50 protein-coding genes are annotated in these 52,571 nt (G+C 35.9%); 36 read left to right on the top strand and 14 right to left on the bottom strand.

Annotation, left to right across the window (positions count from 1 at the left end):
- Positions 1–170: 170 nt before the first annotated feature.
- The 7 genes from FS486_RS17940 to dnaA all read right to left on the bottom strand — a co-directional run bounded on the left by FS486_RS17940 (position 171) and on the right by dnaA (position 10,052).
- The gene (locus tag FS486_RS17940) at positions 171–1,277 is read right to left on the bottom strand and encodes an HD-GYP domain-containing protein (RefSeq protein ID WP_144513491.1); all 1,107 of its coding nucleotides are present in this window, start codon (positions 1,275–1,277) and stop codon (positions 171–173) included.
- 112 nt (positions 1,278–1,389) lie between these two features.
- Positions 1,390–3,900 (bottom strand): DNA gyrase subunit A, encoded by a 2,511-nt coding sequence (gyrA, locus tag FS486_RS17935; RefSeq protein ID WP_144513489.1) that lies wholly within the window; start codon positions 3,898–3,900, stop codon positions 1,390–1,392.
- A gap of 27 nt (positions 3,901–3,927) precedes the next feature.
- Entirely contained in the window at positions 3,928–5,850 is a 1,923-nt protein-coding gene (gene gyrB / locus FS486_RS17930) for a DNA topoisomerase (ATP-hydrolyzing) subunit B (RefSeq protein WP_186321509.1), read from the bottom strand.
- 83 nt (positions 5,851–5,933) lie between these two features.
- Complete coding sequence (gene recF / locus FS486_RS17925; protein ID WP_144513485.1) at positions 5,934–7,046, bottom strand: DNA replication/repair protein RecF; 1,113 nt, start codon at positions 7,044–7,046, stop codon at positions 5,934–5,936.
- A gap of 2 nt (positions 7,047–7,048) precedes the next feature.
- Entirely contained in the window at positions 7,049–7,276 is a 228-nt protein-coding gene (yaaA, locus tag FS486_RS17920; RefSeq protein WP_144513495.1) for a S4 domain-containing protein YaaA, read from the bottom strand.
- Between the two features lie 123 nt (positions 7,277–7,399).
- Positions 7,400–8,536, bottom strand: coding sequence for a DNA polymerase III subunit beta (gene dnaN / locus FS486_RS17915; protein WP_144513483.1), 1,137 nt, complete (start codon positions 8,534–8,536; stop codon positions 7,400–7,402).
- Positions 8,537–8,708: 172 nt separating this feature from the next.
- Positions 8,709–10,052 (bottom strand): chromosomal replication initiator protein DnaA, encoded by a 1,344-nt coding sequence (gene dnaA, locus FS486_RS17910; RefSeq protein ID WP_144513481.1) that lies wholly within the window; start codon positions 10,050–10,052, stop codon positions 8,709–8,711.
- 556 nt (positions 10,053–10,608) lie between these two features.
- Between dnaA and rpmH the strand changes: the two genes are divergently transcribed.
- The 11 genes from rpmH (at position 10,609) to FS486_RS17855 (ending at position 20,593) form a co-directional block, all read left to right on the top strand.
- Entirely contained in the window at positions 10,609–10,743 is a 135-nt protein-coding gene (rpmH, locus tag FS486_RS17905) for a 50S ribosomal protein L34 (protein WP_142540824.1), read from the top strand.
- Between the two features lie 68 nt (positions 10,744–10,811).
- The gene (rnpA, locus tag FS486_RS17900; protein ID WP_144513479.1) at positions 10,812–11,156 is read left to right on the top strand and encodes a ribonuclease P protein component; all 345 of its coding nucleotides are present in this window, start codon (positions 10,812–10,814) and stop codon (positions 11,154–11,156) included.
- Between the two features lie 67 nt (positions 11,157–11,223).
- A complete protein-coding gene (yidC, locus tag FS486_RS17895; RefSeq protein WP_144513478.1) occupies positions 11,224–11,994 on the top strand; it encodes a membrane protein insertase YidC in 771 nt (256 codons plus the stop codon).
- Complete coding sequence (jag, locus tag FS486_RS17890) at positions 11,991–12,746, top strand: RNA-binding cell elongation regulator Jag/EloR (protein ID WP_144513476.1); 756 nt, start codon at positions 11,991–11,993, stop codon at positions 12,744–12,746. The genes yidC and jag overlap by 4 nt, the downstream gene beginning before the upstream one ends.
- A 257-nt stretch (positions 12,747–13,003) precedes the next feature.
- Positions 13,004–14,389 carry a tRNA uridine-5-carboxymethylaminomethyl(34) synthesis GTPase MnmE gene (gene mnmE / locus FS486_RS17885; protein ID WP_144513474.1) on the top strand — a complete coding sequence of 462 codons (1,386 nt, stop codon included), beginning with the start codon at positions 13,004–13,006 and terminating at the stop codon, positions 14,387–14,389.
- 22 nt (positions 14,390–14,411) lie between these two features.
- Positions 14,412–16,301, top strand: a complete 1,890-nt coding sequence (gene mnmG / locus FS486_RS17880; RefSeq protein WP_144513472.1) for a tRNA uridine-5-carboxymethylaminomethyl(34) synthesis enzyme MnmG — start codon at positions 14,412–14,414, stop codon at positions 16,299–16,301.
- Between the two features lie 23 nt (positions 16,302–16,324).
- Entirely contained in the window at positions 16,325–17,041 is a 717-nt protein-coding gene (gene rsmG / locus FS486_RS17875; protein WP_144513470.1) for a 16S rRNA (guanine(527)-N(7))-methyltransferase RsmG, read from the top strand.
- Positions 17,042–17,220: 179 nt separating this feature from the next.
- Positions 17,221–18,093, top strand: a complete 873-nt coding sequence (gene noc, locus FS486_RS17870) for a nucleoid occlusion protein (protein WP_144513468.1) — start codon at positions 17,221–17,223, stop codon at positions 18,091–18,093.
- Positions 18,094–18,230: 137 nt separating this feature from the next.
- Positions 18,231–18,992, top strand: coding sequence for a ParA family protein (locus FS486_RS17865; RefSeq protein WP_144513466.1), 762 nt, complete (start codon positions 18,231–18,233; stop codon positions 18,990–18,992).
- On the top strand, positions 18,985–19,821 hold the full coding sequence (locus FS486_RS17860; protein ID WP_144513464.1) for a ParB/RepB/Spo0J family partition protein: 837 nt from the start codon (positions 18,985–18,987) through the stop codon (positions 19,819–19,821). Before FS486_RS17865 ends, FS486_RS17860 begins: the two co-directional genes overlap by 8 nt.
- 64 nt (positions 19,822–19,885) lie before the next feature.
- Positions 19,886–20,593, top strand: a complete 708-nt coding sequence (locus tag FS486_RS17855; RefSeq protein ID WP_144513462.1) for a DUF554 domain-containing protein — start codon at positions 19,886–19,888, stop codon at positions 20,591–20,593.
- Here FS486_RS17855 and yyaC read toward each other — a convergent pair.
- A complete protein-coding gene (gene yyaC, locus FS486_RS17850) occupies positions 20,549–21,148 on the bottom strand; it encodes a spore protease YyaC (RefSeq protein WP_144513460.1) in 600 nt (199 codons plus the stop codon). The genes FS486_RS17855 and yyaC overlap by 45 nt on opposite strands.
- A gap of 78 nt (positions 21,149–21,226) precedes the next feature.
- Here yyaC and FS486_RS17845 point away from each other — a divergent pair, with 78 nt between their 5' ends.
- The 3 genes from FS486_RS17845 (at position 21,227) to ychF (ending at position 23,479) form a co-directional block, all read left to right on the top strand.
- On the top strand, positions 21,227–22,045 hold the full coding sequence (locus FS486_RS17845) for a mechanosensitive ion channel family protein (protein WP_144513458.1): 819 nt from the start codon (positions 21,227–21,229) through the stop codon (positions 22,043–22,045).
- 44 nt (positions 22,046–22,089) lie between these two features.
- Positions 22,090–22,290, top strand: a complete 201-nt coding sequence (locus FS486_RS17840; RefSeq protein WP_144513456.1) for a DUF951 domain-containing protein — start codon at positions 22,090–22,092, stop codon at positions 22,288–22,290.
- A gap of 88 nt (positions 22,291–22,378) precedes the next feature.
- On the top strand, positions 22,379–23,479 hold the full coding sequence (gene ychF / locus FS486_RS17835; protein ID WP_144513454.1) for a redox-regulated ATPase YchF: 1,101 nt from the start codon (positions 22,379–22,381) through the stop codon (positions 23,477–23,479).
- A gap of 132 nt (positions 23,480–23,611) precedes the next feature.
- Here ychF and FS486_RS17830 read toward each other — a convergent pair whose 3' ends face one another.
- Positions 23,612–24,160 carry a DUF3267 domain-containing protein gene (locus FS486_RS17830; RefSeq protein WP_186321507.1) on the bottom strand — a complete coding sequence of 183 codons (549 nt, stop codon included), beginning with the start codon at positions 24,158–24,160 and terminating at the stop codon, positions 23,612–23,614.
- Positions 24,161–24,330: 170 nt separating this feature from the next.
- On the opposite strand from FS486_RS17830, the gene rpsF reads away from it, so the two are divergent.
- From rpsF to FS486_RS17735, 19 genes are all read left to right on the top strand, one after another.
- Positions 24,331–24,621, top strand: coding sequence for a 30S ribosomal protein S6 (rpsF, locus tag FS486_RS17825; RefSeq protein WP_144513450.1), 291 nt, complete (start codon positions 24,331–24,333; stop codon positions 24,619–24,621).
- A gap of 42 nt (positions 24,622–24,663) precedes the next feature.
- On the top strand, positions 24,664–25,170 hold the full coding sequence (gene ssb / locus FS486_RS17820; protein WP_144513448.1) for a single-stranded DNA-binding protein: 507 nt from the start codon (positions 24,664–24,666) through the stop codon (positions 25,168–25,170).
- A 43-nt stretch (positions 25,171–25,213) separates the two neighbouring features.
- On the top strand, positions 25,214–25,453 hold the full coding sequence (rpsR, locus tag FS486_RS17815; protein ID WP_186321508.1) for a 30S ribosomal protein S18: 240 nt from the start codon (positions 25,214–25,216) through the stop codon (positions 25,451–25,453).
- A 141-nt stretch (positions 25,454–25,594) separates the two neighbouring features.
- On the top strand, positions 25,595–26,536 hold the full coding sequence (locus FS486_RS17810; protein ID WP_144513446.1) for a YybS family protein: 942 nt from the start codon (positions 25,595–25,597) through the stop codon (positions 26,534–26,536).
- A 12-nt stretch (positions 26,537–26,548) separates the two neighbouring features.
- On the top strand, positions 26,549–28,525 hold the full coding sequence (locus FS486_RS17805; RefSeq protein WP_186321506.1) for a DHH family phosphoesterase: 1,977 nt from the start codon (positions 26,549–26,551) through the stop codon (positions 28,523–28,525).
- Positions 28,522–28,971: a 50S ribosomal protein L9 gene (gene rplI, locus FS486_RS17800; protein ID WP_144513444.1), complete on the top strand. Its 450-nt coding sequence runs from the start codon at positions 28,522–28,524 to the stop codon at positions 28,969–28,971. Before FS486_RS17805 ends, rplI begins: the two co-directional genes overlap by 4 nt.
- A 12-nt stretch (positions 28,972–28,983) precedes the next feature.
- Positions 28,984–30,339, top strand: a complete 1,356-nt coding sequence (dnaB, locus tag FS486_RS17795) for a replicative DNA helicase (RefSeq protein ID WP_144513442.1) — start codon at positions 28,984–28,986, stop codon at positions 30,337–30,339.
- Between the two features lie 139 nt (positions 30,340–30,478).
- A complete protein-coding gene (locus tag FS486_RS17790) occupies positions 30,479–31,765 on the top strand; it encodes an adenylosuccinate synthase (RefSeq protein ID WP_144513440.1) in 1,287 nt (428 codons plus the stop codon).
- A 388-nt stretch (positions 31,766–32,153) separates the two neighbouring features.
- Positions 32,154–33,629 carry a LysM peptidoglycan-binding domain-containing M23 family metallopeptidase gene (locus FS486_RS17785; RefSeq protein ID WP_144513438.1) on the top strand — a complete coding sequence of 492 codons (1,476 nt, stop codon included), beginning with the start codon at positions 32,154–32,156 and terminating at the stop codon, positions 33,627–33,629.
- Positions 33,630–33,844: 215 nt separating this feature from the next.
- Entirely contained in the window at positions 33,845–34,549 is a 705-nt protein-coding gene (yycF, locus tag FS486_RS17780; RefSeq protein ID WP_144513436.1) for a response regulator YycF, read from the top strand.
- 3 nt (positions 34,550–34,552) lie between these two features.
- Positions 34,553–36,373, top strand: coding sequence for a cell wall metabolism sensor histidine kinase WalK (walK, locus tag FS486_RS17775; RefSeq protein ID WP_144513434.1), 1,821 nt, complete (start codon positions 34,553–34,555; stop codon positions 36,371–36,373).
- Positions 36,364–37,701, top strand: coding sequence for a YycH family regulatory protein (locus FS486_RS17770; protein ID WP_144513432.1), 1,338 nt, complete (start codon positions 36,364–36,366; stop codon positions 37,699–37,701). Before walK ends, FS486_RS17770 begins: the two co-directional genes overlap by 10 nt.
- The gene (locus tag FS486_RS17765) at positions 37,688–38,500 is read left to right on the top strand and encodes a two-component system regulatory protein YycI (protein ID WP_144513430.1); all 813 of its coding nucleotides are present in this window, start codon (positions 37,688–37,690) and stop codon (positions 38,498–38,500) included. The genes FS486_RS17770 and FS486_RS17765 overlap by 14 nt, the downstream gene beginning before the upstream one ends.
- Before the next feature lie 13 nt (positions 38,501–38,513).
- On the top strand, positions 38,514–39,302 hold the full coding sequence (locus FS486_RS17760) for an MBL fold metallo-hydrolase (RefSeq protein WP_144513428.1): 789 nt from the start codon (positions 38,514–38,516) through the stop codon (positions 39,300–39,302).
- A 153-nt stretch (positions 39,303–39,455) separates the two neighbouring features.
- A complete protein-coding gene (locus FS486_RS17755; protein ID WP_144513426.1) occupies positions 39,456–40,697 on the top strand; it encodes a S1C family serine protease in 1,242 nt (413 codons plus the stop codon).
- 167 nt (positions 40,698–40,864) lie between these two features.
- Positions 40,865–41,050, top strand: coding sequence for a CxxH/CxxC protein (locus FS486_RS17750; RefSeq protein WP_144513424.1), 186 nt, complete (start codon positions 40,865–40,867; stop codon positions 41,048–41,050).
- Between the two features lie 69 nt (positions 41,051–41,119).
- Positions 41,120–41,599: a 23S rRNA (pseudouridine(1915)-N(3))-methyltransferase RlmH gene (gene rlmH / locus FS486_RS17745; RefSeq protein WP_144513422.1), complete on the top strand. Its 480-nt coding sequence runs from the start codon at positions 41,120–41,122 to the stop codon at positions 41,597–41,599.
- Between the two features lie 377 nt (positions 41,600–41,976).
- On the top strand, positions 41,977–43,485 hold the full coding sequence (locus FS486_RS17740; RefSeq protein WP_144513420.1) for a DUF1846 domain-containing protein: 1,509 nt from the start codon (positions 41,977–41,979) through the stop codon (positions 43,483–43,485).
- Between the two features lie 401 nt (positions 43,486–43,886).
- Positions 43,887–44,633 (top strand): SDR family NAD(P)-dependent oxidoreductase, encoded by a 747-nt coding sequence (locus tag FS486_RS17735; protein WP_144513418.1) that lies wholly within the window; start codon positions 43,887–43,889, stop codon positions 44,631–44,633.
- Positions 44,634–44,700: 67 nt separating this feature from the next.
- Here FS486_RS17735 and FS486_RS17730 read toward each other — a convergent pair whose 3' ends face one another.
- From FS486_RS17730 to FS486_RS17720, 3 genes are all read right to left on the bottom strand, one after another.
- Complete coding sequence (locus FS486_RS17730) at positions 44,701–45,318, bottom strand: TetR/AcrR family transcriptional regulator (protein WP_144513416.1); 618 nt, start codon at positions 45,316–45,318, stop codon at positions 44,701–44,703.
- Between the two features lie 188 nt (positions 45,319–45,506).
- On the bottom strand, positions 45,507–45,971 hold the full coding sequence (locus FS486_RS17725; RefSeq protein ID WP_144513414.1) for a phage tail protein: 465 nt from the start codon (positions 45,969–45,971) through the stop codon (positions 45,507–45,509).
- A gap of 21 nt (positions 45,972–45,992) precedes the next feature.
- Positions 45,993–46,472 carry a GyrI-like domain-containing protein gene (locus FS486_RS17720; RefSeq protein ID WP_144513412.1) on the bottom strand — a complete coding sequence of 160 codons (480 nt, stop codon included), beginning with the start codon at positions 46,470–46,472 and terminating at the stop codon, positions 45,993–45,995.
- 108 nt (positions 46,473–46,580) lie between these two features.
- Here FS486_RS17720 and FS486_RS17715 point away from each other — a divergent pair, with 108 nt between their 5' ends.
- A complete protein-coding gene (locus FS486_RS17715) occupies positions 46,581–47,543 on the top strand; it encodes a helix-turn-helix transcriptional regulator (protein ID WP_144513410.1) in 963 nt (320 codons plus the stop codon).
- A gap of 169 nt (positions 47,544–47,712) precedes the next feature.
- On the opposite strand, the gene FS486_RS17710 is transcribed toward FS486_RS17715, so the two are convergent.
- Complete coding sequence (locus tag FS486_RS17710; protein ID WP_144513408.1) at positions 47,713–48,618, bottom strand: LysR family transcriptional regulator; 906 nt, start codon at positions 48,616–48,618, stop codon at positions 47,713–47,715.
- Between the two features lie 122 nt (positions 48,619–48,740).
- Here FS486_RS17710 and FS486_RS17705 point away from each other — a divergent pair, with 122 nt between their 5' ends.
- Complete coding sequence (locus FS486_RS17705; RefSeq protein WP_144513406.1) at positions 48,741–50,744, top strand: YhgE/Pip family protein; 2,004 nt, start codon at positions 48,741–48,743, stop codon at positions 50,742–50,744.
- A gap of 84 nt (positions 50,745–50,828) precedes the next feature.
- On the opposite strand, the gene FS486_RS17700 is transcribed toward FS486_RS17705, so the two are convergent.
- A complete protein-coding gene (locus FS486_RS17700; RefSeq protein WP_144513404.1) occupies positions 50,829–51,584 on the bottom strand; it encodes an SDR family NAD(P)-dependent oxidoreductase in 756 nt (251 codons plus the stop codon).
- A gap of 114 nt (positions 51,585–51,698) precedes the next feature.
- Between FS486_RS17700 and FS486_RS17695 the strand changes: the two genes are divergently transcribed.
- The gene (locus tag FS486_RS17695) at positions 51,699–52,418 is read left to right on the top strand and encodes a TetR/AcrR family transcriptional regulator (protein ID WP_144513402.1); all 720 of its coding nucleotides are present in this window, start codon (positions 51,699–51,701) and stop codon (positions 52,416–52,418) included.
- The last annotated feature ends 153 nt before the right edge of the window (positions 52,419–52,571 follow it).

Genomic DNA, 52,571 nt, shown 5'->3' with positions numbered 1-52,571 from the left:
CTAGCTATATGTCTTAACGTTTTGCATGTTCAGTTTTCAATGTTCATGTTGTCGACTTGTTTTGGCGACTTCTATATAATATCAAGGTTTGTTAGACATGTCAACACTTTATTTAAATAAAATATAAAACTCTCTTCTTTTTACTAGTATCAAGAAAAGAGTTTCACATTCTAATCTATAACACTTTCTATATGAACAGTCCTTCTTGCAGCTAAATCAATTATTTGTCCGGTTTCTGTTAGTCGAATCATTGGTCTCATTGGAGAATCCCTATGTAAAAATACAACCTCTCCTATTCTGTCATCCGATAAGCGGACACTTGTTGAAATAGGTAAGGAACCAACTAATGAAATTAAAGCATTTACTACTTCAAGACTATATTTTCCAAACTCTTCTTCTTTAATCATTTCTAATACTTTAAAAGAAGAGCTCTTTGCCCGGTAAACTCGTTCAGATGTCATTGCATGATAGACATCTGCTACCGCGATTATTTGCGAGAATGTAGTGATATTATCCATTTTCTCTCCCTTTGGATAACCACTTCCGTCTAAACGCTCATGATGTTGAAAAATAGCCATTTTCATTTCAGGTTTTAACAAAGGACTTTCTTTAACCATTTGTAAACTATAAATAGTATGCTTCTTTATTTCAGAGAAATCGGATTCTGTTAAATAAGATTTTTTTTCTCTTACCTTGACGTCTACTTTTGACATACCCACGTCTGCTAATAAACCTGCCGTAGCTATTTGATTGATCATCCCGGAGGAATACCCCATTTTCTTTGCTATAGCACCAGAAATTATCCCTACTGCTATTGAATGATGGGCAACATACTTATCTAAAGAGGAATAATCATTTAAATGAGAAAATACTTTTTTATCGGTCATTGCACTTTCTACTAAAGGCATAATAATATTACGTAGTTTTGCTATATCAACTTTCATTCCAGCTTCCCACGAAGTAAATTCTTTATAAAAACTAGTTACTGCATTGTTATATAGTTTTACAAAACTTGTTTGGATAACTTCTTTGTTTTCATTTTTAAAAGTACTTACACTATTATCATTCAATTTACTTAGTTCTTCTTCGGATCTATTAAATACATTCTCTATTACTACTGGGACTTTGTTAATATTAAACGCACGTAATACCAGAATATGTTCTCTTGTTATTTTTGTCTCTTTTCGAATAATTGGTGTTTTAGTATTTACTAAAATATCTTCTGCGAGTATACTTCCTAACTTTAACTCTTCTAGATTTTCTATCGTGTGATTCATTTGATTCCCTCCTTTTTACATACGTTTTCCTTAATTATACCAAGTTTACAGGATGACTGTATATGCAAAAAAACACTCTCGAACAAATATGTTCAAGAGTGTTTAAACTTAGTTATTCACTTGTTTCTTCTGTTGGAGATGACTCTGTTTCATTTGTAGAATCCATTTCATTATCTACTTCAATATCTTCATCTTCTTCTTTTTCCACTTTTGCTACAGTTGCGATTAACTCGTCGTCCGCAAGTCTCATCAACCGAACCCCTTGCGTACTTCTACCCGTTATAGAAATATCATTTACATCCATTCGAATAAGCATACCGTTAATCGTGATTAACATTAAGTCTTCTGTACCATCAACTGCTTTAACAGCAGATAATGGACCGTTTTTCTCGGTAATATGACATGTTTTTACCCCCATGCCACCACGGCTTTGCAGACGATACTCGGATTCTGGTGTTCGTTTTCCATATCCGTTTTCTGTAACTACTAAGATTTCTTGTTCTGGTTCGATAATTTCCATGCCTACCACATAGTCATCATCCTTCAAACGAATACCTCTGACCCCTCCAGCAGTTCTTCCCATTGAACGGATGTCAGTCTCCTCGAATCGTACTAACTTTCCTTGTCTTGTACCAATGATAATTTGTTTTTTTCCATCCGTTAAACGAACAGCGATCAGTTCATCTTCTTCTCGTAACGAAATGGCGATTAAACCGTTTGCACGTATATGGGCAAAACCGGAAGCCGGAGAGCGCTTTGTCACCCCATGCTTGGTCGTGAAAATGAAATAACTATCTTCTTCAAATGATGCCATTGGAATCATTGCAGTGACTTGTTCATCTTTTTCGACACCCAATAAGTTAATAAGCGGTAATCCTTTAGCCGTACGTCCATATTCAGGAATTTCAAATCCTCTAGCACGATACACTTTTCCTTTATTGGTAAAGAACAAAATCGTATCATGTGTAGAAGTAAACAGAAGATGTTCTACAAAATCGTCTTCATTTGTCCCCATTCCCTGTACTCCACGACCACCACGTTTTTGACTTTTATACGTATTTGCTGGTAAACGTTTGATATATCCTTTGTTTGTGAGTGTTAATACGGAATTTTCTACAGGAATTAAATCTTCATCCTCTAAAACTTCCGCTCCTCCTGCAACAATTTCGGTTCTACGTTTATCTGCGTATCGATCTTTAATTTCTGTAATTTCTTCACGAATTATTTCTAATACTCTATACTCATTCGCTAAAATGAACTTCAACTCTTCAATTAGTTTTACTAAAGCTGTATATTCTTCTTCAATCTTATCGCGTTCCAATCCAGTTAAACGTTGTAAACGCATATCTAGAATTGCTTGTGCTTGACGTTCAGATAAATTGAATTTTTCCATTAAACCATTTTTTGCTTCTTCTCCAGTTTGAGAAGCACGGATTAACGCAATGATCTCATCAATGTGATCTAAAGCAATTCGTAAGCCTTCTAAAATATGTGCACGATCTTGTGCTTTGTTTAATTCAAATTGTGTACGACGACGTATGACAACTTTTTGATGTTCTAAGTAATGATAAAGCATTTCTTTTATGTTCAATACTTTTGGCTGATTGTCTACTAATGCTAACATGTTTACACCAAAGCTTGATTGGAGGGCGGTTTGCTTATATAAGTTATTTAAAAGTACATGAGAGTTTGCATCTTTTCGTACTTCAATGACAATCCGCATTCCATTACGATCAGATTCATCTGCCAAATGAGTTATACCATCAATCTTTTTATCACGAACCAATTCAGCGATTTTTTCAATTAAACGTGCTTTATTCACTTGGTATGGTAGTTCTGAAACAATAATAACTTCTTTACCACTAGCCTTTTGTTCAATTTCAACCTTAGCACGAATTAATATGGATCCCCTACCAGTTTCGTATGCTCGTCGGATACCACTTCGTCCTAAAATTATCCCTCCTGTAGGGAAATCAGGACCTGGAATAATTCCCATTAGTTCTTCTATGGTAATTGCGGGGTTTTCGGATAATGCTAAAACACCATCAATTACTTCTCCTAAATTGTGGGACGGTATATTTGTTGCCATTCCAACGGCAATACCTGATGCACCGTTTACAAGTAGATTTGGATATCTACTTGGTAAAACAACTGGTTCTCTTTCTTGTCCATCATAATTATCTTTATAATCAATCGTATTTTTATTGATATCACGTAATAACTCTAACGCAATTTTAGACATACGTGATTCGGTATATCGCATTGCTGCTGCTCCATCACCGTCTACTGAACCAAAGTTTCCATGACCATCTACCAACATATATCGGTAGCTAAAGTCTTGCGCCATACGTACCATTGCTTCATAAATGGATGAGTCACCATGCGGATGGTATTTCCCCATTACATCTCCTACTATACGGGCAGACTTTTTATGGGGTTTATCCGGCGTATTTCCTAACTCTTGCATTCCGTATAAAATTCGACGATGAACAGGCTTTAGCCCGTCACGAACATCTGGCAGTGCTCGGGATACTATTACACTCATTGCATAGTCAAGAAATGACGTTTTCATTTCTTGACTAATATTGATCCCCTTGACACCTTTATTCGGTATTTCTGACATCCTAAAGACCTCCAGTCACACACATTCTTAAATATCTAAGTTTTTCACGTATACAGCATTCTCTTCGATAAACTGACGTCTTGGTTCTACTTCTTCACCCATTAACTGTTCAAATATTGCATCTGCTTCCATGGCGTTATCTAAATTGACTTGAAGTAATGTACGAACGTCTGGGTCCATCGTTGTTTCCCATAATTGAGCGGCATCCATTTCTCCTAGTCCTTTATAACGTTGAATATTTGGTTTGGATGTTTTTGGTAAGCGGTCTAAAATCTCTTTTAATTGTTCATCGTTATAACAATATTCAATATGCTTACCTTGCTTCACTTGGTATAAAGGTGGTTGCGCAGCATATACATAACCTGCCTCAATCAATGGTCTCATGAAACGGAAGAAAAATGTCAACAGTAACGTACGAATATGTGCACCATCAACGTCCGCATCAGTCATAATAATGATTTTATGATAACGAGCTTTTTCTAGAATAAATTCTTCTCCAATTCCCGTACCAAGTGCTGTAATCATTGCACGAATTTCAGCATTTCCTAAGATTCTATCTAATCGTGCCTTTTCCACGTTTAAAATCTTCCCACGTAAAGGAAGGATAGCTTGGAAGTGACGGTCTCTACCTGACTTTGCAGATCCACCGGCAGAGTCACCCTCTACAATGTATAATTCACTCTCCGCTGGTACGCGAGAAGAACAATCAGCCAGCTTTCCTGGAAGACTAGATACTTCAAGCGCTGATTTTCTACGTGTAAATTCACGAGCTTTTTTAGCAGCAACTCTTGCTCTTGCAGCCATCAGACCCTTTTCTATGATCTTTCGTGCAATTTGTGGATTTTCCAACAGAAATCGATCAAAGCCTTCTGAAAACAAACTATTTGTAATGGTACTTACTTCTGAGTTACCTAGTTTTGTTTTTGTTTGACCTTCAAATTGTGGATCCGGGTGTTTAACAGAAACAATAGCTGTCAAACCTTCGCGAACATCATCTCCTGTGAGATTGGTGTCAGCTTCTTTTAACAAACCATTTTTTCTCGCATAATCGTTTATGACACGAGTAAGTGCTGTTTTAAAACCGGACTCATGTGTTCCGCCTTCATACGTATTAATATTGTTTGCAAAGGATAATATATTAGATGCATAGCCGGAATTATATTGCATCGCAATTTCAACCGATATACCATCTTTTTCTCCTTCCACGAATATTGCTTCTTCCGTAATAGGTTCTTTTGATTTATTTAAATCTTCTACGTATGATTTAATACCGCCTTCGTAGAAATATTTAGTTGATTTCTCTTGTCCTTCTCGTTCGTCCGCAATGGTAATCGATAATCCACGATTTAAATAAGCTAGTTCACGAATACGATGGGCTAAAATATCAAATTCATATATAGTAGTTTCAGTAAAAATTTCTGCATCTGCTTTGAATCTTGTTGTCGTTCCAGTTACCTCAGCTTCTCCTATTACTTCTAAAGGAGCGCTGACAGCACCACGTTCAAACTTTATACAGTGAATCTTTCCATCACGTTTTACATATACTTCTGTGAATTCGGAAAGAGCGTTTACAACAGAGGCACCTACGCCATGAAGTCCACCGGATACTTTATAGCCTCCACCGCCAAACTTACCACCGGCATGGAGAACCGTCATAATTACTTCGACAGCGGGTTTCCCCATTTTTTCTTGGGTATCCACTGGGATACCACGGCCATTATCTTCTACTCTAATCCAATCGTCTTTTTCGATTGTAACGATAATATGATCGCAGTATCCAGCAAGCGCTTCGTCAATACTGTTATCGACGATTTCCCATACTAGATGGTGAAGTCCCTTTGAACTAGTTGTCCCTATATACATCCCTGGACGTTTTCGAACTGCTTCTAATCCTTCTAATACTTGTATCTGATCGGCATCATAAGATTTTTCCAACTCTTTTTCTTCCATTGCCAACTTGCTCACCTACTCTTTCATCACTTCAATAATGGGGAATTTTATCTTTGAAACTTTAATAAAATAAAAATACTTTATTAATCTACAACTGCTCCTTGTTCCACATGAAACATTTTTGCATGTTGAATAGTATCGTGTGCAATCCCTTCTACACTTGTTGTTGTAACGAATGTTTGAACATCACCTTGAATTGTATTCAACAAATGGGATTGTCTGTAATCGTCCAGTTCCGATAAAACGTCATCCAGCAATAAAACAGGAGCTTCACCTACCTCCTGTTTTATCAATTCGATTTCAGCCAACTTTAAAGACAAAGCTGTTGTTCGTTGTTGGCCTTGTGATCCATATATTTGAACATCATATTCATTTACAAAAAACTGAAGATCGTCCCGATGAGGTCCTGTTAACGTTACCCCCCGGTCAAGCTCTCTTTTTTGACTGTCGAACAATTTGTTAGTGAGATGTTCTTTCATGTCCTGTTCAGACCAGTCTGCTTTAATACCGGATGCCGAATAATAGGAGACGGTCAATTTTTCTAATCCTCTGGAAATACCAGAATGGATTGGCTCTGCCCATTTTTGTAATAAATCCATGAATTGAAATCTTTTTTGAATCACTTTCACTGCTGCATCTATATATTGTTCTGTATAAACTTCAAACATAACATCATTTAATAAAGATTTCCCTTGATTCTGTTTTAAAATATGGTTTCTTTGTTTTAATACCTTTTGGAAATGAAGTAAGTCATGTAAATAAACAGGGGAAATTTGACCGATTTCCATGTCTAGAAATCGTCTTCTAACTTGTGGACTTCCTTTTACTAAATATAAGTCTTCTGGTGCAAACATCACGACATTCAACTGGCCGATATAATTGCTCAGTTTCGTTTGTTCTAAATGATTAACTTTTGCTTTTTTACCTTTTTTAGACAATGTTAACTCTAAAGGTAGTGGACCATACTTTTTTTGGACGGTCCCTTTTATTTTACCATAGTCTGCATCCCAACGTATCAATTCTTTATCATTAGAAGTTCGATGTGATTTGGCCATTGATAAAACATAAAGTGATTCCATCAAATTTGTTTTTCCTTGTGCATTTTCACCGATAAATACATTGATCTTGGAGGAAAAGTCCAACTCAATTGAATCATAATTGCGGAAATCTTTTAATTCTAAACGTTCAATATACATACTTAATCCCCGTTCTCTGGTCCAACCATTTGAAATCTTCCTACTCCTGGAATATTCACTACGTCTTTATGACGAAGTTTACGTCCTCTACGTTGATCTACCTCGCCATTTACATACACAATATGTTCACTTAAAAACCATTTGGCCATTCCACCTGAATCTATCGCATCTGTCATTTTCAATAATTGACCAAGCGTAATAAATTCTGAGTCAAAACGAATCTCTTCCAACAATAATTCAACCTCTTCTCATTTTCATTATCCCTTCATTTTACTCCAAATAACGAAATAAGTAAAAAGGATAGTCACAGCTGCGACTATCCCTTATTATTCAAAAATTATTCAGTTCCAAAATTAGTATGTTCTTACTGGCAAAATAAGTTGCAAAATGGAATCATCATGCACTGATTTCAATACAAAAGGTCTCATAGCACCTGAAAATAAAATCTTTACGTCTTGACCATCAATTGCTTTCAAAGCATCCATCATATATTTTGCACTGAAAGAAAGTTTCAATTCTTCCCCGTCTATAGACTCTGCCTGAATTTGTTCTTCTACGTTCCCAATTTCGGGTGAATTTGAAGATACTTCTACGAAGCCTTGTCCAATAGTGGAAAAACGAACAACATTATTTCTTTCTTCTCTTGCCAATAAAGACGCACGATCAATTGCTTGTAGTAAAGATTTGCCATTAACTAGAATTGTTGTCTTATACTCACTCGGAATTAATCTTGACGTATCTGGATAATTTCCTTCTAACAATCTTGAATAGAATAATACATCGCCTGTTTTAAACAGGATTTGTTGTTGTGTCATAACAATTGCAACTTCAGAAGACGTTTCTTCTAAAATTTTATTTAATTCATTTAAGCTCTTACCTGGAATAACGACACTGTATTCTTCTTCCGGCAAATCCTTTAGTGCAGTTTTTCTTTTTGCTAAACGATGGCTGTCTGTTGCTACACAGTGAAGCTCACCATCTTTTACTTGCCAATTTACACCTGTAAGCACTGGTCGACTTTCAGAAGTAGATACAGCAAATACAGTTTCTTTAATAATCGATTTCAACAAATCTGAAGGAATGAAAAACTGACGATCTTCTTCAATTTGAGGTAGTAATGGATATTCGGAAGCATCTAATCCGATTAAACTAAATTCAGATTTACCAGATCGGATATTTGTTTGAAATTGATTGGTTACTTCGATTTCTACTTCATTTGTAGGAAGTTTTCTTACAATCTCATTAAATACTCTCGCCTGTAAAACAATAGATCCTGTTTCCGAAACTTGAATAATTTGTTCTCCATTATTTTCTGTAGGTATATATGTTTGGATAGTGATATCGGAATCACTCCCCGTAATATAAAGTCCTGTATTTGTAACTTCTAATTTGAGACCAGTTAATATTGGAACAGTTGTTTTTGAACTTACTGCTTTCATAACATCATTTAATCCCTCTAATAAACTATCTCTCATTACATTGAATTTCATTTTGGTACCTCACTTATATAATTATTATTTATTTAAAAGATTAATAGATATAGTAATAGGGCTTGTGGATATGTTGATAAGTATATTTTAACCTTTTTAACACTAACTATCCACATGTGCATAAGTTGTTTGCAAGTGAGTTAAGAAAAAATAGACTTATCCACAAAGGTTTTTATCTTCCTAAAATAGATTTAATTTGTTTCAAGTCATCTTGTAGATTTAAGTCGTCTTTTAGCATTTTAGAAATCTTCTCATGTGCATGAATAACGGTAGTATGATCACGACCCCCAAATTCTTCTCCGATTTTCGGTAAGGAAAAATCAGTTAGCTCACGTGAAAGATACATGGCAATTTGGCGTGGGAATGCAATAGACTTAGTACGCTTCTTAGCAGTAAAGTCTTCTAGTCTAATATGAAAATGTTCTCCCACTACTTTTTGAATATCTAAAATTGTTATTACTCTAGGACGGGCATTAGGCATTATATCTTTCAATGCTTCTGCAGCTAAATCGGAGTTTATATCCTTATTTACAAGAGAAGAATAGGCAACTACTCGTATTAATGCACCTTCTAACTCTCGAATATTAGAGTCAATCTGATTTGCTATATAGGCCATTACTTCATCAGAAATATCTAGTCCATCTGCCCTTGCCTTTTTACGCAGAATAGCAATTCTTGTTTCTAAATCAGGCGGGGCAATATCTGTTATTAAGCCCCATTCAAAGCGAGAACGTAGACGATCTTCCAATGTTGGAATTTCTTTTGGTGGCCGATCACTTGAAATAATAATTTGCTTGGACTCTTCATGAAGGGCATTGAAAGTATGAAAAAATTCTTCTTGGGTTGATTCTTTTCCTGCAAGGAATTGAATATCATCTATTAAGAGAACATCTATGTTCCGATATTTGTTGCGAAATTCAATTGTTTTGTTGTCTCGAATCGAGTTAATAAATTCATTTGTGAACTTTTCAGAAGATAAATAAACCACTTTAGCATTTGGATTGTGTTCTTGAACATAATGACCAATCGCATGCATTAAGTGGGTTTTTCCTAGTCCAACTCCTCCATAGATAAAAAGAGGATTATATGCTTTTGCAGGTGCTTCTGCTACCGCTAGTGAGGCAGCGTGAGCAAAACGGTTTCCTGAACCAATAACAAATGTATCAAACGTATATTTGGAATTTAAAATTCCAGGTAAAAAATCTGGTTGATCCCCATTATTCATAGGAATTTTTGGTTTTGGTATATCAAAATCTTCTGCATCTTGGTTCTTTGGTACAACAAAAGAAATAAGAAGTTCGTTACCAGTTAGTTCTGTCAAAATTCCAGCAATTAAATGGACATAGTGGTTTTCTAGCCAGTCTCTCGCGAAGGAATTAGGCGCAGCTATTGTAACAGTCTCTCCTTTATATGAAAGTAGCTTCGTCGATTTTAACCAAGTTTCAAAACTAGGTTTCGATGTTTTCTTTTCTACTTCAGAGAGAACTTTTGCCCAAAGTTCTTCTAAACGTTCCAATAATCTAATCTCCTTTTTTAGAGTAATTAAAGTAAAAGGTTTTACTTGTCTTCATTTTCCTTCAAACATATTCATAAAATATTATGTTGCCTTTTAAAAAAAATAATATGTATAAAAACATATACACAAATCCACCTGTTGTGGATAAATATTCTTAACGTACGTGGAAAAACTTATCCACAGATTACTAACAACTGTGGATAATGATTTTAGTGAAATTTATTTGAAAAAGTAAAACACAAATATCGTAACAAAAATTCGTTGGAATTACAAGAGATTTAAGAGTTATCCACAATAATTAAATTATTAACAACTCAAGTTGTCCACAAGGATGAGTATGTTTAGAACATGTTCATAAGTCATGTGGATAATTTTTGTTGCTATTTTTTTATACACAGACTTAAAAAGAGAGTGAAGAATAATTGTGGATAAAAGTGATTCATTGATGAGAAGGGAGGATTTGAAAAATAATTGACAAAAGCAGTGTAATTTATATATAATATCGGAGACTGTCTAAGGAATACTTTAAGATGATCACTCAGGAGGTGTCATATAGATGAAACGTACATTCCAACCAAATAGCCGTAAGCGTAGCAAAAACCACGGTTTCCGCGCACGTATGAGTACTAAAAACGGTCGCCGCGTATTAGCAGCACGCCGTGCAAAAGGAAGAAAAGTATTATCAGCATAAGTCCACTGACCATCTCAGTGGTCTTTTTTTTCTTTAAAAACGATTAGTTGGATGAAGCAGGTGAATTGATGAATAAGAAGCAAAGAATAAAAAGAAATGTAGAATTTCAAGAGATTTTTAAAAAGGGAAAGTCATTTGCTAATAGACAATTCGTTGTATATTGCTTAGGAAAAGAAGAAGATTATTATCGTGTTGGATTATCTGTCAGTAAAAAAGTAGGTAATGCAGTTGTTCGTAATCGTATAAAACGGTATATTAGACAAACTTTTTTAGAAATACATGATCAAGTATATCCGAAAATGGACTATATTATTATCGCCAGAAATCCGGCGGCCAAGTTAGATTTTCATGAAACAAAGAAAAGTCTGGAACATGTTTTGAAAGTAGCTAAAGTAATTAAAAAGAAAAGCTAGTGAAGACTTTCATTAGAAATGGTAAGATAAAATGAATATAGAGAAGATATAATAGGGGGAAAGAAGGTTGAAAAAAAGATTATCGTTGGTGCTGTTACTAATAGTTGCAACAGCCTTACTTGCTGGTTGTTCTGAGTTTAAAGAACCCATCTATTCTAGCTCTGAAGGGTTTTGGAATGAGTATATAGTTTGGCCGTTAGTTTCAGCCATAACTTTCTTTAAAGGTTTATTAGGCACGTATGGTTTGGGGATCATTACGGTAACAATTATTATTCGCTTAGCAATCTTACCTTTAATGATCAAGCAAACAAAAAGTTCTAAAAACATGCAAGAAGTACAACCGGAATTACAAAAGTTAAAAGAAAAGTACAGTTCAAAAGATGCAGTAACTCAACAAAAGTATCAGCAAGAAATGATGGCTCTATTTAAAGAAAGAGGAATCAATCCTGCGGCGGGATGTCTACCAGTATTCATTCAAATGCCTATATTAATCGGTTTCTACCATGCAATTAGTCGAATGAATAACACACCAGAAATTAATTTAGGTGAATTTTTAGGCTTCGCTTTAGCACAACCAAGTATTATCTTAGCGGTTCTTGCAGGAATAATGCAGTTTATAGTATTACGTACTGGTCCGGCGATGGATAACCCTCAAATGAAAATAATGATGTATATTATGCCGTTTATGATCATTGGATTTGGTACTGTATTGCCAGCTGCTTTAACATTATATTGGGTTATCGGAAATATTATCTCTATTCTTCAAAACTTATTCATTTATAAACCTTGGAATAAGTCAAAAAAAGAACCTGTTAAATCCGGAGGGATAAAAAAATGAATCAGATTACGCAGACTGCACCTACAAAAGAAGAAGCTATAACTATTGCACTTGAAAAGCTAAAAGTATCTAAGCAAGATGTGACAATTACCGTAGTGGAAGAAGGTAAAAAAGGTTTTCTAGGATTTGGTGTAAAACCTGCAGTTGTACAAGTAACTGTTTTAAAGAAAGAAAAGGTAGAAGAAGTTCCTAAAAAAGAAGAAGTTGAAGTAGAAAACATAAAACAAGTAGACGACATAGAAATAAAGTCTCCAGTACTAGTTATGGAAGAGGAACTTCCTCAAATTGAACAAACAAATGAGTTGGCAGTAAAAGAAACAATTCAATATATTAACGAAATAGCAAAAGAGATGAAAATAGACGATTTAGTAATAAGTGAAAAAAGAGAAGGAAAGTTTATTAACCTTCATTTGAATAGTGAAAAAGCAGCTTTATTAATAGGAAAGCGCGGACAAACTTTAAATGCGCTTGAAAATTTATCACAGCTAGTTGCAAATAAGTTTTCTAATTCATTTATTATTATTAAATTGGATGTCGGTGATTATCGTGAGCGTAGAAAAGAATCATTAGAACAGCTTGCAGAAAGAATGGCAGATAAGGCAGTTCGTACAGGTCATAAAGTAGAATTTGAGCCAATGTCTTCTTTTGAAAGAAAGATAATCCATAACGCATTATCAGCACGTATAGATATTGAAACATTTTCGGTTGGTACAGATCCAAATCGTTATTTAGTTATCGAACCGATAAAGTAAACCTTACTTGATATGAGTATAACAGCCCTAAGATGGGATAAAAGAAAAGAAAAACGGATTTCAGCTATCAAAAGCTAGAATCCGTTTTTCTTTCGGTCAAGATTCCCATTCGTAGTTGGTACTTTTTGTTCATACGAATAAAAGTATCAACACTTCTGATTTGGAGCATTTTGTGTTATTGTTATATGTTAGATAGTCGTGTTCGTTTTACTTATTCACATGGGGATAAGTGCTAATCTGTAAGGAGGTAGACACTTGTGGAATTTGATACAATAGCAGCTATTTCTACACCACTTGGGGAAGGGGCTATAGCCATAGTTAGAATTAGTGGTTCTAATGCAATAGCTATAGCAAATAAAATCTTTCGTTCACCTAACGAAAAAGATTTAAGGAACCAAGCATCTCATACGATTCATTATGGACACTTGGTTGATCCAAAAACTAATGAGGTAGTAGAAGAGGTAATGCTGTCCTTAATGAAGGGGCCAAAAACATTTACTAGAGAAGATGTAATAGAGATAAATTGTCATGGAGGACTTGTATCAGTCAATCGTGTCTTACAGCTTATTTTAATAAATGGAGCACGACTAGCAGAACCAGGAGAATTTACGAAACGTGCATTTTTAAATGGAAGAATCGACTTATCTCAAGCGGAAGCTGTTATGGATTTAATAAGAGCTAAAACCGATAAAGCAATGAACGTTGCTTTGGGGCAAATGGACGGGCGATTATCTAGACTTATTAAAACATTGAGACAAGCTCTTCTTGAGACATTGGCACAAGTAGAGGTAAATATTGATTATCCTGAATATGATGATGTGGAAGAAATGACACTTCCACTTATGATAGATAAATGTACTTGGGTAAGCGAAGAAATTGATAAGTTATTACTTACTTCCTCACAAGGGAAGATACTTCGTGAAGGCCTTTCAACCGCTATTATTGGAAGACCAAATGTAGGAAAGTCATCTTTGCTAAATAGCTTAATCCAAGAAAACAAAGCAATTGTGACAGATATAGCAGGAACAACAAGAGATATTATAGAAGAGTATGTTAATGTACGCGGAGTTCCGTTAAAATTAGTAGATACTGCTGGAATTCGTGAAACGGAAGATATTGTTGAACGAATTGGAGTAGAAAAATCAAGAGAAGTTTTAAATAATGCCGATCTAATCTTACTTGTATTAAATAATGCCGAAAAATTGACAGAGGAAGACCGACGTCTGTTTGAAGCAATTGAAGGTATGGATTGCATTGTTATTATTAATAAAACAGATTTACCATCTAAAATAGGTATAGAGGAAGTAAAACAATTAGCAGGCGATAAACGGGTGGTCACGACTTCTTTACTTCAAGAAGAAGGAGTCAATGAATTAGAAGAAGCGATTGCCTCTTTATTTTTTGAAGGCTCGATAGAAGCGTCTGATTTAACATATGTTTCTAATGCCCGTCATATATCATTGCTACATTTAGCAAAAGCAACAGTGACAGATGCTATAGAAGCGGCACATAGTGAAGTGCCAGTGGATATGATTCAAATAGATGTAACAAGAACGTGGGAAATATTAGGTGAAATTATTGGGGACACTGTAGAGGAAAGCCTAATAGACCAGTTATTTGCACAATTTTGTTTAGGAAAATAAAAAACGAGAGGAAGAAACGAACATGCCAAACTTTGAAGCGGGCAAGTTCGATGTGATTGTTGTTGGAGCGGGACATGCAGGTGTTGAAGCAGCACTAGCAGCTGCCAAAATGGGTGTAAAAACGCTTGTTTTAACAATAAATCTTGATATGATTGCATTTATGCCATGTAATCCATCCATCGGAGGGCCAGCGAAAGGAATTGTGGTGCGTGAAATTGACGCACTAGGCGGAGCCATGGGAAAAGTAATTGATAAAACACATATACAAATGAGAATGTTGAACACTGGGAAAGGTCCCGCTGTTCGAGCATTAAGAGCACAAGCAGATAAAGTGCTCTATCAACATGAAATGAAACGCTTGCTAGAAGAGCAAGAAAACTTAACAATCCACCAAGCTGTAGTAGAAGAATTACTTGTGGAAGATGAGAAAGTTATTGGACTAGTAACTCAAGTGGGAGCTATTTACCGCGCAGAAACTATTGTAATAACAACAGGTACTTTTTTACGTGGAGAAATAATAATTGGAGATCTAAAGTATTCGAGCGGACCAAATAATCAGCAGCCTTCTATTAAATTAGCGGATAGTATTAGAAACTTAGGATTTGACCTAGTTCGTTTTAAAACAGGTACTCCACCCCGTGTTAATAGTAAAACAGTTGACTATAGTAAAACAGAAATTCAGCCTGGAGACGATGTACCTAGAGCATTTAGTTTTGAAACAACTGAATTCATTATGGATCAATTGCCATGCTGGTTAACATATACGAGTGAAACAACGCATCAAATTATTAATGATAACTTACATTTATCACCTATGTATTCTGGTATGATAAAAGGTACGGGACCAAGATATTGTCCATCTATAGAGGATAAAGTGGTTCGGTTCAATGATAAACCACGTCATCAGATCTTCTTAGAACCAGAAGGTAGAAATACATCAGAAGTTTATGTACAAGGCCTTTCTACTAGTCTTCCTGAGCATGTTCAACGCCAACTTATTGCTTCAGTTCCAGGATTAGAGAAAGCAGAAATGATGCGCGCTGGCTATGCTATTGAATATGATGCAATGGTTCCCACACAATTGTGGCCGACACTAGAAACGAAAAAGATTAAAAATTTATATACAGCCGGGCAGATCAATGGTACTTCCGGCTACGAAGAAGCAGCAGGACAAGGATTGATGGCAGGTATTAATGCAGCACTTCGCGTTCTTAAAAGAGAAGAAAAAGTGTTAAGTAGATCAGATGCCTACATTGGGGTATTAATCGATGACTTAGTAACAAAAGGAACAAATGAACCATATCGTTTATTGACTTCTCGTGCTGAATATCGATTATTATTACGTCATGACAATGCAGATTTAAGACTACTTGAAATGGGTTATAAAATTGGTTTAGTTTCACAAGAAAGATACGATCTATTTTTAGGTAAAAAGAAAAGAATAGAGGATGAGTTAGTTCGCCTTCGTTCGCTTATTATTAAACCACATGAAACTACACAAGCCTTGATACGAAGTGTAGGAGGCAGTGAGTTGAAAGATGGTATACATGCAGCGGACCTTCTTAAACGAACAGAAATGCACTACGATTTAGTTGCCCAACTTGTTCCTTCAGAAGTAGAATTATCATTAGAAGAAAAAGAGCAGGTAGAAATTCAAGTTAAATATGAAGGGTATATTGAAAAATCTCTTCAGCAAGTAGAAAAACTTAAAAAAATGGAAGACAAAAAGATTCCTGATCAAATCGATTATGATGCAATTTCCGGTATTGCAACGGAAGCTAAACAAAAGTTAAAACAAGTGCGTCCGTTATCCATTGCGCAAGCATCTCGTATATCAGGAGTGAATCCAGCTGATATTTCTATTTTACTTATTTATATTGAACAAGGAAAAATAGCGAAGATTACTGGATAGTCTAAAATGATAAGGAGAACTACATGAACGAAGAACAATTTAAACTAGCCCTTCATGAAAAAGGAATCACGTTGAATGATGTTCAACTAGCCCAATTTAAAAAGTATTATGAACTACTAGTTGAGTGGAATGAAAAAATGAATTTAACTGCCATTACGGATGAACCTTCTGTGTATTTAAAACATTTTTTTGATTCGATTAGTGCTTCCTTTTATGAAGATTTTAACGGTTCTTTCTCCATTTGCGACGTAGGGGCCGGAGCGGGATTTCCAAGCATCCCGCTTAAGATTTGTTTTCCAGATTTAAAGGTTACTATCGTTGATTCTTTAAATAAAAGAATTCAATTTTTAACGAATTTAAGTAAAGAATTAAACCTAACCAACGTCCATTTTGTTCATGCCCGTGCAGAGGAGTTCGGACAAAATAGTGAATATAGAGAAAAATATGACATCGTAACTGCAAGAGCTGTTGCAAGACTTTCCGTCTTATCTGAACTATGTGTACCACTTGTAAAAGTAGGTGGCAGATTTATAGCGATGAAAGCAGCAAGTGCTTCTGATGAGTTAAAAGATGCAAAGAAGGCGCTTAACGTATTAGGCTCTGAAAAAAGTGCGGAGTATTCATTTCTTTTACCAATCGAAGAAAGTGAAAGAACGTTGTATGTCTTTTCTAAAACAAAAAGCACACCGAAAAGATACCCTCGAAAACCAGGTATTCCAAACAAAACGCCTATTATTTAACCTTACTCAGCATTCATCTCTCGCTTCTAATTGTGTAGTATGTATCCAGACACAAGAAGCGAGAGCAAGTATGCCAAGGTAAATTTGATTGAGGAACGTTCCACGTGAAACATTTATAGTAGTGTTATTATTTCGTGAATATTAAGTGTATAGAGTTTCTAAAAGGTGGTGCTTGTTAGATGAAAAGTCCTTTTTCTCGTTTTTTCGGAAGTTCTGAAAAACAAGGACAAGATGTAGTTGTGGAACCCACACAACATCATTTAGAAGAAGTAATGAATGTGGCAATCGAAAAAATTGTCCCAAATAGATATCAGCCGAGAACTGTTTTTGATGAATCTAAAATAGAGGAACTTGCTCGGACAATCCATACCCATGGAGTCATTCAACCTATCGTTATCCGAAAGATGGATGATGAAAAGTACGAAATTATTGCAGGTGAACGACGTTTTCGTGCAATGACTAAATTGCAGTGGAAAGAAGTTCCTGCAATTATTCGTAATTTAAGCGATAAAGAAACTGCATCTATTGCATTAATTGAAAACTTACAACGAGAAGAATTAACGGCAATTGAAGAGGCTGTAGCATATCAAAAACTATTGAAATTACATGAACTTACCCAAGAAGCATTAGCTCAACGTCTTGGAAAAGGACAATCTACTGTTGCAAATAAACTAAGATTGTTAAAGCTCCCAGAAGAAGTTCAAGAAGCAATTATGAAAAAAGAATTGTCCGAACGACATGCTAGAGCATTAATGCAGATCAAAGAAAAAGAAGTTCAACTGCAGCTTATGAACATGACAATTGAAAACCATTGGAATGTAAAGCAGTTAGAAGAAAAAGTGGAAGAAATTCTAAATCCTCCGACTAAGGAAGATAAGAAAACAGTAAAGCTGAGACGGAAAGCTGTAAGTAAAGATGTAAGAATTGCACTCAATACAATAAAACAATCTTTAACGATGGTAACTAAAAGTGGTATTAATATTAAAACAGAAGAAGAAGATATGGAAGAATTTTATCAAATAACTGTAAGAATACCTAAAAAGAAATCATAATATATACTATTAAATTTGTACTCTCGCAAACTTTTGTGAGAGTTTTTCTTTTTGTTACAAGAATAACATCCAATTCTCTTTCAAAATTTGATAGAATGGAGTAGAGTCAAAAAATTTCGACGAAAGTAGGTGCAAGAGTGGGAAGAATTATTGCCATTGCCAATCAAAAAGGTGGTGTAGGGAAGACGACTACATCTGTTAACTTAAGTGCCTGCCTTGCATACTTAGGTAAGAAAGTTTTACTTGTAGACATTGATCCACAAGGAAACGCTTCTAGTGGCGTAGGTGTAAATAAAGGCGATGTAAGTCAATGTATTTATGATGTTTTAATAGATGACGTGAGTGTTTCAGATACAATTCTTGAAACTAAAGTAGAAAATCTACATATTGTTCCTGCAACTATTTCGTTAGCTGGAGCAGAAATAGAGTTGGTTTCTACTATATCACGAGAAGTTAGATTGAAAAAAGCACTACAGGAAGTAGAAAGTCGGTACGATTACATAATCATTGATTGTCCACCATCACTTGGTTTATTGACGATAAATTCGTTGACTGCTTCAGATGCTATTATCATCCCTGTGCAGTGTGAATTTTATGCATTAGAAGGTTTGAGTCAATTATTAAGTACTATTCGACTTGTGCAAAAACATTTAAATAAAAATCTCGAAATTGATGGTGTTTTATTAACAATGTTTGATGCTAGAACTAATTTAGGAATTCAAGTAATTGAAGAAGTAAAAAAATACTTTCAAGACAAGGTTTACAAAACAATTATCCCAAGAAATGTCCGATTGAGCGAAGCACCGAGTCACGGGGAACCAATTATTATTTATGATCCAAAGTCTAGAGGGGCAGAAGTATACTTAGAACTCGCGAAGGAAGTGATTCGTAATGGCTAAAGGCTTAGGAAAAGGTATTAACGCACTTTTTCCTGGGGAAGATTTGGTTCCATCAGAGAAAGTGGAACATATTAGTTTAACGGATATTAAACCAAATCCTTTTCAACCTAGGAAAGTTTTCGAGGAAGAGGCTATGAATGAGCTCTCAGAGTCTATTAAAGAGCATGGTGTACTGCAGCCTATTATTCTGCGCAAAAAAGGTTCCAAATATGAAATAGTTGTCGGTGAAAGAAGATATAGAGCTTCTCAACTTGCTAGTTTAGATATAATACCTGCTGTAATTCGAGAGTTAACAGACCAGCAAATGATGGAACTTGCCATTTTAGAAAATTTACAACGAGAAGATTTAACTCCTATTGAAGAAGCGGAAGCCTATCAAAATTTAATGGAACATTTAAACTTAACTCAAGAACAGCTTGCATTTAGATTAGGTAAAAGTAGACCTCATATTGCCAATCATCTTCGGCTACTAACACTTCCTGAAATAGTTAGGAAAGCTATATCTGATGGAATTTTATCAATGGGGCACGGAAAAGCATTACTTGGATTGAAAAAGAAAAAGTTAATTCCAACCATTATGCAAAAGTCTCTAAAAGAAAACTTAAATGTACGTCAATTAGAAGCATTAGTACAAAGATTAAATGACAATGTTCCACGTGAAACAAAAAAAGAAGAGAAAGATATTTTTACAAAAGAGAAAGAATCAGAACTAAGAGATAGATTTGGTACGTCAGTTTCCATTTCAAAAGGAAAAGATAAAGGGAAAATAGAAATTGAATTCTATTCTGAAGATGACTTAGAGAGAATTTTAGAAATATTGGAAAATTAGAACAACCTATTTCTAGGTATACCTAGGAATAGGTTGTATTTTTAGAATGGAATGAGGCTTGCAGATGGTTCTATTAGGAACTCTTGTGAATGCATTTTTAATAGTAATTGGGGCAGTCATTGGAAGATTACTTAAAGGAATTCCTGAAAATATGAAACAGACGGTAATGAGTGCAATCGGTATTGCAGTTGTCGTTTTAGGTATTCAAATGGGTTTAAAAAGCAATAACTTTGTATTAATAATTACTTGCCTAGTATTTGGTGGTGTGATTGGTGAATGGATAGATTTAGACAAGTGGTTGAATAGATTAGGACAATTTATAGAAAAAAAGTTTGGATCAAAGGCTACTCAAGGAGGAAGCATTGCACAAGGTTTTGTTACGAGTACACTTATATTTGTAATTGGTGCAATGGGAGTACTAGGAGCACTGAATAGTGGTCTTCAAAACGATCATGAGTTACTTATTAGTAAAGGAATAATAGACGGTTTCACCTCTGTTATTCTTTCAGCTACTTTAGGGATAGGAGTATTATTATCGGCAATTCCAGTAGCTATTTACCAAGGTTCAATTGCTTTATTTGCAACACAAATTACGAAGTTAATACCAGAAGCTGCTCTTGATTTATTTCTTCAAGAAATGACAGCTACTGGTGGGATTATGATTATGGCGATTGGTTTAAATCTATTAGGTCTAACGAAAATTAGAGTTGCTAATCTTTTACCAAGTTTAGTGATTGTAGGTATTGCTGTTGCTTTTATTTATAACTTTTAAATTATAACGATGCCAAGCTAGAAGCAGTGACCGTGATATCACTCTACCCATTTCAAATGTTAAGTTGAGACGGGTACTTTGTAAAACGTTATACTCCATAAAGCCTCCAATATTGACAATTGCTTTTATTGAAATTTCTCCAATAGGAGGTAATTCTTTTTTTACTGCTTTTCCTGGATAAAGTGGTCCGGGATGTACAATAATTTGGCCGATATTGTTGGCATTACCTAAACAAGCATCGACGGCTATAATAAAGGGTGGATTAGACGGATCCTTTAGTTTTTCTGTTGTTTCTTCTAAGTTAAGAGCGTGGAGTGGGTTATCTAAAGTTCCGACTATTTGAAATGGAAAAGAAACGAGTTGAGTTAAAAAAGAACCGGTCATTGGACCAAGGGCATCACCTGTAGAACGATCAGTTCCGATACAACAAAAGATAAGATTTGGATGATCAAAAGGAATTTGTTCTAAAAAGAAGTTGCTTAATCGCCAAATTACTCCTGTTTCTTTATAATAGATAGTAGATGGATGTTGTAAAGCTGTTGCTTGAGAATTCATACATAAACTCGCTTTCTTTTTAGCTTAGTATATGCATCTAAGAAATTATTTATACAAGTAGAGGTGGAAAGAAGTATTATGGAAAAAACACTTCAACATTTGAAGGATTATTTATTTCAAGAAAAAACATGGGAACAATTCGGGCTTACTTTTTTAAAATTAATAGCTATTTTATTAATAACCGCTATTGCAATTAGAGTTGGAAAACGTATTATACAAAAGATATTCGTAGTCAGACAGAAGAGCCCTTTAGGATATTCTGAGCGTAGACAAAATACATTAATGAAGTTACTGCAAAATGTGTTAACGTATGTTGTTTATTTCAGTGCAATTATAGCTATTCTAACTACGTTTGGTATCAGAGTGGCGGGGCTACTTGCAGGTGCCGGAATCGTTGGGCTTGCGGTTGGTTTTGGAGCTCAAAGTTTAGTGAAAGATGTCATTACTGGATTTTTTATTGTATTTGAAGATCAATTTGCAGTAGGGGACCAAGTACAAATAGGGACAGCTAATGGTATTGTACAAGAGATAGGATTACGAACAACAAAGATAAAAAGCTATACTGGGGAACTACATATCATCCCAAATGGTAGTATTTCAGTTGTTATAAACTATTCTATTTATAACTCCCTGGCTTTAATCGATATTAGTGTTGCACCTGAAAATGATATTCCGTCACTAGAAAAAAATATAGAAGAGTTTCTTAAAGTATTACCTACAAAGTATGAGGAACTTGTAAAAACACCAAGTTATCTTGGTATCCAAAGCTTTGATGCATCTGAAATAGTTGTACGAATTACTGCTGAAACTATTCCCACAAAACAAAGCGGTGTTGCTAGAAAAATTAGAAGAGACTTAATAGAGTTCCTCGAACACAAAGGTATTAAAATTTCATAACCAAAAGTAAATATTTACTAAAGAAAAATAAGTAGGTGGATGAAATGGAAGGTAAACAGTTTCAACTGAATGATATAGTAGAAATGAAAAAGCAACATCCTTGTGGAACAAATGCATGGAAGATTATTCGAATGGGTGCGGATATACGCATCAAATGTGAAGGATGCCAACATAGTGTATTAATACCGAGAAAAGAATTTGAAAAAAAGATGAAAAAGCTATTAAAGCAAGCTGAAACGGAGTAAGGATAGACTTTTAGAACCAAAATCAATATAATGAACAGGTTATAAATAAAACTAGGCAAGGTTAATATAAAGAAGGGTTGTGACATATATGGCACTAACTGCAGGTATAGTAGGATTACCGAACGTAGGGAAATCCACATTGTTTAATGCAATAACGAAGGCAGGGGCACTTGCTGCTAACTATCCGTTTGCTACAATTGATCCAAACGTTGGAATAGTAGAAGTTCCAGATGCACGTTTAGATAAATTAACAGAATTAGTAGTACCTAAGAAAACAGTTCCAACAGCATTTGAGTTTACAGATATAGCAGGAATCGTAGAAGGCGCTAGTAAAGGAGAAGGCCTTGGGAACAAGTTCTTAGCCCATATTAGAGAAGTAGATGCGATATGCCAGGTTGTTCGATGCTTTAATGATGAAAATATTACACATGTCTCTGGTAAAGTAGATCCAATTTCGGATATTGAAGTAATTAACTTAGAGCTGATTTTGGCAGATTTGGAAAGTGTAGATAAACGATTGGCTCGTGTTGCTAAAATGGCAAAACAAAAAGACAAAGATGCTATGGTAGAAGAACCAATTCTTACTCGCTTAAAAGAAGCATTCGAAGCTGGGAAATCCGGTCGTTCAGTAGACTTTTCAGAAGAAGAGCTTAGGGTGGTAAAAGGTCTTCATTTGTTGACTGTGAAGCCAATGCTATATGTAGCTAATGTATCAGAAGATGATATTATGGAAGATGAAGAGAATGAATACGTTCAGCGAGTACGTGCATTTGCTGCTGAAGAAGGAGCACAGGTGATTGTTGTTTGTGCGAAAATCGAAGAAGAAATGGCTGCTTTAGAAGATGACGAAAAGAAAATGTTCTTAGATGAGCTAGGAATTGAAGAGTCTGGATTAGACCAACTAATTAAAGCTTCGTATTCTTTACTAGGTTTAGCTACTTACTTTACTGCAGGGGTACAAGAGGTACGTGCATGGACATTCCGTAAAGGGATGAAAGCTCCACAATGTGCAGGAGTCATCCACTCTGACTTTGAAAAAGGATTTATACGTGCGGAAACAGTTGCTTATGATGACTTGGTAGAAAACGGATCCATGGCAGCAGCAAAAGAAGCAGGGAAAGTTCGTTTAGAAGGTAAAGAATATATCGTACAAGATGGCGACGTTATGTTGTTCCGTTTTAACGTTTAATAAAAAATTAAGGATTAGCGAAATATCGCTAATCCTTTTTTAAAAGATAGGAATAAAGATATGCAGTTCAGACAGACAAATGCCAAAGCACTTCGAAAACAATAGATACAGATTCTAAGTTTAAAAAAGACCTTAGGATTTTCTTAGCACATACAGCTTTGGTTTTATAGGGTCATCTTTAATTAATACGTCCGCTGGGTATTTTCTCAGTTCTTTATACATCGCAAAGTCTCCAGCTGCACCAGCGATTAACCAAGCACCTAAAAGAACTAACATAGGTGATTGTATACTATATCCTAGTATCATCGGAACAATACCAGTGGTCCAAAAAGGTAGCAGTAACACTTTTTTCATCGCTTGATTAGGCAAAGGAATGGAAGTAGTTGCATATGCAATCCCCAGTTTAAGATTAACTCCATAATCCATGCTACTCCAAGGTGCTTTTCCAAAGACCCAAAATCCTATCAAATGAAAACACTCATGTAAGACAATAAGTAATACGTATCCAACACATATAAGTAAGAAGCCAAGAAATGAAAAGGTTATTTGTACACTTCCGTGCAAGAATACATACATAATAATTCCGGCAATCGAAAACACTGCAGTCATAATTAAGCTGACCCAAGCGACTTTTTTTAAATCAATTTCAATAATAGACAAAATATCCTCTCTATTTTCCATAAACAATACCTCTCAATCAAATTAAATATACATGAAATGTGAAACAATGGTAACTGATTGTTGTTTTAATAATTTATTTATGTTACAATTCATTGATGTGAGTAATAACATTACTTGCTCCTTGTCGATTGTAAATCAATCGGCCAAAGACCATAGGGAGGTGTAAATAGATGAGAAAGTACGAATTAATGTACATTATTCAACCAGCAATCGAAGAAGATGCGAAGAAAGCTTTAGTTGAGCGTTTCAACGAAATCTTAACTTCAAATGGTGCAGAAATCATCGAAGCAAAAGAGTGGGGTAAACGCCGCTTAGCTTACGAGATCAATGACTTACGTGAAGGTTACTACCAAATCGTTAAAGTAACTGCTGATTCAAAAGCAATCGATGAATATATTCGTTTAGCTAACATCAATGAAGACATTATCCGTCACATTGCTGTTCGTATCGACGATAAATAATAAATCGACTAACAAAAGCTGAATGAGGGAGGTTTTACACTGATGATTAACCGAGTCGTTTTAGTTGGAAGACTAACAAAAGATCCGGAACTTCGCTATACACCGAGTGGTGTTGCAATGGCAAGATTTACACTAGCTGTCAATCGAACATTCTCCAATCAACAAGGTGAAAGAGAAGCTGATTTTATCAACTGTGTTGTTTGGAGAAAGCAAGCAGAAAACACAGCTAACTTCTTGAAAAAAGGCAGTTTAGCAGGTGTTGAAGGGCGAATTCAAACAGGCAGTTATGAAGGACAAGATGGAAAACGTGTTTATACGACTGATGTTGTCGCAGACAGTGTTCAGTTCCTAGAACCACGTAGTAGTTCTGGAGACCGAGGCCAATCGGGACAACCATTTGGCGGCGGGCAACAGCAACAACAAAATTCATATCCAACATATCAGCAAAACCAACCAATGAATCAGCAGAATTATACACGTGTAGATGAAGATCCATTTGCAAATAGTAGTGGGCCAATCGAAGTATCGGATGACGATCTACCATTCTAAAAGGACTTCACGCACTTAACTTTAATCGAAAAGGAGGCAACCTATTATGGCACCACGTCGCGGAGGCAAAAGACGCCGTAAAGTTTGTTACTTCACAGCTAACAATATCACAAACATCGATTATAAAGATGTAGATTTGTTGAAAAAATTCGTGTCAGAACGTGGGAAAATTCTTCCACGTCGTGTGACAGGAACTAGCGCGAAGTATCAACGCAAGTTAACACGAGCTATTAAAGTATCTCGTATCATGGCTTTACTTCCATTCTCTTCTGAAGAGAGATAAGTATATATGAAAGGACCGGGAAACCGGTCTTTTTTTTGTATAAAAATATATATTACCAATCAAACGATAGTGTAAGGAATTTTAGTTGTTGTAATAAATCTGTTACAATGGATAGATGATTATGAAAAAGGAAGGTCCCTTATGCAAAAAAATCAGACAAGCTATTTAACATACGGATCTATGATGATTGCACTATTCGCTATACTATTGGCGCTGACCGTGTATGTGCCTGTGGTAAGTGTTTTTGTTACTTTTATAGTTCCATTACCAATTGCTTGGTACAGTGCAAAGTTTGAACGGAAACATGCGCTATTAGTTACACTTATTGCAGTAATTTTAGCAGTCTTGATAGGAGGAATTGTTGGATTAGTATTTGGGTTATTCTTAGCACCCTTAGGTTTTGTAATTGGAAACTCCATTAGAACCAGTCAATCTAAGTTTTATATACTGATGGCTTCAAGTATATATTTATTAATCATATCTACAATACTCTACATAACTTTTATTTTAGTATTAAATATTAATATTTTGACGCAATTATTCGAGTTCCTTGAAATATTCTATAAAGAAGTAGGGAAAATCATGGATTTGGCTGGTCAATTACCGGCTAATTACGATGAAAAAACAAGTGAAATATTATTGATGTTTAAAATGGTTGTACCTTTTGTATATATTGCTCTTGTTTTTATACATGCTTTTATTTACGTAACTTTGAGTTTATTTTTATTGAAAAAGTTAAAATTAGACGTTCCCAAATTTTCAAAGTTCATGGATTTTAGACTACCAAAAGCCGTGTTATGGTATTATTTAATCGTATCCATTTGCACATTGTTTGGATCCTTTGAGATCGGAACTTTTGGTTATTTACTATTCGTGAATGCAGCGCTTATCTTAAGAGTCCTTTTGTTTTTACAAGGTATCTCGCTCATTCACTACTATTTTTATGTACAGGGATGGCCAAAGTGGTCTGCAGTTTTAGCAACCGTATTGGCAATACCACTCTATACATTCACCATTATATTGGGTGTATTAGATTTAGGGTTTAATCTGCGAGCGTTTTTAAAAGACAGGTACAAAAAATAAGGAGCTGATCAAGTGGCGTCTTTTTTTAGAAAACGGCCAATTCGATATCCACTCTTTTTGTTTATGCTACTCGGTGGGGTTGCATCTTATTTACTTCTGTCTAACAATTTGTTAGTTGGATTATTATTTGCTCTATTAGTAATTGGAGTATCTATATATGCATGGATTTTAGAACAGCGTGTATATGAGGAGACAGAAAGACATATAGAGACTCTTTCTTATCGGATGAAAAAAGTGGGGGAAGAAGCACTTTTAGAGATGCCAATTGGTATTTTATTGATAAATGATCAATATGTCATTGAATGGGCCAATCCATACATGACTCAAAAACTACCGTTTGATACGATAATTGGCGAAGAGTTATCCTCTATATCTAAGGATTTTCAGCAGCTTTTAAAGCAAGAGGATTCAAAAGAAATGGTTATCTCCTTTGATGATAATAACTACAAGGTGTTATATAAGGCAGAAGAAAAATTATTATACTTCTTCGACATTACGGAGCAAGTAGAAATGGAATCCTTGTACTACGGGGATCGAACAGTTATTGGTGTGTTATTTATCGATAATTATGATGAAATTGCACAAGGAATGGATGACCAGACACGTGGACAGCTAAATAGTATTGTTACATCATGTGTGAATGATTGGGGAGCCAAGTATGGGATTTATGTTAAACGTATTTCTTCCGATCGTTTTTTAGCAGTTTTTAACGAATCTATTTTAGTTGAATTAGAAAAAAATAAGTTCTCTATTTTAGATGATATAAGAGAAACCACTTCAAAGTTTGGATTTTCTTTAACATTGAGTGTTGGGGTCGGTGCAGGTTCTATCTCACTGGTAGAGCTTGGAGAGTTAGCACAATCAAGCCTGGATCTAGTTTTAGGACGTGGTGGCGATCAAGTGGCGATCAAGCATCCAAATGGAAAAGTAAAGTTTTATGGTGGAAAAACAAATCCAGTAGAAAAAAGAACACGTGTAAGGGCTAGGGTTATATCGCATGCCCTTCGTGATTTAATACAAGATAGCGACAAAGTATTCGTAATGGGTCATCGCATGCCGGATATGGATGCCATTGGTTCTGCGGTTGGAGTTAGAAAAATGGCTGAGATGAATAAAGTTGAAGGCTATGTTGTGCTTGATTTCAATGAATTGGATAACAGTGTTACCCGATTAATGGATGAGATAAAGGAAAAGCCAGAACTATATGAACGCTTTATCAGCCCAGAAGAAGCATTGAATAAGATAACTGATAAAACACTATTGGTTATTGTAGACACCCATAAACCAAGTTTGGTGATTGATGAAAAGTTACTTCAAAAAGCCGAGAAAATAGTCGTAATTGATCATCACCGAAGAGGAGAAGAATTTATATCGAATACAATGCTTGTCTACATGGAACCGTATGCTTCGTCTACCTCAGAGCTTGTTACCGAACTTATCGAATATCAGCCTAAACATAAAAAAATCACAAGTTTAGAGGCTACATCCATGCTAGCAGGTATAATAGTCGATACGAAAAGCTTTACTCTTCGTACAGGGGCAAGGACATTTGAAGCAGCGTCATACCTCCGTACGAATGGAGCGGACACCGTACTTGTACAACGATTACTAAAAGAAGATATCGACACGTATATTGAACGCTCTAAAATCGTACAAACGGTTGAATTTTTTGGAGAAGGTATCGCAATTGCACATGGGGCCGAAAATATTTCTTATAGCCAGGTACTTTTAGCCCAAACTGCTGATATCTTATTAACGATGAATAATATTACCGCTTCGTTTGTAATAGGGCGTAAAAGTGATTCTAAGATAGGTATCAGCGCAAGATCGCTTGGAGATGTAAATGTACAGTTGGTCATGGAAAAACTAAATGGCGGAGGTCATTTAACGAATGCTGCGTGCCAGCTAAAAGATGTAACAGTTGAAGAAGCTATCCGCTTGTTGAAAGACGCTATTACTGAAACAATTGAAGGAGGAAATGCGGAATGAAAGTAGTATTTTTGAAAGACGTAAAAGGAAAAGGTAAAAAAGGGGAAATTAAAAACGTAGCTGATGGATATGCACATAACTTTTTATTGAAAAACAAATTTGCAGTAGAAGCTAACCCAGCTGCGATTAGTGCATTAGAAGGACAGAAGAAAAAGTCAGAAAAAGAGGCAGCTGAAGAGTTAGCAGAAGCAAAAAAACTTAAAGAGGTATTAGAGCAACTTACAGTTGAATTGAAAGCAAAATCAGGGAATGATGGCCGCTTGTTTGGTTCTGTAACTACAAAGCAAATTGCAGCACAATTAGAAAAATCACATGGTATTAAACTTGATAAACGCAAAATGGAATTAGATGATGCTATTCGTGCATTAGGATTTACAAACGTTCCAGTTAAGCTACATCATGAAGTAGTGGCGACATTAAAAGTACATGTGACAGAAGAAGCATAAGGAGAGAGGTCAATGAGCGATCCATTGTTGGACCGTGTGCCGCCACATAACCAGGAAGCTGAACAATCTGTCATCGGAGCAATATTTTTAGAACCACAAGCATTAATAACTGCCGCAGAAATTGTAATGTCAGAAGACTTTTACCGAGTTGCACATCAAAAGATATTCCAAACGATGTTAAGATTAAGCGATCAAGGGAAAGCAATAGATGTTGTAACTGTAACGGAAGAGCTTTCAGCGAAAAAAGAGTTGGAGGACGTTGGGGGCATTTCCTATATTAGTGAGATTGCTAATAGTGTTCCTACCGCGGCTAATATAAGTCACTATGCCAAGATAGTGGAAGAAAAGTCTATTTTACGTCGACTTATTCGTGTAGCTACAACGATAGTAGAAGACGGATTTACTCGAGAAGATGAAGTAGAGGCTTTGTTATCAGAAGCCGAAAGAAAAATGATGGAAGTCGCTAACAGAAAGAATGCTGGAGACTTTAAGCATATTAAAGATGTATTAGTTGAGACATACGACAACATTGAAAAGCTCCATACACGAAAAGGCGATGTTACGGGAATACCAACAGGATTTCGTGATTTAGATCGGATTACAGCTGGTTTCCAGCGAAATGACTTAATCATTGTAGCAGCACGACCATCTGTAGGGAAAACGGCCTTTGCCTTGAATGTTGCACAAAACGTAGCCACGAAGACCGATGAAAATGTTGCAATTTTTAGTTTGGAGATGGGTGCGGAGCAGTTAGTTATGCGTATGCTTTGTGCAGAGGGAAATATAGATGCTCAGGTACTGCGTACGGGTGCATTAACAACAGAAGACTGGCGTAAACTTACGATGGCAATGGGAAGTCTATCGAATGCAGGAATTTATATTGATGATACTCCTGGTATCCGAGTGAATGAAATTCGGGCTAAATGTCGTCGTCTAAAACAAGAATCTGGTCTTGGAATGATTTTAATCGATTATTTGCAGCTCATTCAAGGAAGTGGAGGAAGCCAAGCAAACCGTCAACAAGAGGTTTCTGAAATCTCTCGTTCACTAAAAGGATTAGCCCGTGAGTTGCAAGTACCTGTTATCGCACTATCACAGCTCTCCCGTGGAGTGGAACAGCGGCAAGATAAACGTCCGATGATGTCCGATTTACGTGAATCTGGATCTATTGAGCAGGATGCAGATATTGTTTCGTTTCTATATCGAGAAGATTATTATGACAAAGAAACGGAAAATCAAAATATGATTGAAATCATTATTGCAAAACAACGTAACGGTCCAACGGGTACAGTAACACTTGCTTTTGTGAAGGAATTTAACAAGTTTGTTAATATTGACTGGAGTCAGCATCAAGCACCACCGGCATAAATTCGAACACGAACATATTAATGGAACAACCATTAATTGTTCGTGTTTTTTGTTGTTATTAGTTGACTCGAGACTGGTCGCTTGGTACAATTACTCTGATTTAAATCGGGACTGAACAAGTCTGACGGAGGTGTTGGCTATGCCATCAGTAGTTGTAGTTGGAACACAATGGGGAGACGAAGGAAAAGGAAAAATTACAGATTTTCTCTCGGAAAACTCAGAAGTAATTGCACGATACCAAGGCGGTAATAATGCAGGTCATACCATTATTTTTGGTGGGGAAACATACAAGCTTCATTTGATTCCCTCTGGTATTTTTTACAAAGACAAAATCTCGGTTATTGGAAACGGTATGGTGGTAGATCCAAGAGCACTGGTTAAAGAGTTAAAAGGGTTACATGATCGAGGAGTCACCACAGAAAACTTGCGCATTTCTAATCGTGCACATGTAATATTGCCTTACCATTTAAAGCAAGATGAGGTAGAAGAAGCACGGAGAGGCGCCAATAAAATTGGAACAACGGGTAAAGGGATTGGTCCTGCTTATATGGATAAAGCAGCTCGTGTAGGTATTCGTATTGCTGATCTTCTAGATTATGAAGTCTTTAAAGAAAAATTAGAACGAAATTTAGAAGAAAAAAATAGAATGTTCGAGAAATTTTATGAAACAAACGGATTCACAGTCGAAGAAATTTTGGAAGAATTCTATGGTTATGGACAAGAAATTGAAAAATATGTAACAGATACTTCGAAGGTATTAAACGATGCATTAGACGAAGGACGTCGTGTACTATTTGAAGGTGCTCAAGGAGTAATGTTAGATATTGACCAAGGAACCTATCCATTTGTTACTTCTTCAAATCCAGTAGCCGGCGGTGTGACAATAGGAGCAGGAGTAGGACCAACAAAAATATCGCATGTTGTAGGAGTATGTAAAGCTTATACTTCCCGTGTAGGTGATGGACCATTCCCAACAGAATTATTTGATGAAGTAGGAAATCAAATCCGTGAAGTAGGCAAAGAATATGGAACAACAACTGGTAGACCTCGTCGAATCGGTTGGTTTGATACTGTAGTTATCAGACATGCAGCCCGTGTGAGTGGCTTAACGGATTTAACAGTTAACTCCATTGATGTATTAACGGGATTAGAAACTGTCAAACTTTGTACTGCTTATAAATACAAAGATGAACTGATCACCGAATATCCAGCAAATCTTCGTATACTTGCTGAATGTGAACCTGTTTATGAGGAGCTTCCAGGTTGGAATGAAGATATTACAAAATGTAAGACACTTGATGAACTACCATCAACTGCACGTCATTATTTAGAACGTATCTCTCAACTTACAGGTGTACAAATTTCAATTTTTTCAGTTGGTCCCGATCGAACACAAACAAATATCATCTCCAGTGTTTGGAGATAATTAAATAGGTATATTCTATTGTTTTTTATATAAGCTGTTGGAAAGTGAAAACTTTTTGACAGCTTTTTGTCGTTTAACTAAAAAAATGCTCAAACTTTAGCAGTTTTAAACTTTTAATATGACAAATATAACAATGAATAAAGTTAATTCATGTATAAAATAAGGTTATTTTAGAAAAATTCAAAACGTAAACGTCGAAAAAACAGAAGAATAGCTTATTAATTTTCATTTTTTTGTAAACTAATAGAATATAATGGAACTAATGATACAGTTTCTTTACAACTACGTTAATTACTACACTTCTATATTTCAAATATGTTAGATTAGAGTAGTGTGAAAAATAGCATACGCCAAAAAGGTTTTCATTAGTTTTGGAAGGGGCTTTAACATGTTTTTGAAAAGAAAGAATGAGGAACATAAGGGGAATAGACCAATTGTTCTATCAAACAAAAAGTCAAATATAGTGATAAAAGCAACCATATCAATTTTGCTTATTTCAGGTTTATCTTTTAACATGGCTTTTGCAAAAGAAGATGATAGTAATACATTAAAAGAAATTTATCATATATATTCAAATGGAGAATACGTAGGAGCGTTGTCTGATAGAACAGAGATGGAGGCAATGATTGATCGAAAAATTCAAGATTCGCACTCCCAATACGAGAATCTCTCTTTAACAGCTAGTTCTAATTTATCGGTAGTATCAGAACAAGTTTTTACAGCTTCTACAAATGATGAAACAACACTTCAAAAACTCGATAAACTAATTGAAGTGGAGGCAACAGCATTTGCATTATCAGTTAATGACGAGATGGCAGTCTGCGTCAAAAACATAGAAGCTTACCAAGAAGCCGTACATAAACTTAAATTACATTTTGTTTCGGAAGATGAGTTAAACGCAGTGGAAGCGCGAAAACATTCTATGGAAACTTTACCCGAGTTAAAAGAAAATGAAACGCGTATTAAAGATATTGTTTTAAAAGAAAAAGTCTCTGGAGTTACAGTACAAGTGAATCCAGACAAAATTGTTTCACCAGATGATGCAGTAAAGCTTCTACTTGAAGGTACATTAGAACAAGAAACATATAAGGTAGCAGCTGGCGATGTATTAGGAACAATAGCAGGAAAGTATAATCTAACATCTGCTGAGCTAATGGCTATAAATCCTGGTATTACAGACTCTACGTTATTACAAATAGGGCAGGAGTTAAATGTAACAGTCTTAAAACCGCTCATTAATGTAGAAGTTCAATATGAGAAAAAGGCAGAAGAGGTTATTAAACATACGCAAAAAGTTGTTGAGACGGAAGATATGTACAAAGGTGATACAAAAGTAAAACAAGAAGGTTCTGATGGGAAGAAAATAGCTACTTACTTAGTGCGTCAAGAAAATGGGGTACAAGTAGGTCAATCGGTTATCGAGGAAACAATTCTTGAAGAGCCGAAGGACCATATTGTCTTAAAAGGAACGAAGGTTATTCCTTCACGTGGTTCTGGCGTATTCGCCTGGCCTGCTGAAGGGGGATATATTTCTAGTAAAATGGGTTATCGTTGGGGGCGTCAACACGAAGGAATTGACATAGCACGTCCTAGTGGGTACACGATTAAAGCATCTGATAATGGTGTTGTCGAAGCTGCCGGCAAGGATGGCACCTATGGAAATCGTATAATTGTGAATCACCAAAATGGTTATAAAACAATATATGCCCACCTTTCTTCTATAAGTGTAAGTGTAGGAGATGTGGTTCCCCAAGGTTCAAAACTAGGTGTAATGGGAAGCACCGGGCGTTCAACGGGTACTCATTTACATTTTGAAGTGAAAAAAAATGGTGTTACGATTAATCCATTATCTGTGTTAAACTAAAAAGGTAGAGACGGTCACTAGTTTGGCTGTCTTTTTTTGTTCAAACAATTTCCCAGGAAATAATTCGACAAACATCGACTCTGCTATCTTCATTCCTTCTATTCATTAAGGATGCGAAGAGTTTAAAAGCATGATAGAGTTAATATATAAACGATCTAAAAATAATAATTCATTTGTTTAAAATATAGAATAAAAGAGCGAAAGGAGCTCCATACATGAGTAAAAAGATATTAGTAGTAGATGACGAAAAGCCAATTGCAGATATACTTCAATTTAATTTAAAAAAAGAAGGTTATCAGGTATTTTGCGCCTATGACGGCGATGAAGCTCTAAAAAAGGTAGAAGACGTACAACCGGATTTGATGTTATTAGATATTATGCTTCCCAATAAAGATGGGATGGAAGTTTGTAGAGAGATCAGAAAAAAATATGATTTTCCTATCATTATGTTAACCGCAAAAGACTCAGAAATCGATAAAGTGCTCGGACTAGAATTAGGTGCGGATGACTATGTTACAAAACCATTCAGCACGAGAGAGTTAATAGCTCGAGTAAAAGCAAATATGCGTAGACATCAGACGATAAACGAAGGCGAAGAGGTTGTTACGAATGATATTGTAATTGGACCATTGACTATACAACCGGATGCCTATTTGGCATTAAAAAGAGAAGAAACGATAGAACTCACGCATCGAGAGTTTGAATTATTACACTACTTAGCAAAACATATCGGACAAGTGATGACGCGCGAACATTTATTACAAACAGTATGGGGATATGATTATTTTGGAGATGTTCGTACAGTGGATGTAACTATCCGTCGTTTACGGGAGAAGATTGAAGATAATCCTAGCCATCCAACATGGATTGTAACTAGAAGAGGCGTGGGCTACTATTTACGAAATCCAGAACAGGAGTAAAAAATGCAAAAGGTTGGTTATTTCAAATCAATTCATGTAAAAATTGTATTTATCTATATTTTACTTATCATTATTGCGATGCAAATTATTGGTTTATACTTTGTACAACAGCTAGAGGAAACGTTAAAGGATAATTTTCAAGATTCTATTAAGGATCGTGTAGGTTTGTTAGAATTTAGCACAAGGGAAGAAATATTAAAAGAAAGAGACGAAGAAGATACTACTTTAGAGCAAAGCCTACGTTCCATTTTATCCGGGTTAAACTCCTTTGATATTAAAGAGGTGCGAATTATCGATGCAAGATATCAAATTCTCGCAACTTCGGATTCAAGCAACCAATCGATTGTTGGGCAACGTTCCATGGATGAAGCAGTGAAGTTATCTATTACTTCTGAAACTGCCCAAGAGAATATTTCACTCGACGGGCAAGCACATCGTGTTTGGATTTTAGCAACACCAATCATGTATCAAGGAGAAGTAATTGGTTCGTTATATATTGAGTCGAATATCGAAAATGTATTTGGTCAGATGAATGAGATAAACCAAATTCTTGCGGGAGGTACGGCCGTTGCACTCGCTATTACGATTGTCTTAGGGATATTAATCGCACAAACGATTACCAGACCGATATCTGATATGAGAAAACAAGCACAAGCTATGGCAAAAGGTAATTTCTCACGAAAAGTTCGTGTATATGGTAATGATGAAATTGGACAATTAGCAATTGCTTTTAATCATTTAACGAATCGTCTTCAAGAAGCCCAGTCAACAACAGAGGCAGAACGAAGAAAACTAGCATCAGTACTTACAAATATGACCGATGGAGTAATTGCGACAGACCGAAAAGGAAGGGTTATACTTATTAATGATCCTGCTATCCGGTTATTACGCATTCCTAGAGAAATGGTATTAAATCGTCCGATTACTTCGGTACTTGGGATTGATAATGCTCATTCCTTTGAGGATCTAATTCATTTAAAAGAATCTCTAAACCTTGATTTAAGCACACAGGAACGTCCATTTATATTGCGGACAAATTTCTCTGTTATTCAAAAAGAAACAGGATTTGTTAACGGGTTAATAGCAGTCCTACATGATAATACGGAGCAAGAAAAAATAGATATGGAACGAAGAGAATTTGTTGCAAATGTTTCTCACGAACTGCGGACTCCTCTGACGACGATGAGCAGTTATTTAGAAGCACTAGCAGAGGGTGCTTGGAGAGATGAAGAAATTGCTCCATCATTTTTACAAGTAACACAAACGGAAACTCAACGGATGATAAGACTTGTAAATGATTTGCTACAACTATCTAAAATGGATAGTAGTGATTATGACTTGAATCGAGAAATTGTCAATTTCAATCAGTTCTTTAATCGCATCATAGATCGGTTCGAGCTAGCTAAGTCTCAAAACGTTACGTTCCATCGTATTCTATCTAATAATCCATATTACGTGGATATCGATACGGATAAACTAACACAAGTAATTGATAATATTATTTCAAACGCCATTAAGTATTCACCAGACGGGGGCAATATCCGGTTCGGGGTTGCCGTTCAAGATCATACTTTAACAGTGATGATTTCTGATGAAGGTATGGGTATACCTCAGGAAAATGTTAATCGAATCTTTGACCGTTTTTACCGAGTAGATCGTGCAAGAGCAAGATCCATGGGGGGAACTGGTCTAGGACTCGCAATTGCCCGGGAAATGATTGAAGCTCATGGGGGTAGGATTTGGGCAGAAAGTGAAGAAGGACATGGAACGACTATCTTTTTTACACTAGAAATTGAAATGGATGAGGAAGGTGAGTGGGATTGAAGTACATTGAACAAGTAAAATCTGTTATTTTACTCTTACTCATCCTACTAAGCCTAACAATGACGTTTACAATATGGACCTATTCCCCTTCATACAATACGATTGATACACCAATCGTAAATATTTCTATTGCAGAAAAAAAGAAAATGGAAGATGTGATTAAGCCATATCGGCTATTAGTTAGCCAAGAAAATATATTAAATGGTTCTGTCACGACATTGGATATAGAAAAAACATTAGGTTTAATGAAAAACTGGGAAATACAGAAAGTAAAGCTCATAAACAACCAAACAAGTATGCAACAAATTAACGACTATATAAAAACTGCAAATCGCATAACACTCTTTTTTCCAGCAGAGGTTCCACTTGAAACTTATAGTAGCTTTCATAAATTTGAGGACTATAGTTTACCACAGGGTGCTTCTTTTGATCGATTGGTTATTGGTTGGAACGAATCTTCTTCTGAAGGAATGAACATCTATTTTATTAGCACAACAAAACAAAAGATCTATGCAGCTTCAATAGAGAAAGTTGACCAGGAAGTATTTTTAGGAAGTATAAAAAAACAAGCAATGAATTTGCCGGTTTATAATGAAATCGAAAGAGTTGGTAATCTTTCTTTATACGTGTCTACAAGTCCGGAAACTTTTGTAAGTTCGACGTATTATATTGAGGAAATTGCAATAGAGAAATTTAAAAATGCCTTATTTAATAATCCAGGACTTGTAAGAAGTAATCCTTTAGGAACTAGTGGACAAGAATATACGGATGATAATGCCTTAATGAATATAGACTTTTTCTCAAAGGAATTAAGCTATGTACATCCGGCTTCTGAGAGCGAAAATATAGGGAATTCTGCAGCCCTCCTCCAAAATAGTGTGAACTTCGTGAACGAGCATGATGGATGGACAGATGACTATCGATATAATAGTATCAATCCAAATAGGCAACAAATAAGCTATCAACTTCACTTTTTAGGTCTACCGGTATTTAGTAATGATACAGCGACAGAGATTACACAGCAATGGGGAGACAACAAGGTTTATCGTTATAAAAGACCATACTATATGTTAAATGTAGGGGAGGAACCTCTTAAAGCGAGAGATATGGAATTGCCTTCTGGTCAGGAGATGTATGACTTTCTTGCAACTTCTACCGAACTAAAAATTTCTTCTGTTGAAGAATTAATGGTAGGATATTATTTATCAAAAGATGAGAATCAGCCATCATTATTGAATTTGGAACCTGCTTGGTATTACTTGTCAAATGGGTTATGGATTCGTATAACTCCAGAACTACTGGGAGGTGGCAAATTTGGATTGGAATAAAACAAAAACCATATTTATTATTGTTTTTTCTATTTTGAATGTATTCTTATTTACTCTTTATTTTAATAGATATAATGAAGCATCAGAAGTGAAAGTTCCAAATGATACACCTATAGAAGAACGATTGCTATTAGATAATATTAAAGTAGAGAAATTAGAATCGGTCGTACAGGAAGCGTCCTATGTTTCGGGAAATGTTCACCTTTTTAGTGTAGAAGATTTAAGTAAGTTAACGAATCAGACATTAGAAGTGGTAGATGGCTATCAATTAATAGGGACATTCGAAAAACCTATCCCGATTACAGAGGAAAACACGTTAGAAAAATTACTTCAAGAAAACATTCTACGTGGTGACTCATATGGCTTTTGGAAAATAGATGAGGAGAAACAGTCCGCCACATTTTTTCAAAAAGTAAATAATCGACTCGTTTTTTACAATCAAAATGCAAAAGTTATTCTGTATTGGAACGAAGATAAGGAACTTGTTCGATATGAACAGACGATATTGGACAAACTCGAGGACTATAATAAATCGAAAAAATTAGTACAGCCTATGCAGACTATTAATTCTTTGTATAGACGTTCACTTTTAAAACCCGATTCTACTGTTGAAGATATTAAACTAGGGTATTATACATTAGCCCAAATTAAGGGGACGCAAGTATTTGCACCAACATGGTATATTCCCGCTAAGCTCACGGACGGAACGATAGAAGAACATTTTGTAAATGCAGTAGAAGGCAGAATTATCGAGATCCCCCAAAAACCAGAAGAGCCTGAAGAACCAGAAGTAAAGTAAGGAGTTTTAATAAATGAAGTTTAGTGTATTGGCAAGCGGTAGTAGTGGAAATGCTATTTACGTGGAAAACGAGGAGCATTCTTTTCTAGTAGACGTAGGACTAAGTGGCAAGAAAATGGAGCAACTTTTTCAAGAAATCGATCGAGATATGAAAAAGTTATCGGGAATTTTCATCACCCATGAACATAGTGACCATATTAAAGGGTTAGGTGTCGTCGCTAGAAAACATGGAATTCCTATATTTGCGAATGAAAAAACATGGACTGCAATGGATTCCCATATTGGTAATGTACCGATAGAACAGCGATTTCAATTTGACATGGAAACAGTTAAGACATTTGGAACGATTGATATTCAATCTTTTGCTGTATCACATGATGCTGCAGACCCAATGTTTTATATATTTCATGAAAATGGTCGGAAGCTTGTATTAATTACAGACACTGGTTATGTTAGTGATCGGATGAAGGGACATATTAAAGGGGCAGACTCTTTTGTCTTTGAAAGTAACCATGATGTAAGCATGCTTCAAATGGGACGTTATCCTTGGTCTATCAAAAGAAGAATATTAAGCGATGTAGGACATGTATCAAACGAGGATGCAGCCGTTGCAATGAGTGAAGTAGTAGATACAAAAAATACGCATATTTATCTATCTCATTTAAGTAGAGACAATAATATGAAAGATTTAGCAAGAATGAGTGTCGCGCAAACCCTGCAATCTTGCGGGATAATTGCTGGAGAATATGTACATCTTCATGACACGGATGCTAACGTGCCAACTGAATTAGTACTTGTCTAATCATTGATATTTAATATAAAAAAGTTCTAAAAAGCTTTAATAGCTATTTAGAACTTTTTTTATTTTACTTTAAATTAATTTTCATCTTATTTTAATAATAATTGGGTAAATTAATATTACAAATATAGATGTAAAAAGAAAGGGAGATGAAAGATGGAACCAAACAATCCATACGGTCCACAAGAAAGACCGCAAGAAGAACCAATAACAGAGCAAAAAAGAGAGTATAGAAAAGAAAAGAAAAGAGGTTTAGCAAGTTACTTTTTTAGTGGCCTAGCAGGTGTACTTGTTGGTGCGTTACTAGTATGGTTTTTAATACCTTCTGTTGTAACAAACCTACCAACAAACAATGCGACTAACTCGGCTCATACGAATACAAAAACGCAACAACTTTCGGTGGATGTAACAACGGATGTGACTGGAGCAGTAGAAAAGGCATCTGGTGCTGTAGTGGGGATAACAAATATTCAATCGGTATCAAACTTTTGGAGTCAATCCCAAACAACGCAAGAGGCAGGAACAGGCTCAGGTGTAATTTATAAAAAAGAAGGTGGAAAAGCCTACGTTATTACAAATAATCATGTAGTCGAAGGGGCAAAATCATTAGAAGTAACATTAGTCGATGGAACAAAGGTAGATGCAAAATTAGTGGGCAGTGACATTTGGACAGACTTAGCTGTGTTAGAAATAGACGATGCTGGAGTAGATTCCGTAATTGAATTTGGTGACTCAGATGCATTAAAGCAGGGTGAAACAGTAATCGCTATCGGTAACCCGCTTGGACTAGACTTTTACGGTTCTGTTACCACCGGTGTTGTATCTGGTAAAGACCGGGCAATCCCAGTAGATTTAAACGAAGATGGAGTAGAGGATTGGCAAGCAGAAGTTTTACAAACAGACGCTGCTATCAACCCAGGTAATAGTGGTGGTGCATTGATCAACCTGGCGGGTCAACTTGTAGGGATAAACTCCATGAAAATTTCTGAGGCTGCTGTAGAAGGAATGGGGTTAGCAATTCCTGTAAACTCTGCACTCCCAATTATTGAAGACCTTGAGATGAATGGAAAAGTAAATCGTCCTTCTATGGGGATTACAATGGTAGATTTAACAAATGTCCCAGCTTTCCATCAGCGTGACACTTTAAAATTACCAGCAGAAGTAACCACTGGAGTAGTAGTAGATCAAGTAGTGGAAAATACTCCAGCAGCTCAAGCTGGTATGAAAACATATGATGTAATTGTAGAAATGGATGGGAAAAAGGTAGAAAATAGTATTGATTTACGAAAACATCTATACAATGAAAAAGAAATTGGCGATGAGTTAAAAGTGAAAGTTTATCGACAAGGAAAAATAGTGGAACTAACAATGAAGTTAAAGGAAACAAATTCATTATAAACATGTGGATAACTATTAAAAGTAAATAAAAGATTTACACAACGAGTGGGAAAACAAAAGCTTGTCTTTCCTACTCGTTTTTCATTTGATAAAATAGATTGTGGATAAGATAGAACGTATTGTGTATAACTAATTAAATTATTCGGAAAACGAAAGGAAGTTAAATATTGAGAAAATTCAGTTGTGAAACCCATATAAATCAGGCTTTAGACATGTTCGTCGCAGAGCAAAAAACTTTCCCAATGCTAGAAAAATTAAAAGAGGAAGAAAGGTTATCCACAAAGTGCACATACTGTGAAACGAGTGCAATATATATTGTAGCAAATGAAAATGATGACACAATATGTAGATAACTGTTGTGGATATGTGTATAAGTATTGTGCATAACTTGTTTGTAAATGAAATGTAAAGGTGGATAACCTGTGAATATACAAATTGTATCGGTCGGGAAGCTAAAAGAAAAGTATTTAAAATTGGGGATAGAAGAATACACAAAGCGATTAGGAGCTTATACAAAAATAGACATTATTGAAGTACCAGATGAAAAAGCACCCGAAAATTTAAGTGAAGCTGACATGGAAATCGTTAAGAAAAAAGAAGGAGATCGGATTCTTGCAAAAATAGGAGCAGACACATACGTGATTGCACTTGCCATTGAAGGAAAAATGAAATCTTCCGAACAGCTTGCAAGTGATTTAGAATCTTTAATGACCTATGGACGAAGTAAAATCGCTTTTATTATCGGTGGATCTCTTGGTTTACATGAAGATGTGATGAAACGTTCCGATGAAAAGTTATCCTTTAGTAAAATGACTTTGCCTCACCAATTGATGAAGCTGGTGCTGGTAGAGCAGATTTACCGAGCTTTTCGGATTATCAAGGGAGAACCGTACCATAAGTAAATGAGGTTTATAATATGAAATAAACTCTAACTTATACATGTTTTGTACAAATGCTAAAGATAATATAGTTATTAAACCGAATTCTAACGTTTTCCTTACGCCGGTAAATCAAATTAACTCAGTTAATGAAAATGGAATAGTGGGTTTTCGTCGTTATTTGGATTTGCTTAACATTGCATCTGATTAGAAAGATAATCTAAATGCTATGGATGTTAAACATTTAATTGGAGATATAGGATTGGGCAGGTTTTTCTTTGACATTTTTTTCAAAGCTTAATAATGATAAAAGATGGATTTTAGTTAGTATTTTCTCTTAAGGCGTATTTATCTATCGGTTTAAGAGAAAGCTTAAAGTATAGAAGGCGGGCGGAATTTAAATGAAAAAAATCGGATTTGATTCGGAGAAATATTTGCAAGAACAATCTGCCTACATCCTAGAACGGGTGCAGCAGTATGATAAACTTTACTTGGAATTTGGCGGAAAATTGATAGGCGACAAACATGCCAAGCGTGTTTTGCCTGGATTTGATGAAGATGCCAAGATTAAATTATTGAATACGCTGAAAGATAATGCGGAAATCATCATCTGTGTGTACGCTGGAGACATCGAGCGGAACAAAGTCCGTGAAGATTACGGTATCACTTATGACCAAGATGTCTTGCGCTTAATCGATGAATACCGGGCATATGGCATTTCTGTCAACAGTGTCTTGCTCACTCGTTATCAAGGACAGCCAACAGCCAAAGTATTTATGACCAAGCTAGAGAGAAACGGAATTAGCGTCTACACCCACAGTGAAATCAAAGGTTATCCCACAAATGTAGATGCAGTAATTGGCGAGGAGGGATTTGCGATGAATCCCTATATTAAAACGACAAAGCCAATCGTAGTAGTAACGGCACCTGGTCCGGCCAGTGGAAAGCTAGCTACCTGCCTTAACCAAATATACCATGAGAATAAACTGGGGAATAAAGTCGGCTATGCCAAGTTTGAGACGTTTCCGGTTTGGAACTTGCCCTTAAAGCACCCGGTAAACATCGCTTATGAAGCGGCAACTGTCGATTTGAAAGACGTGAATATGATTGATAATTATCACTATGAAGCATACGGAAAAGTAGCGATCAATTACAATCGAGATATTGAGACGTTTCCTGTCATCAAACGAATTATTGAAAGAATTACTGGTAAAGAGTCTGTTTACCTCTCACCGACCGATATGGGTGTTAATCGTCTGAAATCGGGAATCACCGATGATATGGTCGTGCAGGAGGCTGCTAGGCAGGAAATCATTCGGCGCAGTTTCGTCGTAGAGAACGATTATAAAAAAGGGCTTGTCGATGAAGATAGTGTACGCCACATGCAAGTGATGCTGGAAGAGACTGACTTGAAGAAAGAGGATCGGGCACCTGTATTGCCGGCCCGTAATTATGCTAAAGCAATCCAAGAAAGAATTGACAGCACGAATTTGCAAGCAGTAATTGCGATAGAACTGCCAAATGGCGAGATGATCACCGGTCGAACGACAACTTTGATGGATGCTTCGGCTGCCGCGATTCTGAATGGGTTGAAGAAATTGGCCAATATTGCCGATGAAATTGATTTGTTGTCACCGATGATTTTGCAGACGATTCAACGGTTGAAAACAGATGATTTGAACAGTCGAGTCCCGACACTAAGCGCCAATGAAGTCCTGATTGCACTGGCAATCAGTGCAGTCACCAACCCTACTTCTGAGCTGGCTTATAAGCAACTGCCAAACTTAAAAGACATACAAGCTCATTCTACGGTTATAATGAATAGGGAAAATGAACAGACTTTTAAGAAGCTTGGAATCGACATCACCAATGATCCCGTATATCCGACTGAGAACCTGTATTACAATTAGGTTTTGGAAAATGGCTGCCTTTTTCTTCTCGCCTGGAAATTTAAGGTGGATGTTTTATCGTTTATAGAATTTACTAAAAAGGTGTATTCTTCTCCAAGAGAGAAGAATACACCTTTTTGGATTAATGGATTAACTGCCGGAAAGTCTGTTGGAACCTATTAGGGACAAGCTTTAGTCATTTTTTTTATTCTCTTACTTAGCAATCCTTGCAAGGAGGACAGTGAAAATTATCAATAAAGGTCTTTACTATAGTAGCTATTAGTTATTTCGTTGACACGGTGTTTATAAATTCACAAAATAGACGTTTTTATGTATAATGACATTATCCTAGGTAGTCATTTTTATAGTAAATTTTTTGAGACATAAAATATGAGGGTTTTCTAATTGAGAGGAAGATTATAATGGGACGTTTATCTGGTAAAGTGGCGATTATTACTGGTGCAGCATTAGGAATGGGAGCAGCTGAAGCGAAGCTTTTCGCAAAAGAAGGTGCAAAAGTTGTTGCGACTGATATTAAAGATGATATTTTACAAGAGGTAATCAATGAAATAAAAGCTAATGGTGGAGAAGCCATCGGATTAAAGCATAATGTCGTCTCTGAAGAAGAATGGAAAAAGGTAATACAAACAGCGGTTGATACTTATGGCAAAATAGATATATTAGTCAATAATGCAGGCATCGCAAGTCCAAAAACAATGACACAAATGGAAATGGTTGAGTGGAACAAGGTTATGGATATTAACTTGAATGGTTGTGTACTTGGAATGAAGTATGTAATTCCAGAATTACAAAAAGCAGGTGGCGGTTCTTTGATTAATATTTCCTCAATCGGTGGAATTGTTGGGATGGCCGGGTCAAGTCCATATACCGCTGCAAAAGGTGCTTTACGCTCTTTATCAAAGTCAGCAGCAGTAGAATATGGAAAAGATAAAATTAGAGTAAATTCTGTTCATCCTGGTATTATTGAGACACCAATGACAGCGGAATCTTTCAATGATGCATTACCATTCTACAAAACATTTACTCAACTTCCTTATTTCGGACAACCTGAAGATGTTGCTTATGGTGTATTATTCTTGGCATCTGATGAATCACGCTTTATGACAGGTGCAGAGCTTGTCATTGATGGTGGCTGGACTGCAATTTAATGATTATTTAAAAAAAATCCTCTCAATTTTATGGGAGGATTTTTCATGTAAGAATTTTGTGCAAAAGCTATTCAGATTTGTCTTTCAACGGATTATGAATATAAGGTCCTTTAATGGATAGATTCATTAATTGAAAGGCCATCTCATTCTCAGATAAGTGCATACCCTTTTCTATCCACCAAATGATTACTTCTAAAAATGCAGATTCCACATATTTAATAATTAATTCCCGATTGGCCGTAAGATTTTGATCGTTAGGTTCAATTTGATTAATTCCTTCAGAAACAAACTCATGAATAAAGTCTAACAATCCCGAGGTTAAAGATGGAATGCGATTGGTTACAAGTAATGCTTTGTAAAAAGGATAATTTTCACCTATTTGATGAAACAATTGAACGAAACTAGGATGAGGCTGTTCTTCTAGAAAATCAAAATTACCTAGAAATGATACTTGTTTGTTCACCTTTTCATGTAAATCATTTAAGATCTCATCAATACATTGATTCATCAGATCATTTTTATCTTTATAATGAAGGTAGAATGTAACTCGTTTCACAGTTGCACGTTCTGAGATCTCAGAAACAGTGATTTGTTCAAATTCCCTTTCTTCCATCAGTTCTATAAAAGCACGTTTCAATAAACTTTGCGTTCGAACTGCGCGTGGATCCTTTTTTATTGTTGGCATGAAATCTTTCCTTTACGAAAAAACTTTATATAAAATTCTTATTCAGTTTATCATCTGTCGCTATAGATGGAAAGGAAACTAAGTAATAAGAAACTCCTTGTTATAGAATTTACTTAACCAGTAAGTGAGGTTTTTGAGAAAAAATAACAGCACCTTCTAATTTCAGGAGAGGTGCTGTTTTGCTTATTTTAATATTCTTTTTTAATCACAAAGAACGAGCCCCGAATTGTTCCAGCTAGTTTAGACTTCTGCCTAGCAAATTTAAACTTTCCTTCTAACTCCTTCGGTATCTCCATCCCCTCGGATAGTTTAAAACCAACTGCCCGTTTCTTAGGGTCATCAACCGTGTACATGACATTGAGTGCAAGACCATCCTCATAAAAGACGTAGGAAAACTGGATATTTTCCACTTGAAAATGGGAAGTTTCTAAAGGTTTGGCCGCGAACTCAATATCTCGTTCTTCTTTCAATATTCGGTTCACATAATCAAGAGTATCGCGGGACTCGCTAGCGGGCACAACCGTAAATTCATGTTTATATTTGTTCATAAAGTAACGGGCTTCATTAGCTCGTAAACCAGCAAGTGCTTCTACTACCGGTGAAGACTCTAAGCCAAACGTAGACACATTTTTAAAATCAACGATATAAGACATTTACACCTCTCCTTTTATCACTTATTTCCTAACAACGGGAATCCACATTTCACCAAAAAATAAGCCGTTTCTTTGTCCCATCTCAACCGATGCATTTGGTCCACCAACATAGGCAACATTCTTTGCTTCTGGCAATGCTTGCCCAAAGGCAATACCAGTAAGCATATTACTCAACGCTTCAGCCGTCTCTGCTTCCCCTTTTACAACAAGGTATTCCCCTTTAGGAAATTGGATAACTCTAGATTCTTCTGGTACCGATTTTTCTGTCATGACCCCAGCATAATGCATCATCTTGTTATTCACCGCTTCGTTTACAGTAAAAATGTAATCATTTTTGGCTATGGCTTTTAAAGTATCAAGTGTTCCATCTTGGCTGACGGTCTTCCAAAAGTCCGCCTTTTCCCTATTGATCCCGGCATAGTCAGTGTAATCGCTTTTAAGCTCAGTTCCAATTCCTAAAACGGTAAAGCTCTCTTTTTCTTCTAGGTTATAATTTGTCATGTTCAAAACCTTCCTTTTTTTAATTTACCAAATAGTTTTTCTTTTTATTTGATAAGTTTATAATAGCCTTAAATCATGTCAAAAAGTGATACTGTTTAGGAGGTCCCGATGAAAAAAGTTGAACGGATTAATATCATTATGAGGTATATCAACAACCGCGCCCACTTTACCATTTCTGAAATCATGCGCGAATTTAACATCTCACGTTCGACAGCTATTAGAGATATTAGAGAAATTGAAGCCATGGGGATGCCACTTGTCGCAGAAGTTGGAAGGGATGGGGGTTATTTTGTCATGAATAATTCTGTCCTGCCCACTGTTCGATTTACCGATAATGAAATTAAAGCTCTTTTTATTGCCTTTATGGCCACAAGAAATCAACAACTTCCTTATCTAAAGAGTCGACAGTCTTTAGCTGAAAAGTTACTAGGACTCATCTCAGAAAACCAACAGGATGACCTTGTTCTTTTAAATCAGATCTTGCTTTTTGAAGGGACCAATCCCTATAATCCCGACTTACTTGATCTGTCAGACTTACCCAACCCTATGCTAGAAAAACTCATCCAAATCCTTCTTTTGGATAGCTATTTATTGATTACCACCAATGAAGAGAAGGTAATAAAGTCTTATGCAATTTATCTTTTGCACCTTTATCATGAAAAAGGCATTTGGCTGATTGAATGCTTTGACTTAAAGAATGAAGAAAGGTGGATTTTTCCTGTCGACAATCTCATCAGTGTCGAATCATATCCTTCGAAAAAAAGACTAAGCAAGAAAAAAATTTTAGAAAAACTAAGTAAGCAGGAAGAAGTAGTTAATCTTGTCATTGAATTAGGTCCAAAGGCGATTGCCCAGTTCAAAAAACATCACCCTTTAAAAATTTCTATTTCCTATACGAATCCTTACCAAACGACAGCCATTTTAAAGACTTTTATCAATGTTAATAATTCCGAAGAATTGACCGAAATTACAAATTGGCTGCTTTTCCTAGGAAACGATATCAAGGTCAGGGAAATACCAAAAGAAGTGTTAGTAGGTTTACAAGAGAGATTATGCTTATTCTGCAAATAAGTATAGTCAGTTAAAATCCAATAATGTAGGGCCTGGTTGATATTAAGAGGAAGTTCACTTATATAAACTACAAAGGGAGGAGAGGGGTTATCTGGATGATATTTCTCTTCTCCTTTTTTTAGTGTAACTGATAGGAAATTTTTAAAAAAATATGAGAGGTTTATTTACGCTATCCATTATTTTTATTGAGCTTAGTAGATAGAGCTTTAAAGTATTCTTTTACAAACTGCCTGAATTGCTGGGCAGTCTCCGACAGATGTCTATCTTTTGACCAGGCTATCCCAATTGTTCTCAGGCAATTCGGCTCTGTAATACGAAGACTGTGTGGAAACTGGTTTAACTGATGAAGCAATGTAATTTCCGGAACAAAAGCAATACCTAATCCCTGTCTTACCAAATCCCCAATAACTGTTGAATCATCCCCTTCAAAGGCTATATGAGGCTCGAAGCCAGCTTCCTGACAAAACTGATCGGTAAGATTTCGGAATCCGTAGCCAGTATGCATGTTGATGAATGATTCATTTTTTGCTTCTGCCAATCTAATTGTATCTCGCCCAGAAAAAGGATGGCCAGGGGGAACGATAAGATAAACTTCTTCGGTTATTAGTGGCTCCCAGATGATATCGGGACTCTTTATGGGAACTGAAGAAATACAATAATCTATTTTTCCTTCGGCTAGTTGTACTTGCATGGAAGAAGTAGACTGAAGAAATTGTTGAAACTTTACATTCGGATACTTGGTTAGGAATGCCTGTAGGAGATCCGGAAGAACACGCGGGATCGTAACGGCAAGAGTAATTTTATTTTCTTGCTGATTGGCTAGTTCTAAAATTTCTCTTTTTCCTTCATTTAACTCCAAAAAAACCTTGTCTATTCGTTTTAAAAAAACTTTGCCAAACTCATTTAATTTAATTTGACGATGTTCTCTGGTGAATAACGGCACACCTAAATCTTCTTCTAGCCTAGAAATCGTTTTGCTTAGGGAGGGCTGGGCTATTTGCAGCTGTTGAGCAGCTTTTGTAATATGCTCTAGCTTTGCGACTGTGCGAAAATAATGAAGCTGTAAGAGTTCCATATAAAGCAATCCTTTCCCGGATAGACTAAAAGCTATTATTCCATAGATAATTATGTATTATACATTATGCAGAAAAATAACTACTATAGATAAGATGTGAAAATAATGAAGGAAGTGATTGATTGAAAGGTTTACAGCTGATTAAGCGTGATTTCATGGCAATGTGGAAAAATCCCCATGGACGCATAGCTTTAATATTTCTAATACTTGTACCTTTAATCTATGTGGGTTTCTTTTTAGCAGGATATTGGAACCCATATGGTAAATTAGATAACCTGCCCGTAGCAATTGTTAACCAAGATGAAGGGGCTTTAATGGGTAATGATCCAATCGAAGCAGGGAAAGATTTTGTTGATGAACTAAAGGAAAATAAGGAACTAAACTTCCACTTTGTTTCGGAGGAAAAAGCCAATAAGGGATTAAAAGATGGAGACTATTATATGGTACTTACAATCCCAAAAGAGTTTTCAAAAAATATTAGTACATTAACGGATGACCATCCGATTCCCGCAAAACTTATCTCGAAGACGAATCCGGGAAGTAACTTTGTTGCTTCTCAAATCAGTTCAACTGCAGTAGAAAAAATAAACACAAAGGTTTCAAAAAGTATTACAAAAACTTATGCAGATGGGATTTTTACTAAATTCAGTGAACTGGCAAAGGGTTTAAAGGCAGCAGGTGATGGAGCTAATGTGCTTCATCAGGGAAGTAATGATGCCAAAAATGCTATGGCTAAGCTGAATGATGGATATAGCCAACTTGATCAAGGAATGAATCAATTGACAGCAGGCAGCAATAAGCTTCTAAATGGAGAGCAGTCTCTATCTTCGGGTGCAGTTGAATTGAAAAAGGGTTCTTCTTCACTAGCAGAAGGTATGGGAAAGCTCTCAGGTGGACTTGATACGCTTAAAATAGGTGAAGAGCAAGTTACTGCTGGGGTAAAGCAATGGTCTTCCAACAATGAAAAACTGCTTGAAGGACAAACAAAGGCAACTGAAGCCGCGAAACTTCTTCAGGACCAATTAAACGCATACAGTAAGTCGCATTCTGAAGTGGGAGAAGATCCAGAATTTCAAAAGCTCCAAGCAATTGCCAATGGGCTAGCGGAAACCACTGGGCAGCTTCAGGCAGGGCAAAATCAGCTTTCACAGGGAGCACAGAAGGTAGCTGCTGGACAGGAAAGTATAAATTCTGGTTTAGACAAATTTTCTATTAAGCTTGGCGAGGCAGCAACGGGGGCTAAAGAGTTAGCATCGGGTGCAGAAAAATTCAACAATGGCTTTGGAGAATGGGGTGAAGGGTATACTTCGCTAAACAATGCATTAAACAAAGTAGCGAATGGTACAAAACCGCTTAAAATAGGCACAGAGAAAATTATGGACGGACTGGGCCAGCTGTCTGATGGGGCAAATACTCTTTCTTCTAAACTAAAAGATGCGGCAGATAAAACATCCAGCGTCAAAATCAGTGATTCATTGTCTAATAAATTTTCTGAACCAGTAATATTGGAACAGAAGAATATTACCAATGTGCCCAACTATGGATCAGGTATCGCTCCTTACTTCTTGTCACTTGCTCTTTTCGTAGGTGGTATTATGGCATCAAACATCCTTCCTCTTGGAAGAAGAAAAGAGCCGCTTGTAAATGGAAGCCAACATTTGGTCAATAAACTAGGATTGGTGTATACGATTGGGTTTGTTCAGGCGATTATTGTAGATATCATTATTCTAAGTGTATTTAAGCTGGAAGTGGCAAGTATTCCACTGTTTGCACTCTCAACTATCGTTGTATCACTAACCTTTATGACATTTATATTGATGCTGATAACTGTATTTGGATTAGTTGGAAAGTTTTTAGCTGTTACCTTTCTCGTGTTCCAGCTGGCAACTTGTGGCGGAACATTTCCAATGGAACTTCAGAATCCTATATTAGGTACGATAGGACAATGGATGCCTATGGCTCATTCACTCAAAAGCCTTCAAGAGGTAATTTCTTTAGGTAATTGGCATGAGTTGCAAAACCAATTATTTATTTTAGGAGCTTATCTTGTTGTGGCTGGAATCATCGCTTGGGTGGCAAGTCATATTCAGCATCGGGAAACACCAGTTCAAAATTCAATTTCTTAAAACTTAATCGGCATTATAATAATCAAAAGGCGAAGGGATTCAATTCCCTTCGCTTTTTGATTACAGCAATATTATGTTAAAAAATTAGTGTAAAATAGATCCACCATCTATAATTAATTCAATTCCAGTAACAAATTTAGACTCATCAGAAGCTAAATATAGAACTCCGTATGCGATATCTGAAGTTTGACCAAGTACATTTAAAGGGATGCCAGCTAGTGTCATTTCCCTTACTTCTTTATTGCTAGTAAACATCTCAATCATTGGAGTTTCGATTGTACCAGGATGCACGGAGTTAACTCGAATATTATGTTTTCCATAATCGAGTGCCACATTTTTTGTTAAAAGTCTAAGTCCACCTTTTGAACTGTTATAAGCGGCATTACCTACTCCGTTAATACCTGAAAGTGAAGAAATATTAACAATACTACCACCGCCTGCTTTTTTCATTTCTGGAAGGACGGCTTTGATGCCTAGGTATGGACCTTTTGTATTTATATCAAGGATTTTATCCCAAGTATCTTCATCTAAATCTTCAATCGTCTGAGTAATTAAACCAGTAATTCCTGCATTATTTACAAGAATATCAACTTTTCCAAATTCCTTCACTGCTGTTTCGACAACCACTTTCCAGTCGTCTGCCGATGTTACGTTATGTTTTATAGCGATAGCGTCCCCACCATTTGTCTTAATCTCTTTCACAACTGTCTCTAATAAATCAAATTGTACGTCTGTTGCTATTACTTTTGCTCCTTCACGGGCAAATAATCTTGCTTCTTCTGCGCCCTGTCCACTTGCTGCTCCTGTAATGATTGCTACTTTGTTTTTTAATCGTGACATCTAAATCTCTCCCCATCATATATTTTATTAGTGATAGTACGACTATCATCACTATAGTGATAGTATAATTCTAGTTTTCATAAACGACAATTAATTAGCTTATAGGTGACCAAATTGACGATTCTAGGGTTATTTGATAGCATCGTTAACAGTAATGACGTTGGAATGGGAGCTGTACATGTGAAACCTCAAAGTAGATGGGAACAAGAAAGAAAAGAAGGAAAAAATAAACGAATGAAGAGTATTATTGAGACTGCAGGGAAAGTTTTTAGTAGAAAAGGCTTTGAAAAAACTACGATGCAGGATATTGCGGATGAAGAGAATATTGGAATTGCAACAGTGTTCCGCTACTTCCCTAAAAAAGATAATTTGATTATAGCTGTTGCTGTAAATATATTGGAAGGTTATTTATCTGTCTTTCAATCGGTTGCTTCTATGAATGGTACGTGCCTTGAAAAGGTTGAAAAGCTATTTGATCATTTCATCTCGGACGTTGAACCAGAAAACCTGGAATACACTCAATTGCTTGAAGCATTTGAAAGTTATGCTTCTACCTCACTTGGGGAGCTTGGTAATTATCAGGATTATATTGAAGTTCGAAAAAAAATAGTGGATGTATTATCGATTATAGTAGAAGAAGGTATGCAAGATGGTTCTATTCGATCAGATAACTCAATCAAAGATGTTTTAGCTGCTGTGATAAATGCTTTCGGATTATTTTCAAGAAAGCTTTCGTTATTTAAAAGAATTCCTTTTTTAAATGATGATTTAGCACCGAGTGATCAGTTAGCTATAATAAAGAAGATTTTTATGGATTATATAAGAGCAAGATAGTAAGGGTTAATATATTTACAATATAACCTAGTTTACATATATCTAAGAGATTTACCCTAAAGAAGCGAGTAAGTTGTCACTTACTCGCTACAGATTGTAGACAAAAGGGTTTCGAAATGGTCGTATTTCGAAACCCTTTCTATTTTTTATATG

This window comes from Bacillus sp. FJAT-22090 (assembly GCF_007676755.1).
GTDB lineage: Bacteria > Bacillota > Bacilli > Bacillales_A > Planococcaceae > Psychrobacillus.
The sequence above is the reverse complement of the archived record's forward strand: the minus strand, read 5'-3'. Positions and strand labels throughout refer to the sequence as shown.

Excerpts from the sequence above, each read along its gene's own strand:
- FS486_RS17940 (WP_144513491.1), bottom strand. The coding sequence starts at position 1,277 with ATGAATCACACGATAGAAAATCTAGAAGAGTTAAAGTTAGGAAGTATA.
- gyrA (WP_144513489.1), bottom strand. The coding sequence starts at position 3,900 with ATGTCAGAAATACCGAATAAAGGTGTCAAGGGGATCAATATTAGTCAA.
- gyrB (WP_186321509.1), bottom strand. The coding sequence starts at position 5,850 with ATGGAAGAAAAAGAGTTGGAAAAATCTTATGATGCCGATCAGATACAA.
- recF (WP_144513485.1), bottom strand. The coding sequence starts at position 7,046 with ATGTATATTGAACGTTTAGAATTAAAAGATTTCCGCAATTATGATTCA.
- dnaN (WP_144513483.1), bottom strand. The coding sequence starts at position 8,536 with ATGAAATTCAATGTAATGAGAGATAGTTTATTAGAGGGATTAAATGAT.
- rpmH (WP_142540824.1), top strand. The coding sequence starts at position 10,609 with ATGAAACGTACATTCCAACCAAATAGCCGTAAGCGTAGCAAAAACCAC.
- rnpA (WP_144513479.1), top strand. The coding sequence starts at position 10,812 with ATGAATAAGAAGCAAAGAATAAAAAGAAATGTAGAATTTCAAGAGATT.
- jag (WP_144513476.1), top strand. The coding sequence starts at position 11,991 with ATGAATCAGATTACGCAGACTGCACCTACAAAAGAAGAAGCTATAACT.
- mnmG (WP_144513472.1), top strand. The coding sequence starts at position 14,412 with ATGCCAAACTTTGAAGCGGGCAAGTTCGATGTGATTGTTGTTGGAGCG.
- rsmG (WP_144513470.1), top strand. The coding sequence starts at position 16,325 with ATGAACGAAGAACAATTTAAACTAGCCCTTCATGAAAAAGGAATCACG.
- noc (WP_144513468.1), top strand. The coding sequence starts at position 17,221 with ATGAAAAGTCCTTTTTCTCGTTTTTTCGGAAGTTCTGAAAAACAAGGA.
- FS486_RS17860 (WP_144513464.1), top strand. The coding sequence starts at position 18,985 with ATGGCTAAAGGCTTAGGAAAAGGTATTAACGCACTTTTTCCTGGGGAA.
- FS486_RS17855 (WP_144513462.1), top strand. The coding sequence starts at position 19,886 with ATGGTTCTATTAGGAACTCTTGTGAATGCATTTTTAATAGTAATTGGG.
- yyaC (WP_144513460.1), bottom strand. The coding sequence starts at position 21,148 with ATGAATTCTCAAGCAACAGCTTTACAACATCCATCTACTATCTATTAT.
- FS486_RS17845 (WP_144513458.1), top strand. The coding sequence starts at position 21,227 with ATGGAAAAAACACTTCAACATTTGAAGGATTATTTATTTCAAGAAAAA.
- FS486_RS17840 (WP_144513456.1), top strand. The coding sequence starts at position 22,090 with ATGGAAGGTAAACAGTTTCAACTGAATGATATAGTAGAAATGAAAAAG.
- ychF (WP_144513454.1), top strand. The coding sequence starts at position 22,379 with ATGGCACTAACTGCAGGTATAGTAGGATTACCGAACGTAGGGAAATCC.
- FS486_RS17830 (WP_186321507.1), bottom strand. The coding sequence starts at position 24,160 with ATGGAAAATAGAGAGGATATTTTGTCTATTATTGAAATTGATTTAAAA.
- rpsF (WP_144513450.1), top strand. The coding sequence starts at position 24,331 with ATGAGAAAGTACGAATTAATGTACATTATTCAACCAGCAATCGAAGAA.
- ssb (WP_144513448.1), top strand. The coding sequence starts at position 24,664 with ATGATTAACCGAGTCGTTTTAGTTGGAAGACTAACAAAAGATCCGGAA.
- FS486_RS17810 (WP_144513446.1), top strand. The coding sequence starts at position 25,595 with ATGCAAAAAAATCAGACAAGCTATTTAACATACGGATCTATGATGATT.
- rplI (WP_144513444.1), top strand. The coding sequence starts at position 28,522 with ATGAAAGTAGTATTTTTGAAAGACGTAAAAGGAAAAGGTAAAAAAGGG.
- dnaB (WP_144513442.1), top strand. The coding sequence starts at position 28,984 with ATGAGCGATCCATTGTTGGACCGTGTGCCGCCACATAACCAGGAAGCT.
- FS486_RS17790 (WP_144513440.1), top strand. The coding sequence starts at position 30,479 with ATGCCATCAGTAGTTGTAGTTGGAACACAATGGGGAGACGAAGGAAAA.
- FS486_RS17785 (WP_144513438.1), top strand. The coding sequence starts at position 32,154 with ATGTTTTTGAAAAGAAAGAATGAGGAACATAAGGGGAATAGACCAATT.
- yycF (WP_144513436.1), top strand. The coding sequence starts at position 33,845 with ATGAGTAAAAAGATATTAGTAGTAGATGACGAAAAGCCAATTGCAGAT.
- walK (WP_144513434.1), top strand. The coding sequence starts at position 34,553 with ATGCAAAAGGTTGGTTATTTCAAATCAATTCATGTAAAAATTGTATTT.
- FS486_RS17760 (WP_144513428.1), top strand. The coding sequence starts at position 38,514 with ATGAAGTTTAGTGTATTGGCAAGCGGTAGTAGTGGAAATGCTATTTAC.
- FS486_RS17755 (WP_144513426.1), top strand. The coding sequence starts at position 39,456 with ATGGAACCAAACAATCCATACGGTCCACAAGAAAGACCGCAAGAAGAA.
- FS486_RS17740 (WP_144513420.1), top strand. The coding sequence starts at position 41,977 with ATGAAAAAAATCGGATTTGATTCGGAGAAATATTTGCAAGAACAATCT.
- FS486_RS17735 (WP_144513418.1), top strand. The coding sequence starts at position 43,887 with ATGGGACGTTTATCTGGTAAAGTGGCGATTATTACTGGTGCAGCATTA.
- FS486_RS17730 (WP_144513416.1), bottom strand. The coding sequence starts at position 45,318 with ATGCCAACAATAAAAAAGGATCCACGCGCAGTTCGAACGCAAAGTTTA.
- FS486_RS17725 (WP_144513414.1), bottom strand. The coding sequence starts at position 45,971 with ATGTCTTATATCGTTGATTTTAAAAATGTGTCTACGTTTGGCTTAGAG.
- FS486_RS17720 (WP_144513412.1), bottom strand. The coding sequence starts at position 46,472 with ATGACAAATTATAACCTAGAAGAAAAAGAGAGCTTTACCGTTTTAGGA.
- FS486_RS17715 (WP_144513410.1), top strand. The coding sequence starts at position 46,581 with ATGAAAAAAGTTGAACGGATTAATATCATTATGAGGTATATCAACAAC.
- FS486_RS17710 (WP_144513408.1), bottom strand. The coding sequence starts at position 48,618 with ATGGAACTCTTACAGCTTCATTATTTTCGCACAGTCGCAAAGCTAGAG.
- FS486_RS17700 (WP_144513404.1), bottom strand. The coding sequence starts at position 51,584 with ATGTCACGATTAAAAAACAAAGTAGCAATCATTACAGGAGCAGCAAGT.